We start from the raw sequence: 49,195 nt of genomic DNA, 5'->3' as shown, positions 1-49,195 counted from the left end.
GACGCGATCGGTGCCGCGCTCGGGGTTGAACGTGAGTCCCTCGTCGATGATCAGCCCGTGCACGCCCGACGGGACGATGCACATGCAGAAGGGCCCCGGATGCAGCATCCGGGGCCCTTCGTGCAGCGTGCGTCAGCGCTTGCCGGCGATCTGACGTCCGACGAGGTCGCGCATGATCTCGTTCGTGCCGCCGTAGATGCGGTGCACCCGGGCGTCGGTGAACGCGCGAGCGATCGGGTACTCCATGATGTAGCCGTAGCCACCGTGCAGCTGGACTCCGGTGTCGAGCACCTCCCACTCGCGCTCGGTCGCCCAGAACTTGACCTTCGCGGCGTCCTCGGCGGTGAGCTTGTTGTCCTTGTAGGCGAGCAGCGCGCGGTCGATGTACGCCCACATCGCGTCGGTCGTCGCCGACATGTCGGCGAGGCGGAAACGCGTGTTCTGGAAGTCGGCGATGCGCTCACCGAACGCCTCGCGGTCCTTCGTGTAGGCGGTGGTCCAGTCGAAGGCGGCCTGGGCGGCCGCGGCTGCGGCGACGCCGATCGAGAGGCGCTCGAGCGGCAGGTTCAGCATCAGCTGGATGAAGCCCTGACCCTCCTTGCCGCTGATCAGGTTCTCCTCGGGGACGAACACGTCGGTGAAGCTGAGCTCTGCCGTGTCCCAGCCGTGGAAGCCCATCTTGCTGAGCTTCTTGCCCTGGTCGAAGCCCTCCATGCCCTTCTCGACGAGCAGCAGGCTGAACGCGTCGGGCCGGTTGCCCTCGCCCGTCTTGACGAAGGTCACGACCACGTCGGCCGTGGTGCCCGACGAGATGAACGTCTTGGCGCCGTTGAGGATGTAGCCGCCGTCGACCTTCTTGGCGTTGGTCTTGATGCCGCGAAGGTCGGAGCCCGCGCCGGGGTCGGTCATGGCGAGCGCGCCGAGCACCTCGCCGGTGGCCATGCGGGGCAGCCACTTCTCCTTCTGCTCCTGCGTGCCCATGTGCACGAGATACGGCACCGCGAGGTCGTCCTGGATGCCGAAGGCGCCGGCGAGCGAGCCGGCGCCGGCCGCGATGACCTCTTCCATGACGATCGTGCGGAAGCGGTAATCCTGCAGCATCCCCGCGCCGCCGAACTCCTCGGGCACGGACAGGCCGATCAGGCCCGCCTCACCCGCGGCCAGCATGGTCGCGCGATCGATCTCTCCTGCGGCATCCCACCGCTCGATGGCCTCGTTCGTCACGTGGCGCTTGACGAAATCCTTGACGAGGTCGCGGAATGCCTCGTGATCCTCTTCGTAGATGTCGCGTTCCATTGCGTCCTCCTGAGCATGTCGTGCGTCTTTGCTCCGGTGATTCTATGCCGGAAACACGGGGCACGGCAGACCATTGTGAGAATGCATCCCACAATCCGTGAGACTGGGTACCGCGATTGTCGGATGCCGCAACAGGGCGTCTCAGTGGGGGTAGTCGGGCGCGGCGGGGAGGCCGAAGAACTCCTCGAGCGTGTGGAATCCGCCCTGGTGATAGGCCGCGGCGAGCTCGACGCCGATGTAGCGCACGTGCCAGGGCTCGGGCTTGTAGCCGCTGATGCCCGTCGCACCGGCCTCGTACCGCACGATGAACCCGTACTCCCAGGAGTGCTCCGCGACCCATGCCCCCTGGGGCGTTCCGCCGAACGCGTCGATGCCGCCGCACGGCGCACACGCCACGAGATCGAGGGCGAGTCCGGTCTGGTGCTCGCTGTGCCCGGCTCGGGCGGAGGCGGCGTCGGCGCTCTGCTGCCCCTCGGCGCGCACGTGCGTGGCGTAGGTGCGCACCTGCAGGTCGTACGAGCGGTAGCCGTTGTTGGCGCCGATCTGGCCGACTCCATCAGCGGCTGCGGCCGCCGCGAGCTCCCCCACGGCCTGGGCGACGTCGGTGCGCGCCTGACCCGATCCGGTGGTGATCTGCAGCGGCGCATCGGTCAGCGACGCCGGCGCGAAGTCGATGGGGTTGAGCGGGCGCGCCTTGTTCACCACGACCCAGACATGCGCAGGGTCATCGAGGGAGATGCAGGGCGCGTTGCCTGCGACGACGGCCGCACGGAACCTCTCCCCTCCGCCGAAGCCCGCGATGATCGCCGCGTCGTCGGCGGCGGCGATGGCGTCGAGAACCGCGGGGTCGGAACACGGATCAGCGGCGGGGATCGCGTCGGTCTCGACCGGCGGCACCTCCTGGACCACGCTCGGCTCGGGCATGGCCTGCGGGGCGGACGCGTCGCCCGACGGCACGGTGGCGAGGGAGAGCAGGATGCCGAGCGCCGTCACCGCCAGTCCGACGGGAAGAGCGGGCCCGTGAATCGGGGAGCGCGGCCGTGCATGCTGGGGCTGCCGCGCGGAGTACATGGATCCATTCTCCCCCATCGCCGTTTCGAACGAATATCCCACCGTGGTTGACACGAGTATCGTTGCTATGTTCGAATGAATCATGCGCTGGCAGGGTCAGAAACTCGGAGAGACGGATGCTGCCGCTCTGCCGGGGCTCGAAGACCGCAGCAGCGTGCTGCGCACGGTGACCACACCGGAGTTCGCGGGGATGACCTTCCACGAGGTGCTGTCGCGCTCGGCGCTGAACAAGGTCCCCGGATCGTCGCGGATGCCGTTCGGGTGGACGATCAACCCCTACCGCGGATGCAGTCATGCCTGCGTGTACTGCGTCTCTCCCGACACGCTCATCCTGTGCGCGGATGGGCGCCAACGTCCTCTGCGTGAGCTTGAGATCGGCGACGAGATCATCGGCACCGAAGTGCAGGGCTTCTATCGCCGATATGTGCGCACGACCATCACGGCGAAATGGAGCACCCGAAAGCCGGCCTACCGCGTCACCCTCGCCGACGGCACTCGACTCGAGGCCAGCGGGGACCATCGCTTCCTCACGGATCGAGGCTGGAAGCATGTCACGGATGCCGAGACGGGGCAGCGCCCTCATCTCACCCTGAACAATCGGCTGATGGGGTTCGGCGTCGGTGCGGACGACCTGTCGATCGAGCATTCGGGCGAGGAGTACCGTCGCGGCTACCTCGCCGGGATGATCCGTGGGGACGGGATGATCTTCCACGGCTCCTATCCGAGCCCACGGCGGACTCGGAGGATTCACCGATTCCGTCTCGCCCTCATCGACGACGAAGCCCTGGACAGGTCACGCGAAATCCTCCTCGATGAAGGCGTGCCGACGCGGACCCGACCCTCCCGGAAGATGTCCATCGAGGGCACGGCGGTCAAGACCGTCGCGGATCTGCGTGTGGTCGAGATCACGCCTCTTGACGGAGAACGGGATCTGCTGGACATCACGACGGGCACCGGTGATTTCATCGCCAACGGAGTGATCAGCCACAACTGCTTCGCCCGCGGCACGCACGAGTACCTCGACCTTGACGGAGGAGCCGACTTCGACTCCCAGATCGTCGTGAAGGTCAACGTCGTCGAGGTGCTCGAGAAGGAGCTGCGGCGGGGCAGCTGGCAGCACGAGCTCGTCGCTCTCGGCACCAACACCGACCCCTATCAGCGGGCAGAAGGGCGGTACCGCCTGATGCCGGGGATCATCGAGGCGCTCGCGGCATCTGGCACTCCGATGTCGATCCTCACCAAGGGCACGCTGATCCGACGCGACATACCGCTGCTCGTCAGAGCGGCCGAACGCGTGCACGTCGACATCCAGATGTCCATCGCGATGTACGACGACGACCTGCAGAAGGCCATCGAACCGGGTGCGCCGACGACGCAGGCCCGCCTCGACACGGTGAAGGCGCTGACGGATGCCGGATTCCGCGTGACCGTGTTCCTGATGCCGATCATGCCGCACCTGACGGACTCCGTCGACGCGCTCGACACGGCGCTGGCCCGGATCAGAGCGGCGGGCGCTGCACGCGTGATCTACGGGGCGCTGCACCTCCGGCCCGGCGTGAAGCCGTGGTTCTTCCAGTGGCTCGGCGAGTATCGGCCCGACCTGCTGTCGTCCTATCGCGGCCTGTACCCCGGCGTGTCCGCGGAGGCCCCGAAGGCCTATCGGCAGTGGCTGGCGAAACGGGTGCGCCCCCTGATCCGCATGCACGGACTCGACGGTCGACACGAAGACGACTATCCCGTCCGCGGCACGCGCCCCGGATTCGCGCCGTCGGCGTCGAGCGCGGCATCCGCCCCTGCGCAGCCGATGCTCTTCTGAGCGCGTTCCGTCGACCTCCTCGTCCGGCGGCGACCGCCCTGGCCAATAGGCTCGACCCATGGCAATCGGATCGACGATGCACACCTTCGAGGTGCAGCTCGCAGACATGGACCGCGGCGTCTTCGAGGAGTACGCGTTGCGCGTCGCACGGCATCCGTCGGAGACCGACGCCTACATGCTCACCCGCGTGATCGCGTACGGACTCGAGTACGCGGAGGGCATCGTGTTCGGCGGCACGGTCTCGCAGTCCGATGAGCCCGCTGTTCTCGTGCGTGACCTCACCGGTGCGATCACCGTCTGGATCGAGGTGGGCGCGCCGGATGCCGAGCGCCTCCACTACGGAAGCAGGCTCGCGGAGCGCACCGTCGTCTACACGCACCGCGATCCCGCGAAGGTCATGGCCCCCTGGGCGGACAAGCGCATCCACCGTGCCGAGGACATCCGCGTCTACAGCTTCGATCCCGGGTTCATCGACTCGGCGGTGCCCCTGCTCGAACGCCGCAACGTGCTGTCCCTGACGGTGACCGAGCAGACGCTGTACCTCTCGCTCAACGGCACGATGCTGACCACCGGGGTGTACGAGCACGAGCTCGCCTAGCGGACGGCATCCGCTCTCTTCGCCGCTCCCTGCCCGGCGCGGCCGCCAGGCTGCGCGCTCGGGAGGAGTTCGCACGTTCGGGAGGAGTTCGCACGTTCGGGAGGAGTTCGCACGCTCGGGAGGAGCGACTCGGCGGATCTCTCCTCCCGATCGTGAGATCTCCTCCCGCACGGACGAGATGTCCGTGCGGAAGGCGCGCGCCGCGCATACGAAAGTCGAGGCACGCAGACCGAAGGCCCCGACCCGCGGATGCGGTGACGGGGCCTTCGATGCGGAGGGTCAGGCCGTGAGGTCGGCCGCCGTCGGCACGCGGCCGGCGATCTCCTCGATCAGGTCGTCGTCCACGCGGGCGTTCTCGAACGGCGCGTCGATCTCGGCGCGCTGCAGCAGCTCGGTCATCCGACGCTGACGCTGACGCGTGATGAGCGTGACGACGCGCCCAGAGCGGCCGGCCCGACCGGTGCGGCCGGAGCGGTGCAGGTACGTCTTGTACTCATCGGGAGCATCGGCCTGGACGACCAGATCGATGTCGTCGACGTGGATGCCGCGGGCGGCGACATCCGTCGCGACCAGCACGTTCACGCGACCGGAGGTGAGGCGCTCGAGGTTGCGCGTGCGCTTCGCCTGGTTCAGGTCGCCGTGCAGCGAGACCGCGGGGATGCCGGCGTCGTCGAACTGCTCGGCGAGCATGTCGGCGTACGCACGGGTGCGGGCGAACACGAGCGTCTTGCCGGCGCGGTCGACGAGCGACGTGAGGATGTCGGCCTTGTCGCGGTGCTCGATCACGAGCACGCGGTGCTCGATCGTGCTGGACTCCTGGTCTTCACCGGCGACCTCGTAGACGGCCGGGTCGACGAGGAACTCGTCGACGAGGGCCGCGACCTCGCGGTCGAGCGTCGCCGAGAAGAGCAGCTTCTGGCTGCCGTCGGCGGTGTGACGCAGGATGCGCTGCACCGGCTCGACGAACCCGAGCTCGCACATGTGGTCGGCCTCGTCGAGCACCGCGATGCGGCAGTCCGAGAGGTCGAGCTTGCCCTGGTTGATCAGGTCCTCGATGCGACCGGGGGTGCCGATCACGATGTCGACGCCCTTCTTGAGCGCACCCACCTGGCGTCCCTGCGGCACACCGCCGTAGATCTGCGTGGTGAACAGGCCGACGCTGCGGGCGATCGGCTGGATCGTGCGGTCGATCTGCAGCGCGAGCTCACGCGTCGGAGCGAGGATGATCGCGCGGGGCGACCGACCGAACTCACGGCGCTTGCCGGCCTGCGACTGCAGCACGCGCTCGACGAGCGGGGCGCCGAAGGCGATGGTCTTGCCGGAGCCGGTGCGGCCGCGGGCGAGGACGTCGCGGCCCTCGAGGACGGCCGGGATGCTGGCGGCCTGGATCGGGAACGGCGTCGCCGCGCCCATGCCGACGAGAGTCTCGACGATGTTGGAGCCGAGACCGAGGTCGCCGAAGGTCACGCCGTCGACCTCGACCGCAGCGACGGACTTCGCCTCGAGGCGCTCGTGCACGACGTCATCCGTCGGCTCGAACGCGGCCTTGGGCTTCGCGCTCCAGTCGTTGCGGCTCGGACGCTCGTCACGACTCGGACGCTCGTCGCGACGCGGACGGTCGGTGCGGTAGGCGCCGCCGGTCGAGGGGCGGCTGCGCTCGCCCGGCGCGTCGTAGGAGCGCTGGGTGCGGTCGCGGTCGAACGCACGACGAGCGCGGTCCGCGTCGTAGGAGCGGGCCGGACGCTCGACGGAGCTGGCGTCGTTGAAACGGGGACGCTCGGCGCCGCCGCGGTCGTCACGGCGCGGACGCTCGTCACGATCGAACCGAGGACGGTCAGCCCCACGATCGTTGAAACGCGGACGCTCGGACGAGCGGTCGTCACGGCGCGGACGCTCGTCACGATCGAACCGAGGACGCTCCGCCCCACGATCGTTGAAACGCGGACGCTCAGCGCCGCCACGGTCGTCACGGCGCGGACGCTCATCCCGGTCGAAACGAGGACGCTCCGCCCCACGGTCGTTGAAACGCGGACGCTCGTCACGGCCACCGGCACGGTTCGGACGCTCGTCACGATCGAACCGAGGACGCTCAGCCCCACGATCGTTGAAACGCGGACGCTCAGCGCCGCCACGGTCGTCACGACGCGGACGGTCGTCGAATCGGCGGCCACCGCTCGGACGCTCGTCGCGGTAGGTGCCGGGGCCGGTGGGGCGCTGACCCGCGCGGTCGTTGAAACGGGGACGCTCCTCACCGCGGTGGTGGGGAGCCTCGCGGCGGCCAGACTCGGCGCGGTTGCGGATGCTGCGGGCCTCGTCGCGACCGGCGCGCTCCTGCGCACCCCAACGCTGCTTCGGGGCGCCGGACTCGGCCTCGGCAGGGCGGTATCCGCGGTGGCCGGCGCTGCGGCTGCCCGGGCGACGGTCGTATCCGCCGGCTGCGGGGGCGCTGCGGCGGTCGCCGGCATCCGCGCGTCCGCCGCGCTCGTCGCGGGCGCCGTCACGCGCTCCGGCGTGGCGGTCGTGGAAGGAGGTCTTCTTGGCGCCGTAGCGCGGCTCGAAGTTGGCGGACGGACGTCCGCCTCGGGGCTTCTTGTTCTTGGGCATGGGTATGTCCTTCTGAGTTCTCGCACGAGAACAGCGCCGCGCACACGCGCGAGCACCCTGCGCCTGAGCGCGGGTCCGGACTGTCAGCGGCCGGGGCCATTCATGTGATGGTTGATTAGCGTCGAACGACGCTCACCATCGGCCCCTGGACTCACACTTCTTGCACAAAAACGTCCGCGCCATGCGCGGGTGTCCGAAGCCGACCGAACGAGTCTACCGGTACAGGCTGAGAGAGTGCCCGACCAGCCCGCTCCAGAACTCCGGAGAACCGCGGCAGAACCGAGGGTTCAGGCCGCGCCTCGACAGGAACGGCGTGCTTCTCCGGAGTTCCGGCGCCACCGAGACCGTACGATTGCGGAGTGAACTCCGCACTCCCCACCGGCACGCAGGTGCAGCTCCAGCTCGCCGACGTCACCGCCCAGATCGCGCAGGTCGGCGCCTCCCTCCGCTCTCTCCGCATCGGAGGGGTCGACGCGGTCGCCCCCTATCCGCTCGACCAGCCGACGCCGTCCTGCTCCGGAGTGGTGCTGACCCCCTGGCCCAACCGCGTGCGCGACGGCCTCTGGAACGACGGCGACGTCTCCCGTCAGCTCGCGATCACCGAGCCCAAGCTCGGCAACGCGAGTCACGGGCTGCTCCGGTTCACCTCCTACGTGATCGAGCAGACGGATGCCGTCAGCGCGACCCTCCGCGCGACGATCGTGCCGCAGACCGGCTACCCGTACCTCATCGACACCGCTGTCGCATACGCGCTGCAGGCCGACGGCATCCGGGTCACGCACACGCTGACGAACCGCTCGTCCGAGGCGGCGCCCGTCGCGCTCGGCACCCACCCGTTCGTCACGATCGGCGACGTCGACCCGCACGACCTGGTGCTGAGGATCCCCGCGTCCACCGCCTTCGACACCGATGATCGGATGCTGCCCACCGGCACCCGGCCGGCGGATCCGGCCCTGAGCGACGGGGTCCGCCTGGGCGATGTCGCGCTCGACACCGGCTTCACAGACCTCGCGCGCGATGCGGACGGGCTCGTCCGCCACTCGCTCACCGCACCGGACGGACGCCGCGTCACGCTCTGGCAGGGCGCGGGCTTCGACTACGTGCAGGTCTACACGACGCCGGGCTACCCCGGTCAGCCGCTCGCGGTCGCGATCGAGCCGATGACCGCGCCCGCCGATGCGCTCAACAACGGTCTCGGCATCCGCCGACTCGCGCCCGGCGAGACCTGGACGCTCGAGTGGGGCATCACGCTCGGCTGAGTCTCCGTCGGCGTGCGCGGGTGCACCCGTTCACAACTCCTCACAGAACGTGCGCGAGGGGCCCGGATCCTGAGGATCCGGGCCCCTCTTCGTCATTTCATGAGGAGTTGTGAACGCGACGCGGAGGTCACTCCCCGCGTTCGCGCAGCTCCCGCCGCGTCAGCTGCGGTGCGTGCGGCAGTCCGTCGGAGGTCGCGGTGGCGGTCGCACCAGCGGATGCCGCGTCGGACTCCCCGCCGACTCCGGCCGCCGCGGGCGTCCCGCCGACTCCGGCCGTCACCAGCTCCCGGTCGCCGCCGGCCGCGTCGGCATCCGGGCCCGCCTTGCGCGCCCTGCGGCGCTCCTTCGCACCCTCGACGAGGTTGTACAGCGTCGGGAGCACGATGAGCGTCAGCACGGTCGACGAGACGAGTCCGCCGATCACGACGATCGCGAGCGGCTGCGAGATGAAGCCGCCGTGCCCGGTGATGCCGAGCGCCATCGGGATCAGCGCGAAGATCGTCGCCAGCGCCGTCATGAGGATCGGGCGCAGACGCTTCTCGCCACCGGCCATCACCGCCTCCGCGGTCGACAGCCCCTTCTCCCGATACTGGTTGACCAGGTCGATGAGCACGATCGCGTTCGTCACCACGATGCCGATGAGCATCAGAACGCCGATCAGGGAGGCCACGCCGAGCGGCACCCCGGTGATGATCTGCAGCAGGATCGCACCGGTCGCCGCGAACGGCACCGACACGAGCAGCAGCAGCGGCTGACGCAGTGACTTGAACGTCGCCACCATCACCACGTACACGATGAGGATGGCCGCGAGCATCGCGAGGCCCAGCTGCGAGAACGAGTCGGCCTGCTGCGTCGCGACGCCGCCGACCTCTGCCGCTGCGCCGTCGGGCAGGTCCACCGCGGCGAGCGCGGCCGAGACCGAGGCGGTCGCGACGGCGAGGTTGTCGGATGCCGGGGGCACCGTCACGGTGGCGGTGCGCTTGCCCTTCTCGGTCGTGATCGAGGTGGGGCCGTTGCGCTCCTCGACGGTCGCGATGTCCTGCAGCTGCACGATGCCGGCCGGGGTCGGGATCGCGAGCTCCTTCAGGGCCTGCGCCGTCGTGGGCGGCTCGGGCGCCGCGATGTACACGGTCAGCGCGGTGTCGTCGATCTCGACGGATCCGGCCTGCTGCGGACGCATGGTGTTCGACACGATGGTGCCGACGGCGACCTCGGAGAGACCGCGCTCGGCCGCTGCCTGACGGTCGACGACCACGGCGAGGTACGGCAGAGCGGCGGCGAGGTTGTCGGTCACCTGTCCGACGCCGTCGCGCCCCTTGATCTCGTCGACGACCGCAGCGGTCGCCTTCTCGAGGTCGGCGGAGTTCGACGCGGTGACGGAGACCTCGATGTCGCTCGACCCGAGACCGGCGGATGCCGCGACGGCGACGTCTCCGACGTCCTTCAGACCGTCGATCGACTTCTGCACCTCGGCGCGCAGCTTCTCCTGATCGGCGTCGCTGTCGGTGAGCACCGAGAACGTCACTCCGGCGCCGCCGGAGAACGCGTCGCGGAGCGCCGATCCGCTGGAGCCGATCGAGGCCTGCACGTGGGTGATGCCGTCGATGTCGAGGAGGGCCTTCTCGACCTTCATCGCCGCGTCCGACTTCGTCTCGAGGCTCGCGGTCGGGCCGAGATCCTGTGTGACCGTCATCGTGTTCTGGCCGGAGTCGCTGAGGAAGTTGACCTTCATCAGCGGGGCCGCGGCGAGCGTGGCGCCGAGGACGACCACCGCGATGATCACGGTGATACCGGAGTGCTTGAGCGTCCAGCCGAGGATCGGCCGGTACGCGCGCTGCAGCCGCGTCGGAGGAGCGTCCGGGTGCTCGGGGTCGATCTGCACGCCCTGCTCGTCGAGCAGCGGCTTGCCCGGCCGGAGGAACCAATAGGCCAGAACAGGCACGATCGTGAGGGCGACCAGCAGCGATGCGACCATCGCGATCGTCACCGTCATGGCGAAGGGTCGGAACAGCTCGCCGACCATGTCGCCCACGAAGACGATCGGCAGGAAAACCGCGACGGTCGTGATGGTGGATGCCGTGACAGCCGCCGCGACCTCGCGCACGGCGAGGCGGATGGCGTCGCCCTTGTCGGCGTCTCCGACGTAGTGGCGCTTGATGTTCTCGATGACGACGATCGAGTCGTCGACCACGCGCCCGATCGCGATGGTGAGCGCGCCGAGGGTGAGGATGTTGAGCGAGTAGCCGAACGCCTGCAGCCCGATGAACGTGATCAACACGCTGGTCGGGATCGAGATCGCGGTGACGAGCGTCGACCGGATCGACAGCAGGAACACGAGGATGATGATCACGGCCATGACGAGGCCGAGGAGTCCCTCGGTGGCGAGGGTGTCGATCGACTGCACGATGAACGGCGCCTGATCGAACACGATCGTGAACTTCGCGTCGGGGAACGCCTCCTTGATGTCGTCGAGGGCGGCGATCACGCCGTGCGAGACCTCGACGGTGTTGGCGGCGGGCAGCTTCGTGATCGAGATGGAGAGCGCGTCCTTGCCGTCCACGCGCGAGATCGAGGAGACGGGGTCGTTCTCCTGCACGACGGTGGCGACCTCGCCGATGGTCGTGTCGGTGCCCACGAGCGGAAGGGCGGCGATCTCGTCGACGGACGTGATCTTGGCCCCCGTCTGCACGGTGAGGGTCTGGCCGTTCTCGGTGATGTCGCCACCGGGGAAGAGCGTGCCGTTCTGCTGCAGGGCGGAGCTGATCGCCTGGGTGCTCTCGCCCGCGGCGGCGAGCTTGAGGAGGTCGGGGGTGATCGTGATCCGCTGTCCGACGCCGCCGACGATCTGCGCGGCGTTGACGCCCTTGACGTCTTCGAGCTTCGGGATCGCGACGCTCTGCAGCTCGGCCTGGGCGTTGTCGGCATCCGCGAATCCGGTCACGGCGACCTGGATCACCGGGAAGTCGTCGATCGACACCGACAGCACCTGCGGGGTGACGTCGTCGGGCAGCGTGGAGGAGATGCGGTTGATCGCCTGCTGGATCTTCTGCTCCGCGGTCGCCAGGTTCGTGCCGTAGGTGAACGTCGCCTGCACGATCGAGGCGTTCGTCGTGCTGGTCGCGGTCGTGCCCTCGAGCCCCGGGACTCCCTGGATGGCCGACTCGATCGGAGTGGACACGTCGTTCTCGACCACCTCGGGCGATGCACCGGGGTACGTGGTCATGACCATGAGGTTGGGGAGCTCGAGAGAGGGGATGAGCTCCTGTTTGAGGTTCGTCAGCGCGAGGCCGCCGAACACCGCGGCGACGATCGTGATCAGCGCGATGAGCGCGCGGTTCTTCAGGCTCAGGACGGCGAGTTTCGACAAGGCGGTTCTCTCGGTTAGGCGGATGCTGCGGCTGGTGTCAGGATTCCGGCGAGGGCGTCGCGGATGAGGCCCTCGTCGAGCGGTTCGTCGTGGATCTGGGCGTGCCAGAGTACGCCGTCGATGAAGACGGCTGCTGCCCTGGCTCGGTCCGTACCGTGAACGGGTGCGATGAATCCGACCACCTCGTCGGACCAGTGCCGTGCGAGTTCGCGCACGCGGGGATCGTGGACGGCCGCGGTGACCACCGCGCGGTCGGCCTGCACGGCGCGCGCGTCTTCGAGCCCCTGATGGATCAGGTGCGCGAGACCGGCGGGGGTGACGCCGTCGGCGACGACGGCCTCGCGCGTGATCTCGATGCGCTCCTCGACCTCGGCGACGAGCGCGCCGAGGGCCGCATCGCGCAGGTCGTCGAGCGTGGCGAAGTACTGGGTCGTGGCGCCGAGGGGCACTCCGGCGCGCGCGGCGACCTTGCGGTGCGTGACCGCGTCGACCCCGATCTCGACGATGAGCTCGGCGGCGGCGGTCACGATCTCGCGACGGCGCGCCTCAGGGTCGCGTCTGCGGCGCGTTCCCTCGGTCATCCGAACCCCCTGTACGTGCGTACATGTACGTTTGTACAGTTTCGGATTGTGAGGACCCTGGGAGCCCCGGTCGACAGCACACCCGGTCGTTGAGCGAGGGAGCGCAGCGACCGAGACGAAACGCCCGGGGGCTACGCCACCTGGCCTCGTTCGAAGTAGGCGACGAGGTCGGGATCGAGCGCGGGGACCTCGATGGCCGAACCGTCACCGCGGAGGGACTGCGTGGCGAGGATGCCGGCGGCCACGGCCTCACGGGCCGCGATCGGCGATGTCTCGGTGAGCCCGCCGTCGCGCACGAACCGCAGGAACTCGGCCACGAGCAGCGCATCGGCGCCGTCGTGTCCGGCATCCGGCACCTCGGGGACGATGAACGTCTCGTCGGCGTCAGCGGCACCGCGGTGGCGTCGGTTCCACAGCCTGACCTCGCTGCCCGCGGTGTCGCCGAAGTTCTCGATGCGCCCCTCGGTGCCGATCACCGTGTAGTTGCGCCAGTAGTCGGGCGTGAAGTGGCACTGCTGGTACGAGGCCATGATGCCGCCGGTGAGCCGCATGTTGACCATCGAGATGTCCTCGACGTCGACTACCGGGTGCAGCCCGGTGAGCGAGGCCGGGGGCCAGTTGTCGAGGCTGAACCAGTCCGGCATCCGCTCCCCCGTGCGCTCCCGGCGGTCGGCGATGTCGCCGTACACGCTGAGCTCGCCCATCGCCGCGACCCGCTCGGTGTAGGCGCCGGCGAGCCAGTGGATGATGTCGATGTCGTGCGCGCCCTTCTGCAGGAGAAGGCCCGTGGTGCGCCGACGGTCGGCGTGCCAGTCCTTGAAGTAGTAGTCGCCGCCGTGCCCGACGAAGTGACGCACCCACACGGCCTTGACGTCGCCGATCCGCCCGTCCTGGATGAGGCCGCGCATGAGCGTGATCACGGGCATGTGCCGCATGTTGTGGCCGATGTAGAGGCGGCTGCCGGTGCGGCGGGCGGTCTCCAGCATGGCGTCGGCGTCGGCGAGGTCGATCGCGAGCGGCTTCTCGCAGAACACCGCGACGCCGGCTTCGAGCGCGCGGATGCTGAGCGCCGCATGCGTGTCGTCGGGGGTCAGCACCATCACGGCGTCCACACCCGAGGCGAGGAGCTCGTCGAGGGAGTCGGTCACGAGAGCGTCGGGGACGAGGCGGCGGGCGTCGTCGCGGGCGCGCTCCGACGGGTCGCAGATCGCGGTGATGCGCGAGCCCTCGCCGGGCCGCTGCACCTCCTCGCGGAGTGTGGCGCGCGCGCCGAAGCCGATGATGCCGATCTTGAGATCCACAGTGGTCCTTCTGAGAGTGATGCGGGCTGAGGCGCGACGCCGTCAGCGGGTTGCCGGGGCGTCGAGGTCGGTCGACCCGCCGGGGAAGAGCGACCATTCGAACTCGTGGAGCCGGCCGGGCCGGTCGTCCACGCCGAGAGCACGGTCGATGATGATGCGGGCCTGCCGCTCGTAGAAGTCGGTCGGGCCGACGGTGGTGAGCGTGGGGGCGATCAGACGCGCGTCCGGGGTGTTTCCGACGCCGATCACCGCGACGTCGTGGGGCACGCGCAGGCCCAGCATGTGGGCCGCGTTGATCGCCGCGATCGCCGCGAAGTCGGTGGTGGCGTAGATCGCGTCCGGCCGGTTCTCTCCGGAGAGGAGCCGCACGGCCGCCGCGAAGGCGCTGGCCTGCGTCTCGGCATAGGTCTCGACCCAGCGCGGGTCGACCTCGATGCCCGCCGCGGCCATCTTCTCGACGTACGGCGTGTACCGCGTGACCTGCGTCGGCGCGAGGCGCACGGCGCCCTCCGCCGCGAGGCACCCGATCGCCGTGCGCCGCTCGAGGAGGTGGTCCATGGCGATCTCGCATCCGGGGATCGCGTCGGAGCGCACGACGTCGAACCCCTGCGGCTCGAGGTGCTCCGAGAAGACGACCAGCCGCTGACCGCGGCTCACCAGATCGCGCAGCTTCTGCGTCGCGGCCTCGTCGAGGCCGACGCCGTCCAGGTAGGCGACGTCGCTCTCGACGCGGTCGAGAGCCGCATGCCAGTCGCCGTCCGCGAGGATCAGCGTCGTGAGGCCGTGCCTGTTCGCCTCGACGTTCACGGCATCCGCCACCGCCAGCGACCACGGGTCGCTCAGCATGTGCAGAGACAGCTGCACCATGCCGCTGCGACCGGTGCGGATGGCCCGCGCGGCGCTGTTGGGACGGTAGTTGAGCTCTTCGGCGGCGGCGAGCACCCTGGCGGCGGTCGCCTCGGCGGCGCCTGCCCCCGAGGCGCCCGCACGTCCGGACAGCACGTACGAGACCGTGGCCGTGGAGACCCCAGCGCGCTCCGCCACCATCCGCAACGTGGGGCGGCGGGAGTCGTTCTTCGTGCGCGGCATGCGTCAGCCCTTCGATCCGCTGAACGCGATGCCCTGGATGAACTGCCGCTGCAGGATCATGAAGGTCACGAGCATGGGCAGGGTCGCCAGCAGCGAGCCGGCCATCAGCACGGGGTAGTCGGTGCCGTGGATGCCGACGAGCTGCGAGAGCCCCACCGACAGCGGCATCTTGGCCGGGTCGGTCGTCACGATCAACGGCCAGAGCAGATCGTTCCAGGACCACAGCACAGTGAACACCACGAGAGCGATGATGCCAGGCTTCGCGAGCGGAACCATGATCCGCCAGAAGGTCTGCCACGGATTCGCCCCGTCGATGCGCGCCGCCTCTTCGAGTTCGGCGGGCATCGACATGAAGAACTGGCGCATCAGGAAGGTGCCGAAGGCGCTGAAGATGCCGGGCACGATCAGCGCCTGCAGGGTGTTGAGCCAGCCGAGCGACTGGACGATCTCGTACTGCGGCAGCAGGTAGAGCTGCGAGGGGACCATCAGCACCGACAGGAACACGACGAACAGCGCGTTGCGACCGGGGAAGGGGATGCGGGCGAACGCGTACCCCGCCATGGTGCACAGCACGACCTGTCCGACCGTGCGGCCGACCGTGAGGAGCACCGAGTTCAGGAACATCTGCGCGAACGGCATCGAGTCGAAGACCTCGGCGAAGTTCGTGAAGACCCACTCCCTCGGCAGGAACGACGGCGGAACCTGCACCGAGTCGGACAGCGTCTTGAACGAGGTCAGCAGCTGCCAGATGAACGGGAACACCATCAGCACGGCGCCGACGAGCAGCACGATGTGCACGGCCCAGAGGCCGGGGTTCTTCGGCTTCCCGACGCGGCCGCTCGCACGGCCGGCCGGTGCGCCGATGACGGCGCGGGTGTCGAGCGAGACGTCACTCATAGTGCACCCACCTCTTCTGCAGACGGAACTGGACGACCGTGAGCAGCAGGATGATCACGAGGAGCAGGAAGGCGATCGCCGCGGCGTACCCGCGGTCGTTGTCGAGGAAGCCCGCTTCGTAGAACAGGTAGACCACGGTGCGGGTGTTCGGCATCGCCGGGTTGCTGCGGCCGAGCATCATGTAGATGAGATCGAACACCTGCAGCGCGCCGATCACGCTGATCACGCTGACGAAGAAGATCGACGGCGACAGCAGCGGGATCGTGATGGAGAAGAACTTGCGCACGGGGCCGGCCCCGTCGAGGTCGGCCGCCTCCATGATCGTGTCGGGGATGCCCTGCAGCCCCGCGAGGAAGATCACGATGTTGGTGCCGAGCCCCGCCCAGATGCCGACGACGGCGATCGCGACGAGGGCGGTGTTCGGGTCGGTGAGCCAGCTGCGGCCGTCGATGCCGATCGCTCCGAGCGCCGCGTTGAGCACTCCGTAGTCGCCGTTGTAGATCATGCGCCACACCAGCGCGATCGCGGCGGGCATCGTGACGACGGGGATGAAGTACAGCGTCCGGTAGGCGCTGCGCCCCTTGAGCCCGGTGGTGTTCAGCAGGGCCGCGATCGCGACGGCCAGGGGGATGCCGATGAGGGCGATGACCGTGTAGATCGCGGTGTTGCGGAGGGCCCCGATGAGCTCGGGGTCCTGGAAGAGACGGGCGTAGTTATCGATGCCCACCCACTCCGAGCCCCCGAAGGGTCCCGACTTCGTGAACGAGATGATGAGGGTGCGCACGGTCGGCCACAGGTAGAAGACCGCGATGCCGAGGGCGGTCGGTCCGATGAAGACCAGCGCCCACCAGGGGGAGGCCCCGGGGTTGCGCCGTCGGCGGCGGATGCCGGGGCTGGGGACCGCCGGCATCCGCTCTTCCGACGTGCGCGCGTGGGGCGCGACGACGCTCATGCGCGGCTACTTCTGCTCTGCGTCCAGCGCGGCCTGCATCTTCGCGGCGAGGTCCTTGAGGCCGGCCGCGGGCGTCACGGCGCCCGACCAGACCTGCGACAGGATCTCGCTCTCGATGCTCGTCCACGCCGACGTGTTCTTCGAGACCGGGTAGGGCACCGCGGTGTCGAGGGCGTCGATGTAGACCTGCAGGTCGTACTGCGGCAGGGCGTCGACCCAAGCCTGCTGGGTGCCGTTGAATGCGGGGATCACGGTGCCGGTCTCGGCCTGGATCTTGGCGGCCTTTTCACCGGAGGCGAAGGCGGCGAACTCCTGGGCCTCTGCGAGGTGCGCGCTCTTCGCGTTGGCGACGTTGCCGACGCCGTGGATCACGCTCTGGTTGCCCTCGGGGCCCGCGGGGAGCGGTGCGACGTTCACCTTCGCGCCGATGTCCTTGTTGTCGGCGTAGGCGATCGCCGCCCAGGAGCCGTTCTGGAACATCGCGACCTTGCCGGAGAGGAAGAAGTCCTCGGGGTTCGTGTCGGTCATCTGCTGCGCCGTGGGAGACGACCCGGCCTCGATGAGGTTGGTCCAGAGCTCGATGCCCTTGAGCGCCTCGGCCGAGCCGTAGCCGCTCTTCGTGCCGTCGGCCGAGATGACCTCGCCGCCCGCCTGGGCGATCGAGTTGTAGTAGTTCTCCTGGCCGTACTGGCTGGCGGCGACGCCGTACTGGCCCTTGGACGGGTCGGTGAGCTTCGCGGCGGCGGCCGTGAAGTCGTCCCAGGTCCAGCCTGCGCTCGGGTACGCGACCCCGGCGGCGTCGAAGAGCTCCTTGTTGTACCAGAGGGCGACGGTGTCGAAGTCCTTCGGGGCGCCGTAGAGCTTGCCGTCGTAGGTGTAGAGGTCGATGAGGCCCTGCGGGTAGTCGGAGGCGTCGATGCCCGAGTCGTCGAGGGGGGCGAGCTGGCCGTTGGATGCGTACAGCTGGAAGTTCGGGCCGTTCATCCAGAACACGTCGGCCGCGGATCCGCCGGTCGCCGCGGTCTGGAGCTTGGTGAAGTACTCCTTGTACGGCGTGACCTGGATGTCGATCGTGACGTTCGGGTGCTCCTTGGTGAACGCCTTGGCGATCTCCTCCATCGCGGGCTTCTGGTTCTCGTCCCAGATCCCGTAGCTGAGGGTGATGTCGCCGCCCGACGATCCGGAGTCGCCCCCGGTCGAGGGCGAGCACGCGCTGAGCGCGAGGACGGCGGCCGCTGAAGCGGCGAGGGCGCCGACGGTGCGGCGGGGAAGGCGAGCCATGGTGTCTCCTTTGACGGTGCGTGGGTGCGCGGGGGGTTCGGGTTTCTGGACCCGGGCGAAGAGGTCTGTTAATCGATTAGCAGTTAAACGATTAGCAAGAATGTACCCGGTCACGCGTCACGAGCGCAACCATCAGTTGCAGGGACCCCGCCCTCGGCATCCCCTCCTGCCGCCGACGCCTCACCCGGCAGGCGGGGCATCGAGCAGGAAGAGGAGGGACGGCGGCGCTAGAGGGCGGCGCCGAGGGCGAGTCCGAGAGCGGCGGCCAGGAGGCCGAGCAGCAGCATGCCGATCGCGTTCAGAGCGGATGCCGGGCGCTCGCCGTCGCGCCACAGCGCGACCGTGTCGAGCATCGCCGTGCTGAACGTCGTGTAGCCGCCGAGCAGACCCGCCCCGAGCAGGAACGCCTGGTCGGGGAGAGCCGAGGTCACGAGCCCGAGGGCGAAGGAGCCGCTGAGGTTCACGACGAGGATGCCCCACGGGAACCGGCGTCCGGCGAACCGGGCGACGCCGAGGTCGACGAGGTAGCGCAGCACCGCTCCGACCCCTCCGGCGAGCGCCGCGGCGGTGAACATCAGCGGGTTCATGCGGCGACTCCTGCGCGGGGTCGGCCCAGCCTGAGCCCGAGGGCGACCGCCGCGACGCCGAGCACGAGGGATCCGGCCGCGTACGCGACTGCCGCGAGCGGAGCATCCGTCCAGAGCTGGACCGTGCCCGTCATGAACGCACTGTAGGTCGTGAAGCCGCCGAGCACGCCGGTGCCGAGGAGCAGCCGCAGATCGGTGGCGCGCGGCAGCCGCGCGGTGAGGATGCCGATCAGGAGCGCCCCGACGACGTTCGCGATGAGCACCGGGAGGACACCGGCATCCGTCAGCAGGAGTCCGAGCGCGAGCCGTGCCGCCGTGCCCACGGTGCCGCCGAGGGCGACGAAGAACACACGGCGGAGGTTCACCCGTGCAACTGTAGTCGCGCGGACCAGGGCGCGTTTCGTCTCGTCGCTCAACGACCCGGCAGGGAGACACCCCGCGGGCCGTTGAGCGAGCGCCGCGAGACGAAACGCACCCGGCGCGGGCCCGAGTCGTACGCAGCATGAAACGTTTCGTCTCGTCGCTGCGCTCCTCGCTCAACGACCGGCGGAGCAGCGCGGACTACAGGTTCGCCTCCGCGTAGACGCGCAGCGCGTCGCGGACGAACTCGGCGCCCTGGGTGCCACCGGCCGAGGTGGCGTAGTTGGCGCCGAAGCGCGGGTCGGCGACGTACATCTCACCGAGCCCGATCACGTACGCCTTCACGTCACCGCCGGGAACCGCCGCGGGGGTGCCGGGGATGCCGGTCAGCCACTCGACGTGGCGGCGCGCGACGTCTTGAGCCTCGGCGGATGCCGGGTCGATGCCGCTCTCCGCGGCGGCGATCCAGTCGCGTCCGAGGTCGGACACGCGGCGCTGCCAGTCGGAGCGCTCGGCATCCGTCATCCCCCGCCACCAGCGGTCGCTGTCGGCGTAGGCCTTCTTGCCCCAGCGCTCCTCGACCTCGTCCTTGTACTGCGTGTGGTCGAAGCCGTCGAACATGTTCTCTGCCATCAGTTCTTCACCTCCTCTCAGTGCGTCGATGGTCGATTCGACCGACGCGATCTGCCGCGCCAGCCTGGCCTGCTCCTCGCGCAGCAGCGCGAGGTGGGTCTCGAGTGCGGACGCCTCGGCCCGCTCCTGGGCGAGCACCTGCGCGATCTGCGGCAGGCCGAGGCCGAGCTCGCGCAGCAGCAGGATGCGCTGCAGCCGCACGAGCGCCTGCTCGTCGTAGTGCCGGTACCCGTTGGACGCGATGCGCGACGGCGGCAGCAGCCCGATGTCGTCGTAGTGACGCAGCGTCCTGCTGGTGGTGCCGGCGAGACTCGCGATCTCCTGGATGGACCAGTCACGAGCGGTCATGTCGCCCTCCTTCCGTGTCGACGTCTCCACGATAGAAGTTGACGCAACGTCAATGTCAACCGCACGTCAGAACCGGGATGCCGGGATGTCACGCAGACAACCGAAAAACGTAACGTCTTCGACATGTCCTCGACCCGACGGGGTCGCTACGGTCGAGGAGTGACCACCACGCACCCGCTCGACCTCGCCCCCGCGCACACCCCGGACGCCTTCGCCCACGAGTTCCTGCTGAACCTGAACTTCGACCGGGGCGTGACCCTCGCCGAGTCGAGCGCGAACGACCGCTATCTCGCCCTCGCCCACACCGTGCGCGACTATCTGATGGCCCGATGGCTCGACGATCTCACCCGTCAGAAGCAGACCCAGGCCAAGGGCGTCTGCTACCTCTCGGCCGAGTACCTGCTCGGCCGCCAGCTCGACAACAACCTCCTCGCCGGCGGACTCACCGACATCGCCGCGCAGGCCCTCGACGGACTCGGCCTCAGCCTCGATGAACTCCGCGGCCACGAGGTCGAGCCTGGCCTCGGCAACGGCGGGCTCGGCCGCCTTGCCGCCTGCTTCATCGACTCGCTGGCGACGCTCGGCGTGCCCAACATCGGCTACGGCATCCGCTACGAGTACGGCATCTTCCGGCAGACGTTCGTCGAAGGTCAGCAGGTGGAGCAGCCGGATGCCTGGCTCGCACTGGGCTCGCCGTGGGAGTTCGCCCGCCCTGAGGATGCGCAGACCGTCTCGTTCGGCGGACGCACCGAGAAGTACGACGACGACGGCGTGACCCGCTCCCGCTGGATCCCCGCGTGGAACGTGCAGGCCGTGCCGTACAACTACATGGTCCCCGGCTTCGAGAACGGCCGCGTGAACACCCTCCGCCTGTGGAGCGCGGTCGCGACGAACGCCTTCGACCTGCGCATCTTCAACTCCGGAGACTACGAAGAGGCCGTGCGCGCGCAGACCTACGCCGCGAACATCTCGAAGGTGCTCTACCCCGAGGACTCCACCCCGCAGGGCAAGGAGCTGCGCCTGCAGCAGCAGTACTTCTTCGTGGCGGCATCCATCCACGACTTCCTCGACAACATGCTCGCCGAGGGGTACGACCTGAACCGGCTGCCCGAGCGCGTGATCTTCCAGCTCAACGACACCCACCCGGTGATCGCGGTGCCCGAGTTCATGCGCGTGCTGATCGACGAGAAGAAGCTGGAGTGGGATGCCGCGTGGGCGATCACGCGGCAGTGCTTCGCGTACACGTGCCACACGCTGCTGCCGGAGGCGCTCGAGGTCTGGCCGGTCGAGCTGCTCGGCAGGCTCCTCCCGCGGCATCTGGAGATCATCTACCGCATCAACGAGGAGTTCCTGGATGCCGTGCGCGAGCGCTACGGCGACGACGAGCTCCGCATCCGCAACATGTCGATCATCGCCGAGCATCCGGTCAGGTCGGTGCGGATGGCGTACCTCGCCACGGTCGCCGGAGCACGCGTGAACGGCGTCGCCGAACTGCACTCGCAGCTGCTGCGCGACAAGGTCCTCTCCGACTTCAGCGACTTCTACCCCGAGAAGTTCACGAACGTCACCAACGGCGTCACGCCGCGGCGGTTCCTCCGGCTCGCGAACCCCTCGCTCTCCTCGCTCATCACCGAGACGATCGGCGAAGGCTGGGTGACCGATCTGGAGCGCCTGCGGGAGCTGGAGCCCTTCGCCGACGACGCGTCGTTCCTCGCACGGTTCGCCGAGGTCAAGGCGGCGAACAAGAGGCGCCTGGGCGAGGTGCTGCGTGAGCGCGACGGCGTCGACGTGAGCGACGGGCACATGCTCGACGTGATGGTGAAGCGCCTGCACGAGTACAAGCGGCAGATGCTCAAGGTGCTGCACATCGTGTCGCAGTACGAAGGGGTGATCTCGGGGCGGCTCTCGGCATCCGACCTGCAACCGCGCACCGTGATCTTCGGGGCGAAGGCGGCGCCGGGGTACGCGATGGCGAAGCGCATCATCCACCTGATCAACGCCGTGGGCTCCGTCGTGAACGCCGACCCGCGCCTCGACGGCCGCCTGAAGGTGATCTTCCCGCCGAACTACAACGTCACCCTCGCCGAGCGGGTGATCCCCGCAGCCGACCTGTCGGAGCAGATCTCCCTCGCCGGCAAGGAGGCCTCCGGCACCGGCAACATGAAGTTCGCGCTCAACGGCGCGCTCACGATCGGCACCGACGACGGTGCGAACGTCGAGATCCGCGAGCTGGTGGGCGATGACGACTTCTTCCTGTTCGGCACGAGCGAGCCCGAGGTGTCGGCGCTGTCCGACCGCGGTTACCGTCCGAGCGAGTTCTACCAGGCCGACGAGGGGCTGCGCAGGGCGATCGACCTGATCGCCTCCGGAGCGTTCTCGCGCGGAGACCGCTCGGTGTTCGAGCCCGTCGTCTCCAACCTCCTCTACGAGGACCGCTTCATGGTGCTGGCCGACTACGCCTCCTACATGACGGCGCAGGAGCGGGTGGATGCCGCGTACCGCGACGCCGACGGATGGAACCGCTCCGCCGTGCTCAACGTCGCCCGCACCGGGTTCTTCTCGTCTGACCGCTCGATCCGCGACTACATCGACCGCATCTGGCACACGCCTCCCGTGATCTGACCGCCGTCTTCCCGGTCGTTGAGCGAGGGAGCGCAGCGACCGAGACGAAACGTCCCACTTGACAGACTCGCGTTATATCGTGTTACTCTTCTTAGACGCGATATAACGCGATTCCGAACAAGGAGAAGCACATGACCGAGAAGTGGCTCATCGCCCCTGGCGAGGAACGCGTCATCGACATCGAGAACATCAGCCGACTGAAGATCGGGCTCGTCGGCGGGCAGGTCGACGTGATCGCCCACGACGAACCCGGCATCCGCATCGAGGTGCACGGCGTCACCATCAAGGACCTGCGCATCGAGTCCTCCGACGGCGAGGTCGAGATCGACCACCCGCAGCTCGGCTGGGACAACTTCCTCGAGGTGTTCCGCAACTTCGGCTCCGGCGGCCCCAAGGCCGAGGTCAGCGTGGCGGTCCCCCGTGCGATCGCCCTCAACCTCGGCGTCGTCAGCGCGGGCGCCCTCGTCTCCGGCATCCGCAACGACGCCCGCCTCAACACCGTGTCGGGCGACATCATCGTCGACACCCTGATCGGCGACCTCACCGTGAACTCGGTCTCCGGAGACGTGCAGGTGCGCGGCCTGACCGGCTCGATCAACGCCAACAGCGTCTCGGGCGACGTCGCCGCCACGGGCACGATCCGCAAGGCGACGGTCGACAGCGTCTCCGGCGCGACCCTGATCGACGCCGCGGGAGACGTGAACTCGATCAACGTGAACACCGTGTCGGGCGGCACCACCGTGCGCCTCGACGAGTCGCTCGCCGCGAACTACGTGGTCCGCTCGATGAGCGGTCGGATCCTGATCGACGGCGTCGAGCGCGGATCCTCCGGCCCCAGCAACTACACCGGCTCCACGGGCGAGCTCGCCGGCCGCTTCGTCGACCTCCGCGCCAACTCGGTGTCGGGCGGCGTCACCGTGCTGCGTCGCGCAACCGCGTCGATCGCGAACGACGAGGAGTGGGACTCGTGAGCCCCGCGGTCTTCTCCCACGGCGACCTGCGCCTGTACCTGCTGTCGCTCCTCGCGGAGTCCCCGCAGCACGGCTACGGGGTCATCCAGGCGCTGACGGATCGCACCGGGGGCACGTACACCCCGAGCGCCGGCACCATCTACCCGCGACTCGCGAAGCTCGAGGAGGAGGGCCTGGTCACCAAGACCGTCGACGGCCGCACCACGATCTACGCGATCACGGATGCCGGACGCGCCGAGCTCGCATCGCGCGAGGGCGACCTCGCCGGCATCGAGGCGGGTCTCACCGACTCCGTTCGACTGATCGCGAACGAGGTGCGGCAGAGCGTGAAGGAAGCGATGAAGAGCCTCAGGGCCGACCTCGCCAGCGCCGAGCACGACGACCGCCAGGCGTCCAAGTCGCGCCCCCGCACGCCCGTCGACGACGAGCGCATCCTCAGCCGCGAGGAGATGCACAGGGCGGATGCCGTCATCAACGCGTTCCGCGCACGGGTGCGCACCGACCTCCGCACGCACATCGCGAAGGGCGGGGCCCTTCCGGCATCCGTCGTCTCCGATCTCGAAGACGGCCTGGATGCTGCCGCGAAGGGCGTGACCTCCGCCCTCGCCGGCCTGGGGCGCTGAGCGTCAGCCCCCACACTGGTCGTCGGGCGAGCGCAACGACACGAGACGCGGATCCAGCCGTACGACTGGATCCGCGTTTCGTCTCGGTCGCTCGACGGCCACAGCCGCGGCGGGCTACTCGACCCAGATCTCCTTCTGGTCGTCGGGCACCGGCTCTTCCAGCGGGACGACGAGCACCGAGCGGTGCTGCCGGTGCGCGAGCCGCGCGGCGACGGAACCGGTGAAGAACTCCCTGATCGACTCGCCGATCCCGCGCTTGCGGGTTCCGACGACGATGAGCTGGGCGTCGAGCTTGTTCGCGAGCTGCTTGATCGCGAGAGCCGGGTCGCCGACGAGCTGCCGTGCGGTCCAGGTCAGTCCCGTGCCGTCGAGCGCGGCGGAGGCGGTCGCCTGCACGGCCTCGAACTCGGCGGCTCCCGCCTCGAAGTTGATGTCGATCGGCGCCGAATGCACGTAGCCGTCCGGGTCCTCGTACGTGACGAAACGGGTCACGTCGACGTGCACGACCACGAGCGGAGCACCGAGCAGACGCGAGTACTTGACGGCCTCATCGAGGACGTGCTGTGACTGTCCGGGCTGCAGCCCGACGATCACCGCCTTCTGCAGGGCCGCGTTCTGCACGGCTTCCTCTCGTGGAGCAGAGGTGTTGTCGGTCATGAGGATCGCTCCCTTCACCAGGCTGGCCTCGGCCAGAGGGTCTAACCCGCGTGCTATTCTGAATGCTACTCTTACCGGCTTCAGGCCGGTGTCCTGAAACGCGTCGGGCCCCGTGTAGCCCGCAGCTAACTCGTGAGGGGGTCTCGCGCATGGGCCGTGGCCGTCAAAAGGCGAAGCACACCAAAATCGCCCGCGAACTCAAGTCGTTCAGTCCGTCTGTGAATTACTCGGCACTGGAACGCGAGCTCGGGCACCCGAGCGACGACTCGGAACCCGAGTACGTCGACAAGTGGGCAGACGAGTATGCCGACGAAGACGAGGACGAGCTAGAAAAGGCCTGACCGCCTCAGCTCGTCGTCTCCCCCGTGCGTTGCGCGGGGGTTTCGTCGTGCCCGGATGCCGGAGCGGATGCCGTGATCTGCGGCATCCTTTCGCCTTCCGGCCCCGTTCGACCCCCCCCTCGTCGCCCGGCCCGTTCACGCTCCTCCGTCGCCCGGCCCGTTCGCGCTGCTCCGTCGCCCGGCCCGTTCGCGCTGCTCATCGCTGCACACGCTGTCGACACTTGTGCCGCGCGTACAGACTTCAGCAGCGCAGCCCGCGAAACCTGCCGCGCGTGCAGACTCCCGCAACGCGACCCGCCAACCGACCGCGCGTGCAGACCTCAGCAGCGCGACCTGCGACACCTGCCGAAGGCACGGCATCCGGCGCAATGTCAGCGCTCCCTTCCGTGTCGCGGAGACTGCATGTTTCGATTGCATTTCACAGCTTGTGAACGCAAACATTTTCTGATTTGATGTGCAATGTGATCGACGCCGCCCGCGGCGCCTGGCCCCCGCCCTGGGGCGATCCGCATGAACCTGACCTCAAAGAGGAGAACAGCATGGCACTCACTCCCCGCTTCACTCGCACCGCGGCGATCGTCGCGGTCGGTGCGGTCTCGGCCTTCGGCCTCGCGGCGTGCTCGTCCGGTGACACCGGCGGCGACGCATCCGGCGAGCCGATCACGATCGAGTACGTGCACCGCCTTCCCGACGGCGACGGCATGACCAAGGTCTCCGACATCGTGAAGCGCTGGAACGACGACCACCCCGACATCCAGGTCAAGGCCACGAAGTTCGACGGCAAGTCCAGCGACATGATCCTCAAGCTCGAGACCGACATCAAGGCCGGCAACGGCCCGTGCCTCGCGCAGACCGGCTACTCCGAGGTCCCCCAGCTGTACGTCAAGGGCCTGCTGCAGGACGTCGCATCCGAAGCCAAGAAGTACGAGGACAAGTTCTCCGCCGGCGCGTTCAGCGGCATGAAGGTCGGCGACGCGATCGTCGGACTCCCGCAGGACACCGGACCCCTCGTGTACTTCTACAACGAGACCGCGTTCGCGGCCCTCGGCCTGGAGGCCCCGAAGACCCTGGACGACCTGACCGCCGACTCGGCCACCGCCGCCGCCGCGGGCAAGTACGTCACCGCGTTCACCCCCGACGAGGCGCTGAACTGGCTCGCCGGGCAGTCGGCCGCCGCAGGCGACACCTGGTTCTCCACCTCGGGCGACAAGTGGAAGGTGGATGCCGAGGGCGAAGGCTCGCAGCGCGTCGCCGCGTTCTGGCAGGGCCTGCTCGACAACAAGCAGACCCTCGCGACCGAGCGCTGGGGCGAGGGCTTCACCGCCGCCCTCAACGACGGCAGCCTGATCGGCCACGTCGGCGCGGCCTGGGAGGCCGGCTTCCTGCTCGACTCGCTCGACGGCACCCCGGCCGAGGGACAGTGGCGCGTCGCGCAGCTCCCCGACTTCGGCGCAGGCGCGCTGAGCGGCCCCGACGGCGGCTCCGGCGTCTCGGTCATGAAGGGGTGCAAGAACCCCGCCGAGGCCATGGAGTTCAACGCCTGGCTCAACACCCAGGTCGACGACCTGGCCTCGCAGGGACTCGTCGTCGCCGCCAAGGGCAGCGTGAAGACCCCCGAGAAGATGCTGCGCCAGTTCGGCGGACAGGACGTCCTCGCCGAGCTCGCCACCGCGACCGAGAACCTCAACCCGGACTTCCCCTACGCTCCGGGCTTCTCGACCCTGTCGACGATGAACGAGACCGCGGCCGCGGCCGTCGCCGGCACCGCGAAGGTGGCCGACATCTTCACCACCGCCCAGGAGACGGCCGTCGCCTCACTGAAGGACCTCGGCCTCCCGGTCGCGGAATGACCCTCGGACAAGGCATCATCTGATGATCGACGGCGGAGTGCACACCACCACGGTGCACTCCGCCGTCGTCATGAAGCGAGAGGCGAAAGCATGGTCACCGTGACCGACAGCAGGGTCGTCCCGAAGACCCCGACCCCGGCATCCGCACCCGCACGACGGCGGCGCTCCGGCATCCGACGCGAAGGACTCACCGGCTGGCTGTTCATGCTGCCGTTCGCGATCCTGTTCGTCGTCGTGTTCCTGGTTCCGATCATCGTGTCGGTGCGCTCGGCCTTCTTCGCCCAGGTCCCCACGGGCGACGGACTCTACGGCGGCGGCGAGCTCGTCGACACCTTCGTGGGACTCGACAACCTCGTCATGGCCGCGACGAACAGTGCATTCTGGGCCGGCATGGGCAGGGTCGTGCTGTTCGCGGTGATCCAGATCCCCGTCATGATCATCGGCGCCCTCGCTCTCGCGCTGCTGCTCGACTCGTTCATCGTGCGGCGCCCCGCGCTGTTCCGTCTCTCGTTCTTCCTCCCGTACGCGGTGCCTGGCATCATCGCCGCGATGATGTGGCTGTACCTCTACACGCCCCAGGTCTCGCCGTTCCTGCCCTACCTCCCCGAGGGCACCGACCTGATGTCGCCCCAGACGATCCTGTTCTCGATGGCGAACATGACGACCTGGACCTACATGGGCTACAACATGCTGATCTTCCTGTCGGCGCTGCAGGCCGTGCCACGCGACCTGTACGAGGCGGCCCGTCTCGACGGCGCATCCGGGTTCCAGGTCGCGATGCGCATCAAGGTCCCCCTCGTGCGCGGCGCCGCGCTGCTCGCCGTGCTGCTGTCGATCATCGGCACGATCCAGCTGTTCAACGAGCCCGTCATCATGGAGGCCGCGAACTCGTGGATGGGCAAGGACTTCACGCCGATGATGCTCACCTACAACTCGATGATGGGCGAGATCTCGCCGTCGGGCAGCGGTCCGGCATCCGCCTACTCCCTGCTCATGGCCCTGATCGCGGGCGTGCTCGCGGTCGTCTACGCACTGCTGCAGCGCCGGAAGGGTGACGCCTGATGACCACCACACGACTCCTCACGGTCGCCCCGGCATCCGCTCGCCGAGCGCGCAAGCCGCAGTCGGCGGATGCTCCGCCCCCGTCGATCGCGCCCGGCCCCCTCGCGCGGACCTTCGGCATCATCGCACTCGTCATCGCGACGCTGTACTTTCTGGTGCCGGTGTACTGGCTCATCGTCGCCTCGACCAAGAACAACACCGACCTCACGTCGACCTTCGGCTTCTGGTTCGCCGACTGGAACCTCGGCACGAACTACGACAGCCTCATGGGCTGGACCCAGGGGCTGTTCTGGCGCTGGGTGGGCAACTCGCTGTTCTACTCGGTGAGCGCCGGCGTCATCGGCACCCTGTTCGCGGTGATGGCGGGCTACGCGATCGCGAAGTTCGCGTTCCCCGGCAAGAGGATCGCGGTCGGCGTCATCATGGCGGGGCTGCTGCTGCCTGTCGCCCTGCTGACCGTGCCGCTGTACATCGAGTTCCACTCGCTGGGGCTCACGAACACGGCCTGGGCGATCATCATCCCCTCGGCGGTGTCGCCGTTCGGTGTGTTCCTCGGCATGGTCTACGCGCAGTCGTCGGTGCCGACCGAGCTGCTCGAGGCCGCGCGCATCGACGGCGCAGGAGAGGCGCGCATCTTCTTCACGATCGTGCTGCGCCTGCTCGGGCCCGCGATGGTGACGATCTTCCTGTTCATCTTCGTGGCCACGTGGAACAACTTCCTGCTGCCGCTCATGATGATCTCCAGCGCCGACCTGAAGCCCGTCACCCTCGGCCTCTACGGCATGATGAGCTACTTCTCCCCCGACAAGGGCGCGGTCATGCTCGGCGCCCTGCTCGGCGTCATCCCGCTGATCATCCTGTTCTTCACCCTGCAGCGGTACTGGCGCTCCGGCCTCGCGGCCGGCGCCGTGAAGGGCTGAGCCCCCTCCCCACGTGCGTGGCGGGGAGACCCTCCCCTCATCCCCGCCACGCCGGTTCGGGAGGAGAACGCGCGTTCGGGAGGAGAAAGCACGTTCAGGAGGAGTCTCCGCGCGGGATCCTCCTCCCGAGCGTGAGAACTCCTCCCGAAACAGCGTCCCCTCCCGAGCAGGAGCTCTGCTTCCGAGCAGGAGTTCCCCTCCCGAGCAGGAGTTCTCCTCCCGAGCAGGGGCTCCCCTCCCGACAGGACGGATGCCGCGGCATCCGGCTCCTGTAGAGTCGGGCCGTGGGAACAATATGCTCTGCGCCCGTGACGGGGCGCTTCTTCACCTTCCGCGACCGCCGCGCCTGACGGCGCGCTCGCATCCGCTCGATTGAGCGCGCCGTCCCTCCGAGACGTCATCACGCACCTCGGACGGGCGCTTCCGCATACCCGCGACCCGGCCTCTCCGTGGTGCTCCAGAACCTTTCCTTGGAGCGCTCCCATGCCTCGTTCCCTTCACGGCGGCCGCCATGAACTCGGCCAGAACTTCCTCGTCCACCGACCGACCATCGACACCGTCATCGCCCTCGTCGACGCGACCACCGGGCCCATCCTCGAGCTCGGGGCTGGTGACGGCGCCCTCACGCGCCACCTCGCGTCGACCCGCCGGCCGCTCACGGCGATCGACCTCGACGAGCACCGGGTGCGGCGCCTCGCCCGTGCCCTCCCGCACGTGCGCGTCATGCACGCCGATGCGCTGCGGCATCCGCTCGACGCGCCCGTCGTCGTCGGCAACGTGCCATTCCACCTCACGACGCCGATCCTGCGGCGCCTGCTCTCGGAGCGCCGGTGGGATCACGCCGTGCTCGTCACCCAGTGGGAGGTCGCCCGCAAGCGCGCCGGCGTCGGAGGCGGGACGATGATGACGGCGCAGAGCGCGCCGTGGTTCGAGTTCTCCCTGCGGGGGCGGGTGCCCAGCTGGGGATTCGCGCCGCGCCCCGGCGTCGACGGCGGCATCCTCACGATCACCCGTCGCGGATCGCCCCTCGTGCCGCACGCCGAGAGACGTGCGTACGAGAGGTTCGTCCGTGACGTATTCACCGGGCGCGGCGCCGGCATCGAGAGCATCGTCAGGCGGATCGCGCCGGTGAGCGCCGCGACCGTTCGGCACGCCCTCGCCGCGGCGAAGGCGCCGCCGCGCGCACTGCCCCGCGACCTGACCGCGGCCCACTGGGCCTCGCTGTGGGCGGCGGTGCGCGGCGCACGATGACCGCCTCCTCGGCGCGGAGCGGTGCGGTGCGGTGCGACACGGTGGATCAAAAGTGCATCCGCCGGGCCATCCCCACCGGCATTTCTGATCCATCTTCGCGCGACGCGGGAGCGGGACGGCGCGGGAGCGGGACGGGACGGGACGGGACGGGACGCACGACGCGGCCCGGAGGGCTCATCCTCCGGGCCGCGTCGTGCTGCGGATCTGCGGGTCAGCTCAGCCGACGCCGCCTCGTCCACAGCACCGCACCGAGGGCCAGCAGACCCAGAGCGGATGCCGCCACGGCCGACCACAGCGAACCATCGGCTCCCGTCGTGGCGAGACCCGCCCCGGAGCCCGTGCCCGCACCGGGCGCGGACGTGACCGCCAGCCCGGCCGATGCGAGTTCGACGCCCTCGGCATCCGTCGCGACGAGCGTGTGGGCGCCCGCCGGGGTCGAGGCGGGAACCGTGATCGACAGCACCGCCTCGCCGTCATCGGACACCGTCGCCTCGCCGACCTTGACCGGCTCGGAGTGCAGCCACAGCTGCACGAGCTGACCGGGCTCGAATCCGCCCAGCTGCACGGTCAGCGTGCCGCCGGAGCGCACCGTCCCGACCGACGGGGTGATCTTCGGGTCCTTGGCCGGCTTGGCCTTCTTGACCTTCAGCTCCGCGCTCGCGAGCTCGGCTCCAGAGCCGTCCTTCACGATGACGCGGTGCTTCCCGATCTCGGCATCCGCAGGGATCAGCAGCGGGGTGGTGAGCGCTCCGTCGGCGTCGACCGCGGCATCCGCGATCTTCACGCCGTCGAGCCAGAACGACACGGTCGAAGACGGGACGAAGCCGGTCAGGGCGGCCCCGACCGTCTCTCCCGCCCGCACCGAATCGGCGTCGAGAGCGAGCGCCGGGTCGGTCGCGGGGGTGCACTCGCCCAGGTCGTCGGCCGGACGCACCTTCGGGGCGTGGCCGTCCTTCGACGCGGGCGTGCCGTAGATCGCCATCTCGGCGATCGCGGCGAACTGCGTTCCCGAGATCGACGAGGTCGCGGTGACCCTGACGTACCGTGCCGACACGGAGGCGAAGTCGACGTCCTGCCAGTCGGCGACGTTCTTCCACTCCCCCGCGGCGACGTCGGTGAACGTCGTGCCGTCGGTCGAGACCGCCACCTGGAAGCCCTTGATGGGGCCGTTCTGGTTGGCTCCGCGGCGCAGGTAAGAGATGCCGTCGACCTGCTCGGCGCTGCCGAGGTCGAAGGTCACCACGTGCGGGTACGACGTGGCGTTCGCGCTCCAGCGGCTGTGCCAGAAGGTGCCGGCCTCGCCGTCGAGCATGTTCGCGGCCTTTCCGTCCTCCCCCTCGGTCTCCTCGGAGTTCGCGGATGCCGTGATCTGCGCGTTCGGGATGCGCGCACGAGACGCGACCGAGGTCTGCTGCACGGTCGACACGGTGCGCACGTCGCAGTCGACGAGGTACGTCGCAGAGACGCCGATGTCGACCGTGGAGCCGGCCGCCGCGGCGGGCGCCGTGATCAGCCAGGTCGTCTCGACGCTCGCGCCGGGAGCGACCTCATCGAACAGGTTCGACGAGCCGTCGGCCACCTCGACCGTGTACCCCTCGGGAAGCGCGAGCTGCACGCCGATGTTCTCGGCGGTCAGCGCCTCGCTGTTCGTGAAGGTCGTGGTGAACGTCGCCTGCGCTCCGGGGCTCAGCACCGCGGTGCCGCCGGAGACCGTCGCGCACGGCGTGCCGCCCGCGGTCGGTCCGAGGTCGGTGACCGTGAAGTCGTCGAGCACGAAGTCGACGTCGGGTCCGCCCGTACGCTCGAGTCCGACCCAGGTGTAGTCGCCGCATCCGACGATCACATCCTGGCTGAACGCCGTGGTCTCCAGCGCCTGGGCGATCGGCGTGCGGCTCAGCGTGGTCGAGGCGACCTCGCCGCCCGCGACGACATCCGTGCCGGTGAGCCAGCGGTAGGCGCCGCTCGCTCCCGCCTGGTAGTCGAAGCCGATGCGGTACGAGTGCCCGGCCTGCAGCGGCACGAGCGTGGGGTCGGTCCGGTAGACGATGCCGTTGTTCTCCGAGTGCGACATGAGCGAGTGCTCGCCGGTCAGGGTGGAGTCGACCGCGAGACCCGCGAGCGCGCCGCCGGGGGCGAACGGGGATGCCGTGTTTCGCCAGTCGCTGCTCGTGTACGGGTCGTGACGGCGGGAGATGCTCGTGCGGGGGTCGTCGATGCCGTTGGCGTCGCCCTTCACGAACGGACCCCAGCCGGCCTGGTTGCCCTCGAAGTCGTTCGAGTACACGGTGCCGGCGGCTGCGGGAGCCGTCGTGTCGGCCATGATGCGAGCGTTGTCGATGCGCACCTTCGCCTCGCCGGCGGCCGCGGAGACCGAGACGGTCACCTGCCCGGACGCGGGCGCGAGGAAGGATGCCGTGCCGCGCTGGTAGTGCTGCCCGGCCTTGGAGTCCGCCCGCATGTAGTTGTACGTCGGGGAGAGGTTCCAGGTGCGCTGCACGGCGCCGGCCCCGGTGTCGACCGCCACCGTCACGTCACGCGTGGCCGTCGGGTCGATCTGCACCTGCGCGGAGAACGAGTAGCGCTGGCCGGGGGTGAGCCCGGTCACGGTCTGGCTGATCGACGAGGCCGCCGGACCGAAGACCGCGATGTTGTCGCCGCGCGACTTGTTCTTGCCGGAGCCCTCGTTCGTGCGGGCCAGGGTCACGTCGCCGCTCGGGTGCCAGACGTCGAGCGAACCGGAGTTGAAGCCGGGGTCGTCGAGGCCCGCGTCGTGGTAGGTCACCGCGGCGCGCTGCGCTCCGCCCTGAGGCACGACGACGTAGGCCACGCCCTTGTCGCCGCTGATGGTGAGCTTCCCGCCGACCGCGTTCACGGTGCCGACCTTGACGCGGCCCTGGTCGCCCAGAGTGAAGACGTCGAACGCGGTGTTGCCGCTGAAGGCGTCGGTGAGGCCGAACGTCTTCTCGCCGCCCGATGCGGAGTAGAAGTACATCTTGTCGGCATCCACCGGGGATCCGGCATCCGCGTTGGAGGCCAGCGACTGCCACGGCAGCAGGTAGGAGTCGCCGCGGAGCACCGTGGCGCCGTCCATCGTGATGACGCGCGTGCTGCCGTCCATCGAGATCTTCACGTCGTCGGTCAGCGTCGCGGCCTGCCCGGCCGTGTAGCTGAGCAGATCGAAGTGCTGGATGAACTTCGTCGGCAGGCTCTGGGTCCAGACGTTGTCGATGAAGCCGTCCCAGTTCTGGTTGCCGACCCAGCCCTCGGCGTCGACCAGGCGCTGCTGGCCGAGGAGGGCGTCGTTGTTCCAGATGTCGGCCTGGCCGTTCTGGATGAAGCGCACCATCGTGGAGTTGATGCCCTTGTTGGTCACTCCGCCGTAGCTGAGGTCGTTGGGCCAGTGCGACCAGACCGTGTTGTCGACGAACTTGTCGCCCCACTCGGTCGCGACCTCGAGGCCCATGCCGTGCAGCTCGTCGGCGAGCTCCTCGGCGACCCAGCCGTTGGAGTAGTAGACGTCGATGTAGACGCCGCTGAGGCCGGGGACCTCGTCGCGCAGCTGCTGGAACCGGTCGAGCACGCGGCCCGAGCCGAGGTCGGCCTGCTGGTTGATGTAGTACGACTGGTCGAGCCAGTTCCAGCCCGGCTTGTAGGGGGCGGCGCCGTCGATGATGGCCGAGTCGAAGGCATTCGCCTGCGGGTACATCTCGGTCGCGTTGACGTGCACGCTCATGTCGGCGTTGAGCTTCGCGCCCTCGTCGACGAGGTGGTTGAGGTCGCCCACGCCGCCGGCGCGCTCGTTGAAGTTGTCGCCGTAGTCGGTGTTGGCCGAGTCGTGGCCCTCGCTGCCGAAGCCCTTGTTGAGCACCCACTGCCCCAGGCCGTCGGTCTGGTTCGCGATGCGCTTGGTGTTGTCGAGCGTGAGGTCGAAGTAGTTGGTCGCGCTGGAGGCGAAGTTGAACGGGATGCGGCTGACGACGCGCTCCGCGACCCTGTCGGCCCCGAGACGCGGGGTGTCGACCTCGCGGTAGCGGATGCCGGCATCCTGCCAGTCGACCGCTCCGTCGCCGTTGCGGTCGCCCGCGAACAGCACGGTGACCTTCGGCAGCTCGTACGTGGTGACGCGGCCGTCGACCGCGGTCGTCGGGTGGATCAGCCACGTGTTCGAGCCGATCTCGGCCGTGCGCCCGTCGGCTTCGGTCACGCGGGTGAGGAGGCGGCTGTTCCACGAGGGGGTGCTGCCTGATGCCTGCGTGGTGGCGTTGGTGATGACGCTGCCGACGACCTCGCCGTTGCCGAGGAACGCGAAGGACGCGCCCTTCTGCCCCGTCGCCGTCGTGCCGCTCAGGGCGATGTGCTCGTCGGCGTTCTTCGTGCTGTCGGGGCTGATCACGGTGCGGTCGAGCACCGAGCCGGCATCCGATGCGCTGGTCGACAGGAACGCGTTGTCCGGCAGGCCGAGGGTCGCGACCGGCGCGGTGCCCTCGACGCCCGTGACCGCGAAGGCGACGGTGCCGTCAGCGGCGACGCGGATGCTGCTGCGCACCGTCACGTCGACACCGGTCAGGACCGAGACGTAGTCGATGCCGGATGCCGTCGACGTCGCCGTGGTCGTCGAGGTGTAGGAGGTGCCGTTGACGGCCCATTTGCCGCCCGACGTGCGCTGGCCGCCGATGGACGAGCCGCCGACCGTGTACCCCAGGATCTGCGGGAAGGCCTTCGACACGGTGGCCGTGGTGCCGCCGTTCTCGATCTGCACGGTCTCTCCGGCCGGCGGGGTGCCGGGGTCGGTGACGATCGGCGGAAGAGCCTGGTCGGAGAGGACCTCGATCTCGCCGGCGCCGCCGCCGTTGCCCGCGGGGTCCTGCGCATCGAGCACGACGAGGGCGACGTAGCGCCCGGTCTTCGCCGTCGCGAGCTCGATGCGCTGCTTCTCGGTGTTGGCGGTGGGGGCGTGCAGGGTCGCCGTCCCCACGGCCGCACCCCACCCGCCGTCCTTCGGCGAGGTCGTCGCGACGGACGCGTCGTCTGTGACGTACACCTCGACGTTCTTCGCGTCGATGCGCTGGCCCTTCTTGCCCGAGTAGTCCAGCGCCTTCACGGAGATCGACCGCTGCAGGTCGATCGCCAGCCAGTGCGGAGCAGGGGCCGGGACCGTGTACCGCGAGACCCACTGCGTGGCGTAGTCGCCGTCGAAGGCCCCGAGGGCGGTGCCGTCGAGAGCAGGGGGCGCAGGGTACGCGTCCGACTCGCTGGACACCGCCGCCAGGCGGTAGTCGGTCTTGGGGACGGGGATCAGGTCGGCTGCCTGTGCGGGAATCGCCTGCACGGCGACTCCGCCGAAGACGAGCACGCTGGTCAGCAGTGAGCTGACCGCGCGCGTCGCGCGGGGTGGTCGGGTATGAGTCGACACGTCTTACCTCTCGAACGGGAGGTGCTCGGAGAGAAAGACGCTCCGATGCGCCAGGGTGGAGTCATCGCTCGCACGATGTTTGCGCAATCACTCTATGGGAGCGGGTATTGATATTTCAATACTTTCCGGGGACGCGAGCGCAAACATTTACACGATCGACATCGACCGCCCCGCACGTCGGGGCTCGCACGGCATCCATCGTTCGACGGAGAACGTCGTCAACCGTCCTCGCGATGTCACCGCTCTCCCGCCACTGTGGAGTGGAGGACATGACCGACTCCTCCGCGCGCCAGCGCCTCTCCGACCGTCTGACCTCACGACGAGGGGCCTGGATCTCCCTGGGGCTCGTCATCCTCATCATGACCCTGCTCTTCGGCGCGTTCGGCTCGGCGAAGGCGCCCGGCGGCAACGCCCAGGCGCCCGCCGCATCGGAGTCGTCCGAGGCGGCGGCGCTCCTCGACCGGTTCCCTGACGCCGACCGGCAGTCGGTGCTGGTGGTCGCGTCACGCGACGACGGACGCGCGCTCTCCGACACCGACATCGACGATCTGGAGAACCTCCTCCCGGTGCTCGAGCCGCATGCCGACGCCGAACCGACGGGCCCGATGGTGAGCGACGACGGCAGGGCCGCCGTGATCGCGACACCGATCCTCGTCGGCGACACGAATGCGGAGACGGCGGAGACGATCGACGCCCTGCGCACCGCCATCGCCGGAGAGAGGCTCGAAGGGATGAGCCTGCAGGTCACGGGAGGCCCGGCCTTCGGGGCCGACGTCGCCTCCTCGTTCGAGGGAGCCGACTTCACCCTCCTGCTCGTGACGATCCTCATCGTCGCCGTGCTGCTGATCGTCACCTACCGCTCGCCGGTGCTGTGGCTGATCCCGCTGGTCGTCGTCGCGCTCGCGGACGGCCTGGCCGGACGCATGACCGCGGCGGCGGCATCCCTGTGGGACCTGCAGTTCGACGCCGGCATCATCAGCGTGCTCGTGTTCGGCGCGGGGACGAACTACGCGCTGCTGCTCATCTCGCGCTACCGCGAGGAGCTCCTGCTCTCCGACGACCACCGGCAGGCGCTGAGCACCGCCTGGCGCAAATCCGCCCCGGCGATCGTCGCCTCGAACGCGACCGTCGTGCTGGCGCTGCTGACCCTGGTGCTCGCGGTGATCCCCGGCACGCACGGCCTCGGCATCACCTCGGCGATCGGGCTGCTCATCGCCCTCGGCTCCGTGCTGTTCCTCCTGCCGCCGCTGCTGGCCGTCTGCGGTCGCGGGGTGTTCTGGCCCTTCGTCCCTCGCCCAGGAGCGGCCGTCCGCCACGGCGACGGCTGGCGACGGGCGGCGACACAGGTCGTGCGGCGCCCCGTGGTGAGCCTCCTGTCGGGAGTCGCCCTGCTCGCGGTCATGGCGGCCGGCCTCTTCGGCACGGCGGTCGGGCTCGACCAGCTCGACAGGTTCCGCGTGCAGTCCGAGTCGGCGACGGGACTCGAGGTGCTCTCCGCGCACTTCGCGCCGGGAGAGGCCCAGCCGATCCTCATCGTCTCGCACAGCGACGAGGCCGACGCCGTCATCGCCGCGGCGGAGGACGTCGACGGCGTCGTGCGCGTGAACCCCGCAGGGACCACGGATGACGGCTCACTGACGAAGATCAGGGTCATCAGCGAGTACGGCCCGAGCACCACGCAGAGCCTGGATCAGGTCGCCGCGCTGCGTGACGCGGTGCACGCCGTGGACGGCGCCGACGCGGTGGTCGGCGGTGCCGTAGCCACCGATCTGGACGCCAGAGAGGGCGGTCAGCGCGACCTCCTGCTCATCGCCCCGCTGGTGCTCGCCGTGAGCGTGGTGGTGCTGCTGATCCTCCTCCGCTCCGTCATCGCCCCCGTGCTGCTGCTCCTCGTGAACGTCGCGAGCGCCCTCGCCGCGATCGGCGCCGGAGCCTGGCTGAGCCGGGTGCTCTTCGGGCAGCCCGCGCTCGATCTGCAGGTGCCGCTCCTCGCGTTCCTGTTCCTCGTCGCTCTCGGCATCGACTACACGATCTTCCTCGTGCACCGTGCGCGCGCCGAGGCGTCCGTCCACGGCACCCGCGACGGCATGGTCGAGGCGATCGCCCACACCGGAGGCGTGATCACGAGCGCCGGGATCGTGCTCGCCGCCGTGTTCGCCGCCCTCGGCGTGCTGCCGCTCGTCACCCTCGGTCAGCTCGGGCTCATCGTGGGCGTCGGCGTGGTGGTCGACACGCTCGTCGTGCGGACCGTGATCGTCCCGGCGATCTTCGCCCTCGTGGGCGACCGCATCTGGTGGCCGGGGCGGCCTGCGGTCAGGAGCCGATGAACTCCTCCGGCGGGCCGAACGACGGCCGCTCGCGGATCTCGACGGCCGCACCCAGGCCGTCGAGATCGAGCACCACGACCTCGTTGGCCCCCTCGCGCCAGAGCGGCGCCGGCGCGTACAGCGTCTCCTGCGGACCGATCTTCCAGTAGCGGCCGAGCAGGAAGCCGTTCAGCCACACCATGCCCTTCGAGCCGCCGGGGAAGGCGAGCCACGCGTCGAGAGGTTCGGCGACGTCGAGGCGGGCCACGGCCACTCCGTCGGAGGAGGGGGTTCCGGACGCGGCATCCGGAGCCCCCTGCGGCACGATGCGGTGCGTCCAGCCGTTCACGAATCGGCGTCCGACCATGACAGAGCCCATGATGCCCTTGCCCTCGCCAGTGCGCGGGCCGTAGTTGATGCGGCCGAGGCTCTCCACGATGATCGTGAGCACGCCGCGACCTCCGGAGGCTGGAAGCGCGAGAGACGTCTGCGCATCGCGGTCGAGGGTGCCGAGCCGCGCGTCATCGAGGAAGACCGTGGCGCGGTCGTGCAGCCCGTCGATCGTGAGCGTCGCTTCCGCGGGGAACGACACGGGAGCCTCGTAGACGACCAGGCCGTCTTCGGCGCCGAGCTGTTCGAACGTGCGCGGCATCGGCGTCGAGCCTCCGGTCGTCGGAAGCGCGCGCACGACGTCGAGAAGAGAGCGCACGGGGACGAGCGGGGCGGATGCCGCGGCCTGACGTCGCGGGTCCGCGGGGATCTCGGGCAGCTCGCCGTCGTGGAAGGGGGCGAGCATCGCGCGCAGCGCGTGGAACTTGTCGTTCAGCGTGCCGTCCTCGCCGATCGGAGCGTCGGAGTCGTAGCTGGTGACGGTCGGCTGCAGCACCCGGTCGTGGTTCGCGCCGTTCCACAGCCCGAAGTTCGTGCCGCCGTGGGCCATGTAGAGACTGACCGACCCGCCCTCGGCGAGCAGGTCGCCCACGGTGCCGCCCATGCTGGCCGCGGAGCGGACGTGGTGCCGCTCGCCCCAGTGGTCGAACCAGCCACCCCAGAGCTCGCTGCACATCAGCGCTTCGTCGCCGCGGCGCAGCTCGACCGCCTTCGCCACACCGGTGCCGAAGGTGAAGGTCGTCATGGCTCCAGGGACGCTGCCGTGCTCGATCATGTCGGACGTGATGCCGTCGGCCGTCGTGAGCATCTCGACGATGCCGCGCGCGCGCAGTCCGTCGCGCAGGTGTACGAGGTGGGCCGCGTCGCTGCCGAAGGAGCCGTACTCGTTCTCGATCTGCACCGCGACGATCGGCCCGCCGTGCGCCGCCTGCAGAGGGGCCAGTCGCGGAATGAGCTCGTCGTACCAGGCGTCCACCGCCGCGAGGTACGCGGGGTCGCTGGTGCGCAGGGCGTCCACTCGACCGGAGAGCCAGAACGGGATGCCGCCGTTCGACCACTCGGCGCAGATGTAGGGGCTGGGCCGCACGAACACGTCGAGGCCGACCTCGCCGGCGAGGCGGATGAAGCGCTCGATGTCGCGCCAGCCGTCGAACCGTACATCGCCCTCGGTGCGCTCGTGGAAGTTCCAGGCGACATAGGTGTCGACGGTGTTCGCGCCCATCGCCGCGAGTCGGCGGAGGCGGTCCTCCCACTGGTCGGGGTGGACGCGGAAGTAGTGGATCGCGCCGGACAGGATGCGGTGAGGCGCACCCCGGCGGATGAGCTCACCGGCGCGCCAGGACAGGGCGGGACCGGAGGAGGGTGCCGCGGGCGCCGGGTCGGCGAGAGTCGCGGTCGGGCCGTCGACAGCGGCGGCGAGAAGGTCGGACATAGCGCTCCAAAGACGAGTGTTTGCGTTCACATTATCGCATCATGACCCGCCTGAGTTACTGAGATTCCGCCGATTGATCGCTACCATTGAGACATGTCACCTCGCCGTCACCAGGAAGACAGGGCCCCGAGTCAGGTCGATGTCGCCAAGCTCGCGGGCGTCTCGACGCAGACCGTGTCCCGCGTGATGTCCGGCCAGGACAACGTGCGGGCCGACACCGCCCGACGGGTTCTCGCCGCCGTCGACGAGCTCGGCTACCGCGTGCACGCCGCCGCGGCATCCCTCGCATCCGGGCGCACCCGGGTGCTCGGCGTGATCGTCGTGTCGACCGACCGCTACTCCTCCGCGGCGCTCGGCGTCGGCATCCAGCAGGCCGCCGCCGCCAACGGCTACACCGTGTCGACCGCCGCCGTCGCCGACCACGCGTCGACCGAGGCCTTCCTCGAGGCGTTCGACCGGCTGGAGCGGCAGGGCGCCGAGGGGATCATCCTCGGCGTGCCCGTCGAGCTGGAGACCCCCGCCATGCGGATGCGCATGGAGCGCACTCCGGCCACGCGCAGCGAGCGCACCTCGCTCGACGAGGACGCTCCCCTCGCCGTCGACCAGCGCGCCATCGCCAGGCTCGCCGTCGAGCACCTGCTCGACCTCGGCCACGAGACCGTGTGGCACGTGTCGGGCGACGACTACTGGACCGAGACGCAGCAGCGCAGCGAGGCCTGGGAGCAGACGCTCCGCGACCGCGGCATCGTCCCTCCGCCCGTGATCCCCGCCGACTGGACCCCAGAGTCCGGCTACCGCGCCGGCCGCACGATCGCGGCGATCCCCGAGGTCACCGCGGTCTTCGTGTCCAGCGACGAGATGGCCTTCGGCCTCATCCGCGCCCTGCACGAAGCGGGCCGCAGCGTGCCGGAGGACGTCTCCGTGGTCAGCGTCGACGATATCGCCCTCGCGGCCTACGCCTCCCCCGCCCTCACGACCGTGCGTCAGCCGTTCGAGGACATGGGCCGAGCCGCCGCGCTGCGCCTGATCGCGCAGATCGAGGGGCACGACGCGATCGGCGACATGCCGTCCACCGATCCGCAGCTCGTCGTCAGGTCGTCGACCGCTCCGCCGCGCACCTGACCGGGCGCACCCTCACCAGCGCCCGTACCGGCGCTCCCACTCGTCCTCGATCGTGCGACGACGTCCGGCGATCCAGCCGAAGGGACAAGCGACGACGAGCGCGCCGGCGAGGAGCAGCAGCGGAACCTGCCACCCTCCGGTCGTCTCGTGCAGCAGGCCGATCGTCAGCGGGAACAGCGCGGCCACGCCGTAGCCGAGGCTCTGCACGAAGCCGCTGAGGGCCACGGCGCTCTCGGGGGTGCGGGCGCGGATGCTCAGCAGCACCAGGCTCAGCGGGAACATGATGGCGGTCAGTCCGAAGATCATGACCCACAGCGCGAGGGCCACGGTCGGGAAGAGCAGGAGGCCCGCGAGGCCGACGAGCCCCGCGCCGACCGCGAAGAAGAACAGCGGCCTGGTGGCCTGATAGCGCACCACGAGGATCGGCACGAGCATCGAGCAGGGCAGACCGACGAGCGCGAACGCCGACAGCAGGAAGCCCGCCGTCGCCGGGGTGACGCCGCCGATGTCGACGAGCATCGTCGGCATCCAGGCGAACGACGCGTACGCCATCGACGAGGATGCCGCGAACACGACCGCGAGCGCCCAGGCCAGCGGCAGCCGCCACAGCCTGCCGAAGATCCGCGGGTTCGCCGACGCCGTGGTGATGGGCCCGGTCGCGACGGCCACGGCATCCTGCGCCGACGCCTCGCGGACGATCGCCGGCCGGTCACCAGCGGGCTCCTCCGCCACATCCGGGGTCGTGCGGTTCGTGACGAGCATCGTGATCCACGGGATGAGCGCGACCGCGGCGAAACCGCCCCAGATGCCGAGCGACACGCGCCAGCCGAGCGTGTCGGCGATCGGCACGGCCACCAGCGGCGGCAGGAAGGTCGAGACCGCCATCGTGGTCGAGTAGACCGTCATCATGACGCCGAGACGGTCGGGGAAGTACTTCTTCACCAGTGGCGGGAGCAGCACGTTGCCCGAGCCGACGCCGGCGAACACGACGGCGGTCGCGGCGAGCAGCGTCGTCGAGTCCACCGCGAAACCGCGCAGCAGGAGCCCGGCGGCCATCAGCCCGATCGCGAACACCGCGACCCTCTCCAGCCCGAAGCGGCGCTCGAACAGCGGGGTCACGATGCCGAAGATCGCGAAGCACACCGGAGGCGCGGCGCCGATCAGACCGACGACCACGGGTGACATCGGGAAGTCCCGTGCGATGTGGTCGATCACCGGAGACAGCGACGCGACCGCGGATCGCAGCGAGAACGCGACGAGCACGATCCCGAGCAGGGCCAGTGTCCGACCCTCCCAGAGCGGCCGGCTCGCAGGCGTACCCAGGGATCCGGTCATCAAGAGGTCTGCGACCCCTCCACCCACGCGAGGTACTCGTCCGACACGGTGCCGGTCACGTAGCGTCCGTCGAAGCAGCTCATGTCGAGCTCGGTCACCGCCGAGCCCTCCGTGATCGCGGCCTTGAGGTCGTCGACCTCCTGGTACACGAGGTGGTCGCAGCCGAGCACCTCGGCGATCTCGGGGATCGTGCGGCCGTGCGCGATGAGCTCCTGACGCGACGGCATGTTGATGCCGTAGACGTGCGGATGCCGCACCGGAGGCGCCGCGGAGGCGAAGGTCACCGAGCTCGCGCCGGCATCCCTGGCCATCTGGATGATCTCCTTCGACGTCGTTCCCCGGACGATCGAGTCGTCGATCAGCAGGACGTTCTTGCCCTGGAACTCGGTCGACATGGCGTTCAGCTTCTGCCGCACGCTCTTCTTGCGCACCGCCTGGCCGGGCATGATGAAGGTGCGGCCGACGTAGCGGTTCTTGTAGAAGCCCTCGCGGTACTCGATGCCGAGCTTGCGGGCGACCTCCATCGCGGCGGGGCGCGAGGAGTCGGGGATCGGCATGACGACGTCGATCTTGTCCATCGGAACGTGCTTGGCGATCGTGTCGGCGAGACGGTCGCCCATGCGCAGGCGCGACTCGTAGACCGAGATGCCGTTCATGACCGAGTCCGGACGCGCGAGGTAGACGTACTCGAACGCGCAGGGCGCCAGGGTCGGGTTCTGCGCGCACTGCCGGGAGAACAGCTCGCCGTCGTTCGTGATGAACACGGCCTCGCCGGGCTCGACCTCGCGGACGACCTCGTAGTCGCCGTTCTCGAGCACGAGCGACTCGCTGGCGACGACCCATTCGTCGCGGCCCTCCGCGCCCTCCACGGTGGACGGACGGCGACCGAGGATCAGCGGACGGATGCCGAAGGGATCACGGAACGCGAGCAGGCCGTAGCCGGCGATCACGGCGATCACGGCGTACGCGCCCTCGATGCGCTCGTGGGTGCGCTCGACGGCCTCGAACACGCGCTCCGGGTCGAGGTCGACCGTCGAGGTGGTGTTCTGCAGTTCGCCGGCGAGCACGTTGAGCAGCAGCTCGGTGTCGCTGGAGGAGTTCAGGTGGCGGCGGTCGCGCTGGGCCATGTCGGCCGTCAGCTCGCGCGTGTTGGTGAGGTTGCCGTTGTGGATGAGGATGATGCCGTAGGGCGCGTTCACGTAGAACGGCTGCATCTCCTCCTCGTTCGACGCCGTGCCCTTCGTCGCGTAGCGCACGTGGCCGAGGCCGACGTTGCCGAGGAGCGCGCGCATGTCGCGGGTGCGGAACGCCTCGCGCACCATCCCCTGCGCCTTCGCGTTGTGCATGACGCCGTTCGACTCTGCGGTGGCGATGCCCGTCGCGTCCTGGCCGCGGTGCTGCAGCAGGAGGAGAGCGTCGTAGATGTCCTGGTTGACCGGGGCCGTTCCGACCATTCCGACGATGCCGCACATGGGGTGGTTATTTCATCCGTTTCTTCAGTGGGAGGAGTAGGCGCCCACGAGGCGCACCGCTCCGCCGTCGACGCCCTTGGCGCCCTGTTCGAACTCGCCGGCCGGACGCGCGCCGAAGCCCACGGTCGCGACCTGCCAGGCGGGCATGCCCTCTGCGGCGAGCGCAGCGATGGCGGCATCCTTCTTGTCCTGCGCGATCACCGCGAGGAAGCCGATGCCGAGGTTCCAGGTGCCCTCCGCCGACTCGAGCGTGGAGCCGGCGATGTCGCTGAGCACGCGGAAGACGGGGCTGGGCGACCACGTGCCGCGGTCGACCTCCGCCCAGGTGCCCTGCGGGAGCACGCGCGCGAGGTTCGCCGCGATGCCGCCGCCGGTGACGTGGCTGAGCGCGTGGACGCCGCCGCCGAGCGCGTCGATGAGGCGCAGCAGCGGGAGCGTGTAGAGGCGGGTCGGCTCGAGGAGCGCTTCGCCCCAGGTGGTGCCGAAGTCGGCCGCGGTGTCGGCGTAGCTGATGCCGGCGCCGGTGACGATGTGGCGCACCAGGGAGTAGCCGTTGGAGTGCAGGCCGCTGGACTGCACGGCGAGGACGACATCGCCGTCCTGCACGCGCTCGGCGCCGAGGATGGCGTCGGCCTCGACCACACCGGTCGCAGCGCCCGCGACGTCGTAGTCGCGCGGTCCGAGCAGACCGGGGTGCTCTGCCGTCTCGCCGCCGACGAGCGCGGTGCCCGTGGCGGAGCAGGCCTCGGCGATGCCGCGCACGATGTCGGCGATGCGCTGCGGCACGACCTTGCCGCACGCGATGTAGTCGGTCATGAAGAGCGGCTTGGCGCCCACCACGACGATGTCGTCGACGACCATACCGACCAGGTCCTGCCCGATCGTGTCGTGCTTGTCGATCGCCTGGGCGATCGCGACCTTGGTGCCGACCCCGTCTGTGCTGCTGGCCAGCAGCGGTCGGCGATAGCCGAGCAGCGCACTGGCGTCGAAGAGGCCGGCGAATCCGCCGACACCGCCGAGCACTTCGGGTCCGTGCGTCGCGCGCACGGAGGACTTCATCAGCTCGACGGCGAGATCGCCTGCAGCGGTATCGACGCCGGCTTCGGAATAGGGATTGGTGGGGGAGGCAGCCACCCCTTGATCCTACCGTCAGCCGCGACCCCCGAACTCCGGAAGACGAAGAGCGGATGCCGCGCTCTCCCCATACGATGGGGCCATGTCCGACAAGCCGCAGTGGCTGATCCGCGAAGACGCGAGCGTGCCGGTGCTCGTCGCGCTCGCGCTGCGGCAGTCCCTCGGCATCCGCACGCCCTCCGACCTGCCCAGCCTGCGGGATCTGCCGGTGCGCGCCCCGGATGCCGTCGACGCCGCTCCGCTCGTCGAATCGCAGTGGCGGGACTACTGGGACATGACCGTCGAGCCGCGCGCGCATCACTCCGGCGTCCCGCTCGAGCTCGTCGACGGGTTCGACACGCTCGTCGCGCTCCCCGCGACCGGCGCCGAGGAGCTCACCGCGGCGATCACGCCGTTCGCGGCATCCGCCCTCGACTACGCCAGATCGGCGCACGACCGCTACGTCTCGACGCTGCACGGCCCCTCAGCGGGCAAGCCGGGCACCGGCGGAGACTCCTACCGGGCGTACGCCAGCGCCATCGCCGAGTTCGAGCGCGAGGTGGGGCGCCGCGCGCACTCGTTCGAGCTGAACGTGCAGGTGCTGCCCCTCTCGCAGCGGGGCATCTGGTGGATCGGCGCGCTGTCCGTCGCCGTGACCGACGGCCTGCGGCGCGACGTGGTCGCCTTCGACGGGGCGATCCGGCCGATCATCGCCGAACTCGCCTGAGGCGAGGGTCTCGGGTCAGTCGTTCTCGATGATGGTCTCGCGCTCGACGCGGACCACCCGGTCTCTGCGGCGCGCGACCCGCTCCGCGATGAGACCGGCGACGCCGCCGAGGGCGAGGCCGATCGGCGCGGTCCACAGCAGCAGGAATCCGAAGACCTGGCCGGGAGGGTAGACGACATCGAGGGCCTCCGAGGGCTGGAAGCTGCCCGCGAACGTGAGGATGCCCGCGACGATCACGCCGACGACGACGCCGATGCCCATGAACACGCCGTAGCGCGGCACGCGGCGCACGGTCGCTTCGACGGTCTGCTCGGATTCGCTGGGGGCCATGCATCCATTGTCCCACCGCGGGGCCGTGGTGCTCGCCCCCTTCTCCGTGCCGCCGCGGCGCCTCCGTCGGAGCCGCGCGCGCTGAGGAGCCGGATGCCGACGCGAGTCGCCCTCCCCGCGCGGGCGAGGAGGGCGACTCGTGGCGCTCAGGCGTCGACGGAAGCGTCGACGGCCTCGGTCTCGCCCTTGCCGCGACGGGCGATCAACACGCCGCCTCCGGCGATCAGTGCGACGAGCACCAGACCGCCGACGATCCAGGGCCACACCGGCGCCCCCTGCACATCAGGGACAGCCGTGACCGCGGTCGCCGCCGCACTGCCCTCCGACTCGCTCTTCTCCGGGGCGACGGGCGCGGAGCCGCAGTCGGCGCCCACGGGGATGACGGCGCTCACCGGGTCGAGCTCCTCGCCGGCCGCGTAGGTGCCGAACGCGGCGGCTCCGGCGTCGGTGAGGGTGGTGGGCACGGCGTCGAGCGTGATCACGCCGTCGGCGAGCGCAGCATCGGGCACCGCGAACTCCGCGAGGCGAACGCCCTGCTGATCGACGACCTCGCCGGACTGCGTGGTGCCCGCGATGTCGAACACGAGGTAGCCGGTGGATCCGGCGAGCTCGACCCTGGCGTTCGACAGCGTCGTGTTCAGCGCGCCGTCGTGACCGGTGAAGGCGATGCCGCCGCCGTAGCCGATGAGGCCGGCGCCGCTCTCCCCGTCGAAGGTCCCCGTGCCGTTCGCCCACACGAACTGCGGGTACTCGTACGCCACGTCGGTGAGTGTCCACCCGCCCCTGGCGATGCCCTCGATGTAGGTGCGGAACGACTCCTTGTATCCCCAGTTCAGGGTGGCTCCCTCGACGGTGCACGCGCCGAGCGCCGCCGTCGTCCTGGCCAGGGTGAACGCCAGTCCGCGGTCGACCGAGCCCTGCAGCGTGAGGGTGTGGTCACCGTCGGCGAGGGTGGCCGGGAGGGTTCCGGTCCACGAGGCGGTTCCCGCGGCATCCGCCGTCACGGTGCCGAGCACGACCGGAGTCGAGTACACGACCACCTTGATGCCGGTCTCGCCCGATCGGAACCCGGATGCCGAGATCGTGGCCTCCTCGCCGGCCTGGAGCGCGGCGAGGTCGTCGGCGCTGATGTCGATCCCGGTCGACGCCGGCGGGGTCTGCGGGAGCGGCTTGGCCTTGACCACCGCGGCGGCGGCGACGGTCCCGGTGGTCCCGGCCGGTGCGGCCGCGGCCGATCCGATCGTGAACGTCACGGGGTCGAGAGCTGTCGAGTAGCCGGCGAGCACCTGGTCGCGCCCCGCGGACGTGAGCGCCGCGGGCGCCGCGCTGTACGTGACAGCGCCGTTCGCGGAGATCCGCGCCGCCCGCGAGAGGTCGAGCGTCGCGAAGGCGACCTGCGTGCCTCCGCTGGTCACGTAGAGCGTCGCGGCATCGGCCGAGGTGATCCGGATCTGCGGCTGCGAGACCGTCACGTCGAGCACGCCGTGGTGCCCGGTGAACCGCACGGCGCCGACGTACGAGACCGTGCCGAGGCCGGTGCCCTGGTCGTAGGTGCTGCCCGTCGCCTGACCGAACTGGAACTGGCCGCCGGAGCGGGTGGCTCCACCCGACACCTCGATCGCACCCTGGGCGATCGGACCGGTGACGTAGCTCGTGAAGGAGGAGGAGACGGCCCACTTCAGCGCGCCGCCGGGGACGGTGGTCGGCGGCGTGGTCGGGGTGGTCGGGGTCTCGGGCTCCGGCTGGGTGAGAGCCTTCCACTGCTCGGGACTGATCGCGACCGTGGAGCGCGCGAAGATCGTCGCTGCCGACGGCACCGAGTGCTGCCGCCACACGATCACCTCGTAGGTCTTCGCCGGGTCGAGCTCGGCGGCCTTCGCCGTGAGGTCGACGGAGAAGGCCCCGGCGGTGATCTTCTGCACCCACTGCATCGCGAGGAATCCACCGCCGGCCGTGACCTCGGCCTCGGTGCCCGCCTCGATCAGCGCGGCGTAGGCGCCGGTGACGTCGCCGAGTCGGGATCCGGATGCCCTGACGGTCAGACCGTCAGCCGCCGTCGCGCTCTTCACGCTCGTCGAGAGCGAGGAGGCGAGGCCGTAGTCGAGGGCGACGCTGCGCTCCTGGTCGGCGTTGACGACACCGCCCGCGCCGTACGTGTAGACGCCGTACGAGCCGGGGGTCGCGGGGGTGTCCTTGAGCGTCAGCGTCGCCTGGAACGAACCGTCGGCGGCGATATCGGCCCACTGCGCCCGGATCGTCGGCTGGTACTGGGACGGCACCTGATTCAGCACGCTCTCAGCGAGAGCCCACGCCTGCGTGCCCACCGAACGGGTCGAGGACGCCGCACCCTTCGACGGCTGCCACGTCGCAGCGAAGTTCCCGAACACCACATACGTGCCCTGCGGCAGCGTCGACGGAATCGGCGCCCCACGACCACCCACGTTCGCCGTCGGGTCATACCCCGTACCCTTCACGACGACCCTGTCACCTGCCTTGAGCGCGACACCGGTCGCCGGAGTGACACCGTCGGCGAGGAACACCGAGAGAGACGGAGATGCCGGAGCCGGCTTGATGACGTCCCAATCGGCGTCGCTGATCGCGACGGCCGCCCGCGCGAGCATCGTCGTCGCGTCGGGGTTGGAGTGCTGCTTCCACACGATCACCTCGTAGGTCTTCGCGCGGTCGAGCTTGTCAGCGGGCGCCGTGAGCTCGACGGAGAACGCCCCGCCCGAGACACCGCGGACCCACTGCATCGCGACGTAACCGCCTCCGCCCGTGACGTTCGCCTCGGCGCCCGTCTCGATGATCGCGGCGTAGACGCCGGTCGCGGTGCCGAAGTCCTTTCCCGTGACGGTGGCGGTGATGCCGGGCGAACCCGCGGTCACGGCCGAGGACACGGTGATCTTCGGAGCGATGGAGTAGTTCAGGGCGACGCTGCGCTCCTGGTCGGCGTTGACGACACCGCCGGCGCCGTACGTGTAGACGCCGTACGAGCCGGGGGTCGCGGGCGTGTCCTTGAGCGTCAGCGTCGCCTGGAACGAGCCATCGGCGGCGATGTCCGCCCACTGCGCCCGGATCGTCGGCTGGTACTGGGCAGGCACCTGATTCAGCACGCTCTCAGCGAGAGCCCATACCTGCGTCCCCACCGAACGGGTCGAGGACGCCGCACCCTTCGACGGCTGCCACGTCGCAGCGAAGTTCCCGAACACCACATACGT

General features: G+C 69.5%; 35 protein-coding genes. 14 read left to right on the top strand and 21 right to left on the bottom strand.

The features are described 5' to 3' along the window. Window positions 1–132: 132 nt before the first annotated feature. Window positions 133–1,296, bottom strand: a complete 1,164-nt coding sequence (locus CQ047_RS15660; RefSeq protein ID WP_105676731.1) for an acyl-CoA dehydrogenase family protein — start codon at window positions 1,294–1,296, stop codon at window positions 133–135. Window positions 1,297–1,437: 141 nt separating this feature from the next. Further along, a complete protein-coding gene (locus CQ047_RS15655) occupies window positions 1,438–2,367 on the bottom strand; it encodes a M15 family metallopeptidase (protein ID WP_105676730.1) in 930 nt (309 codons plus the stop codon). Between the two features lie 82 nt (window positions 2,368–2,449). Between CQ047_RS15655 and CQ047_RS15650 the strand changes: the two genes are divergently transcribed. Together CQ047_RS15650 and CQ047_RS15645 are read left to right on the top strand one after the other, a co-directional pair. Continuing rightward, window positions 2,450–4,183 (top strand): Rv2578c family radical SAM protein, encoded by a 1,734-nt coding sequence (locus tag CQ047_RS15650; protein ID WP_105676728.1) that lies wholly within the window; start codon window positions 2,450–2,452, stop codon window positions 4,181–4,183. Between the two features lie 58 nt (window positions 4,184–4,241). After that, on the top strand, window positions 4,242–4,781 hold the full coding sequence (locus CQ047_RS15645) for a YaeQ family protein (RefSeq protein ID WP_105676727.1): 540 nt from the start codon (window positions 4,242–4,244) through the stop codon (window positions 4,779–4,781). A gap of 279 nt (window positions 4,782–5,060) precedes the next feature. Here the strand turns inward: CQ047_RS15645 and CQ047_RS15640 are convergent, their stop codons facing one another. Beyond that, complete coding sequence (locus CQ047_RS15640; RefSeq protein ID WP_105676726.1) at window positions 5,061–7,385, bottom strand: DEAD/DEAH box helicase; 2,325 nt, start codon at window positions 7,383–7,385, stop codon at window positions 5,061–5,063. A gap of 359 nt (window positions 7,386–7,744) precedes the next feature. Here CQ047_RS15640 and CQ047_RS15635 point away from each other — a divergent pair, with 359 nt between their 5' ends. Continuing rightward, on the top strand, window positions 7,745–8,644 hold the full coding sequence (locus CQ047_RS15635; RefSeq protein WP_105676725.1) for an aldose 1-epimerase family protein: 900 nt from the start codon (window positions 7,745–7,747) through the stop codon (window positions 8,642–8,644). Window positions 8,645–8,771: 127 nt separating this feature from the next. Here the strand turns inward: CQ047_RS15635 and CQ047_RS15630 are convergent, their stop codons facing one another. The 10 genes from CQ047_RS15630 to CQ047_RS15585 form a co-directional block, all read right to left on the bottom strand. Next, complete coding sequence (locus tag CQ047_RS15630; protein WP_105676723.1) at window positions 8,772–12,011, bottom strand: efflux RND transporter permease subunit; 3,240 nt, start codon at window positions 12,009–12,011, stop codon at window positions 8,772–8,774. A 14-nt stretch (window positions 12,012–12,025) separates the two neighbouring features. Then, on the bottom strand, window positions 12,026–12,592 hold the full coding sequence (locus CQ047_RS15625) for a TetR/AcrR family transcriptional regulator (RefSeq protein WP_105676722.1): 567 nt from the start codon (window positions 12,590–12,592) through the stop codon (window positions 12,026–12,028). Between the two features lie 131 nt (window positions 12,593–12,723). Then, complete coding sequence (locus tag CQ047_RS15620) at window positions 12,724–13,893, bottom strand: Gfo/Idh/MocA family protein (protein WP_105676721.1); 1,170 nt, start codon at window positions 13,891–13,893, stop codon at window positions 12,724–12,726. Window positions 13,894–13,935: 42 nt separating this feature from the next. After that, window positions 13,936–14,982 (bottom strand): LacI family DNA-binding transcriptional regulator, encoded by a 1,047-nt coding sequence (locus tag CQ047_RS15615; RefSeq protein WP_105676720.1) that lies wholly within the window; start codon window positions 14,980–14,982, stop codon window positions 13,936–13,938. Between the two features lie 3 nt (window positions 14,983–14,985). Beyond that, entirely contained in the window at window positions 14,986–15,879 is an 894-nt protein-coding gene (locus CQ047_RS15610; protein ID WP_219844632.1) for a carbohydrate ABC transporter permease, read from the bottom strand. Beyond that, window positions 15,872–16,831 (bottom strand): carbohydrate ABC transporter permease, encoded by a 960-nt coding sequence (locus CQ047_RS15605; protein WP_105676718.1) that lies wholly within the window; start codon window positions 16,829–16,831, stop codon window positions 15,872–15,874. The genes CQ047_RS15610 and CQ047_RS15605 overlap by 8 nt, the downstream gene beginning before the upstream one ends. Before the next feature lie 6 nt (window positions 16,832–16,837). Beyond that, window positions 16,838–18,112, bottom strand: a complete 1,275-nt coding sequence (locus CQ047_RS15600; RefSeq protein ID WP_105676716.1) for a sugar ABC transporter substrate-binding protein — start codon at window positions 18,110–18,112, stop codon at window positions 16,838–16,840. A gap of 227 nt (window positions 18,113–18,339) precedes the next feature. After that, window positions 18,340–18,699 carry a CrcB family protein gene (locus CQ047_RS15595; protein ID WP_105676715.1) on the bottom strand — a complete coding sequence of 120 codons (360 nt, stop codon included), beginning with the start codon at window positions 18,697–18,699 and terminating at the stop codon, window positions 18,340–18,342. Beyond that, window positions 18,696–19,064, bottom strand: a complete 369-nt coding sequence (locus CQ047_RS15590) for a CrcB family protein (RefSeq protein WP_258132713.1) — start codon at window positions 19,062–19,064, stop codon at window positions 18,696–18,698. The genes CQ047_RS15595 and CQ047_RS15590 overlap by 4 nt, the downstream gene beginning before the upstream one ends. Before the next feature lie 196 nt (window positions 19,065–19,260). Then, the gene (locus CQ047_RS15585) at window positions 19,261–20,040 is read right to left on the bottom strand and encodes a MerR family transcriptional regulator (RefSeq protein ID WP_105676714.1); all 780 of its coding nucleotides are present in this window, start codon (window positions 20,038–20,040) and stop codon (window positions 19,261–19,263) included. 123 nt (window positions 20,041–20,163) lie between these two features. On the opposite strand from CQ047_RS15585, the gene CQ047_RS15580 reads away from it, so the two are divergent. From CQ047_RS15580 to CQ047_RS15570, 3 genes are all read left to right on the top strand, one after another. Then, a complete protein-coding gene (locus CQ047_RS15580) occupies window positions 20,164–22,662 on the top strand; it encodes a glycogen/starch/alpha-glucan phosphorylase (protein WP_105676712.1) in 2,499 nt (832 codons plus the stop codon). Between the two features lie 131 nt (window positions 22,663–22,793). Further along, the gene (locus CQ047_RS15575) at window positions 22,794–23,633 is read left to right on the top strand and encodes a DUF4097 family beta strand repeat-containing protein (RefSeq protein ID WP_105676711.1); all 840 of its coding nucleotides are present in this window, start codon (window positions 22,794–22,796) and stop codon (window positions 23,631–23,633) included. Then, window positions 23,630–24,256 (top strand): PadR family transcriptional regulator, encoded by a 627-nt coding sequence (locus tag CQ047_RS15570; RefSeq protein WP_105676733.1) that lies wholly within the window; start codon window positions 23,630–23,632, stop codon window positions 24,254–24,256. Before CQ047_RS15575 ends, CQ047_RS15570 begins: the two co-directional genes overlap by 4 nt. A gap of 114 nt (window positions 24,257–24,370) precedes the next feature. Here the strand turns inward: CQ047_RS15570 and CQ047_RS15565 are convergent, their stop codons facing one another. Continuing rightward, complete coding sequence (locus tag CQ047_RS15565) at window positions 24,371–24,913, bottom strand: universal stress protein (RefSeq protein ID WP_105676732.1); 543 nt, start codon at window positions 24,911–24,913, stop codon at window positions 24,371–24,373. Window positions 24,914–25,062: 149 nt separating this feature from the next. On the opposite strand from CQ047_RS15565, the gene CQ047_RS15560 reads away from it, so the two are divergent. The 5 genes from CQ047_RS15560 (at window position 25,063) to erm (ending at window position 30,337) form a co-directional block, all read left to right on the top strand. Next, on the top strand, window positions 25,063–25,254 hold the full coding sequence (locus CQ047_RS15560; protein ID WP_045256918.1) for a DUF3073 domain-containing protein: 192 nt from the start codon (window positions 25,063–25,065) through the stop codon (window positions 25,252–25,254). Between the two features lie 539 nt (window positions 25,255–25,793). Then, the gene (locus CQ047_RS15555; RefSeq protein ID WP_105676710.1) at window positions 25,794–27,104 is read left to right on the top strand and encodes an ABC transporter substrate-binding protein; all 1,311 of its coding nucleotides are present in this window, start codon (window positions 25,794–25,796) and stop codon (window positions 27,102–27,104) included. A gap of 90 nt (window positions 27,105–27,194) precedes the next feature. Beyond that, window positions 27,195–28,166: a carbohydrate ABC transporter permease gene (locus CQ047_RS15550; RefSeq protein ID WP_105676708.1), complete on the top strand. Its 972-nt coding sequence runs from the start codon at window positions 27,195–27,197 to the stop codon at window positions 28,164–28,166. Beyond that, a complete protein-coding gene (locus tag CQ047_RS15545; protein WP_105676707.1) occupies window positions 28,166–29,086 on the top strand; it encodes a carbohydrate ABC transporter permease in 921 nt (306 codons plus the stop codon). The genes CQ047_RS15550 and CQ047_RS15545 overlap by 1 nt, the downstream gene beginning before the upstream one ends. 483 nt (window positions 29,087–29,569) lie before the next feature. Next, window positions 29,570–30,337 carry a 23S ribosomal RNA methyltransferase Erm gene (gene erm, locus CQ047_RS15540; protein ID WP_105676706.1) on the top strand — a complete coding sequence of 256 codons (768 nt, stop codon included), beginning with the start codon at window positions 29,570–29,572 and terminating at the stop codon, window positions 30,335–30,337. Window positions 30,338–30,548: 211 nt separating this feature from the next. Here the strand turns inward: erm and CQ047_RS15535 are convergent, their stop codons facing one another. Then, a complete protein-coding gene (locus tag CQ047_RS15535; protein ID WP_105676704.1) occupies window positions 30,549–35,750 on the bottom strand; it encodes an endo-alpha-N-acetylgalactosaminidase family protein in 5,202 nt (1,733 codons plus the stop codon). 269 nt (window positions 35,751–36,019) lie between these two features. Here CQ047_RS15535 and CQ047_RS15530 point away from each other — a divergent pair, with 269 nt between their 5' ends. Beyond that, on the top strand, window positions 36,020–38,077 hold the full coding sequence (locus CQ047_RS15530; protein ID WP_105676703.1) for an MMPL family transporter: 2,058 nt from the start codon (window positions 36,020–36,022) through the stop codon (window positions 38,075–38,077). On the opposite strand, the gene CQ047_RS15525 is transcribed toward CQ047_RS15530, so the two are convergent. Continuing rightward, complete coding sequence (locus tag CQ047_RS15525; protein ID WP_105676702.1) at window positions 38,064–39,878, bottom strand: beta-galactosidase family protein; 1,815 nt, start codon at window positions 39,876–39,878, stop codon at window positions 38,064–38,066. The two genes, CQ047_RS15530 and CQ047_RS15525, sit on opposite strands and share 14 nt — an antisense overlap. A gap of 93 nt (window positions 39,879–39,971) precedes the next feature. On the opposite strand from CQ047_RS15525, the gene CQ047_RS15520 reads away from it, so the two are divergent. Further along, window positions 39,972–41,000, top strand: a complete 1,029-nt coding sequence (locus CQ047_RS15520; protein ID WP_105676700.1) for a LacI family DNA-binding transcriptional regulator — start codon at window positions 39,972–39,974, stop codon at window positions 40,998–41,000. A 12-nt stretch (window positions 41,001–41,012) separates the two neighbouring features. Here the strand turns inward: CQ047_RS15520 and CQ047_RS15515 are convergent, their stop codons facing one another. The 3 genes from CQ047_RS15515 to purM are packed head-to-tail and all read right to left on the bottom strand — an operon-like array spanning window position 41,013 to window position 44,941. Next, window positions 41,013–42,335: a CynX/NimT family MFS transporter gene (locus CQ047_RS15515; protein WP_105676699.1), complete on the bottom strand. Its 1,323-nt coding sequence runs from the start codon at window positions 42,333–42,335 to the stop codon at window positions 41,013–41,015. Next, window positions 42,335–43,807 carry an amidophosphoribosyltransferase gene (gene purF / locus CQ047_RS15510; RefSeq protein ID WP_105676697.1) on the bottom strand — a complete coding sequence of 491 codons (1,473 nt, stop codon included), beginning with the start codon at window positions 43,805–43,807 and terminating at the stop codon, window positions 42,335–42,337. The genes CQ047_RS15515 and purF overlap by 1 nt, the downstream gene beginning before the upstream one ends. A gap of 24 nt (window positions 43,808–43,831) precedes the next feature. Then, window positions 43,832–44,941: a phosphoribosylformylglycinamidine cyclo-ligase gene (gene purM / locus CQ047_RS15505; protein WP_105676696.1), complete on the bottom strand. Its 1,110-nt coding sequence runs from the start codon at window positions 44,939–44,941 to the stop codon at window positions 43,832–43,834. A gap of 82 nt (window positions 44,942–45,023) precedes the next feature. Here purM and CQ047_RS15500 point away from each other — a divergent pair, with 82 nt between their 5' ends. Next, a complete protein-coding gene (locus CQ047_RS15500; protein WP_105676695.1) occupies window positions 45,024–45,647 on the top strand; it encodes a zinc-binding alcohol dehydrogenase in 624 nt (207 codons plus the stop codon). A 15-nt stretch (window positions 45,648–45,662) separates the two neighbouring features. On the opposite strand, the gene CQ047_RS15495 is transcribed toward CQ047_RS15500, so the two are convergent. Both CQ047_RS15495 and CQ047_RS15490 read right to left on the bottom strand, forming a co-directional pair. Further along, a complete protein-coding gene (locus CQ047_RS15495; protein ID WP_105676693.1) occupies window positions 45,663–45,977 on the bottom strand; it encodes a potassium transporter Trk in 315 nt (104 codons plus the stop codon). Between the two features lie 146 nt (window positions 45,978–46,123). Further along, the coding region (locus tag CQ047_RS15490) for an HtaA domain-containing protein (protein ID WP_181155969.1) at window positions 46,124–49,195 on the bottom strand (3,072 nt) is incomplete at its 5' end.

The sequence above is a fragment of the Microbacterium sp. MYb72 genome (genome assembly GCF_002979415.1).
Taxonomy (GTDB): domain Bacteria; phylum Actinomycetota; class Actinomycetes; order Actinomycetales; family Microbacteriaceae; genus Microbacterium; species Microbacterium natoriense.
Note: the sequence above shows the minus strand (reverse complement) of the source record. Positions and strands in the feature narration are given on the sequence as shown.

Bases quoted from the DNA above. Each gene is read 5' to 3' on its own strand.
- CQ047_RS15565 (WP_105676732.1), bottom strand. From the start codon at position 24,913: ATGACCGACAACACCTCTGCTCCACGAGAGGAAGCCGTGCAGAACGCG.
- CQ047_RS15520 (WP_105676700.1), top strand. From the start codon at position 39,972: ATGTCACCTCGCCGTCACCAGGAAGACAGGGCCCCGAGTCAGGTCGAT.
- CQ047_RS15580 (WP_105676712.1), top strand. From the start codon at position 20,164: ATGTCCTCGACCCGACGGGGTCGCTACGGTCGAGGAGTGACCACCACG.
- CQ047_RS15525 (WP_105676702.1), bottom strand. From the start codon at position 39,878: ATGTCCGACCTTCTCGCCGCCGCTGTCGACGGCCCGACCGCGACTCTC.
- CQ047_RS15495 (WP_105676693.1), bottom strand. From the start codon at position 45,977: ATGGCCCCCAGCGAATCCGAGCAGACCGTCGAAGCGACCGTGCGCCGC.
- CQ047_RS15500 (WP_105676695.1), top strand. From the start codon at position 45,024: ATGTCCGACAAGCCGCAGTGGCTGATCCGCGAAGACGCGAGCGTGCCG.
- CQ047_RS15610 (WP_219844632.1), bottom strand. From the start codon at position 15,879: ATGAGTGACGTCTCGCTCGACACCCGCGCCGTCATCGGCGCACCGGCC.
- CQ047_RS15560 (WP_045256918.1), top strand. From the start codon at position 25,063: ATGGGCCGTGGCCGTCAAAAGGCGAAGCACACCAAAATCGCCCGCGAA.
- CQ047_RS15615 (WP_105676720.1), bottom strand. From the start codon at position 14,982: ATGCCGCGCACGAAGAACGACTCCCGCCGCCCCACGTTGCGGATGGTG.
- CQ047_RS15655 (WP_105676730.1), bottom strand. From the start codon at position 2,367: ATGTACTCCGCGCGGCAGCCCCAGCATGCACGGCCGCGCTCCCCGATT.
- CQ047_RS15625 (WP_105676722.1), bottom strand. From the start codon at position 12,592: ATGACCGAGGGAACGCGCCGCAGACGCGACCCTGAGGCGCGCCGTCGC.
- CQ047_RS15585 (WP_105676714.1), bottom strand. From the start codon at position 20,040: ATGACCGCTCGTGACTGGTCCATCCAGGAGATCGCGAGTCTCGCCGGC.
- CQ047_RS15595 (WP_105676715.1), bottom strand. From the start codon at position 18,699: ATGAACCCGCTGATGTTCACCGCCGCGGCGCTCGCCGGAGGGGTCGGA.
- CQ047_RS15600 (WP_105676716.1), bottom strand. From the start codon at position 18,112: ATGGCTCGCCTTCCCCGCCGCACCGTCGGCGCCCTCGCCGCTTCAGCG.
- CQ047_RS15575 (WP_105676711.1), top strand. From the start codon at position 22,794: ATGACCGAGAAGTGGCTCATCGCCCCTGGCGAGGAACGCGTCATCGAC.
- purF (WP_105676697.1), bottom strand. From the start codon at position 43,807: ATGTGCGGCATCGTCGGAATGGTCGGAACGGCCCCGGTCAACCAGGAC.
- CQ047_RS15515 (WP_105676699.1), bottom strand. From the start codon at position 42,335: ATGACCGGATCCCTGGGTACGCCTGCGAGCCGGCCGCTCTGGGAGGGT.
- CQ047_RS15530 (WP_105676703.1), top strand. From the start codon at position 36,020: ATGACCGACTCCTCCGCGCGCCAGCGCCTCTCCGACCGTCTGACCTCA.
- erm (WP_105676706.1), top strand. From the start codon at position 29,570: ATGCCTCGTTCCCTTCACGGCGGCCGCCATGAACTCGGCCAGAACTTC.
- CQ047_RS15650 (WP_105676728.1), top strand. From the start codon at position 2,450: ATGCGCTGGCAGGGTCAGAAACTCGGAGAGACGGATGCTGCCGCTCTG.
- CQ047_RS15545 (WP_105676707.1), top strand. From the start codon at position 28,166: ATGACCACCACACGACTCCTCACGGTCGCCCCGGCATCCGCTCGCCGA.
- CQ047_RS15555 (WP_105676710.1), top strand. From the start codon at position 25,794: ATGGCACTCACTCCCCGCTTCACTCGCACCGCGGCGATCGTCGCGGTC.
- CQ047_RS15660 (WP_105676731.1), bottom strand. From the start codon at position 1,296: ATGGAACGCGACATCTACGAAGAGGATCACGAGGCATTCCGCGACCTC.
- CQ047_RS15605 (WP_105676718.1), bottom strand. From the start codon at position 16,831: ATGAGCGTCGTCGCGCCCCACGCGCGCACGTCGGAAGAGCGGATGCCG.
- CQ047_RS15645 (WP_105676727.1), top strand. From the start codon at position 4,242: ATGGCAATCGGATCGACGATGCACACCTTCGAGGTGCAGCTCGCAGAC.
- CQ047_RS15550 (WP_105676708.1), top strand. From the start codon at position 27,195: ATGGTCACCGTGACCGACAGCAGGGTCGTCCCGAAGACCCCGACCCCG.
- CQ047_RS15640 (WP_105676726.1), bottom strand. From the start codon at position 7,385: ATGCCCAAGAACAAGAAGCCCCGAGGCGGACGTCCGTCCGCCAACTTC.